50 protein-coding genes and 2 pseudogenes (2 of these 52 cut by a window edge) are annotated in these 56,740 nt (G+C 65.1%); 24 read left to right on the forward strand and 28 right to left on the reverse strand.

Annotated elements, in window-relative coordinates:
• Positions 1-827: the 3' portion of an exodeoxyribonuclease I gene (gene sbcB, locus MF6396_RS01405; protein WP_043862125.1), read on the forward strand. 607 nt of this gene lie to the left of the window's left edge; 827 of the gene's 1,434 nt are visible here — the last part of the coding sequence; its start codon lies off the left edge, out of view; its stop codon occupies positions 825-827.
• Positions 828-899: 72 nt separating this feature from the next.
• Here the strand turns inward: sbcB and mvaT are convergent, their stop codons facing one another.
• A complete protein-coding gene (gene mvaT, locus MF6396_RS01410) occupies positions 900-1,277 on the reverse strand; it encodes a histone-like nucleoid-structuring protein MvaT (RefSeq protein WP_043862126.1) in 378 nt (125 codons plus the stop codon).
• A gap of 300 nt (positions 1,278-1,577) precedes the next feature.
• On the opposite strand from mvaT, the gene purU reads away from it, so the two are divergent.
• On the forward strand, positions 1,578-2,426 hold the full coding sequence (gene purU / locus MF6396_RS01415) for a formyltetrahydrofolate deformylase (protein ID WP_043862127.1): 849 nt from the start codon (positions 1,578-1,580) through the stop codon (positions 2,424-2,426).
• A gap of 50 nt (positions 2,427-2,476) precedes the next feature.
• On the opposite strand, the gene MF6396_RS01420 is transcribed toward purU, so the two are convergent.
• The 5 genes and pseudogenes from MF6396_RS01420 to MF6396_RS29360 all read right to left on the reverse strand — a co-directional run.
• The gene (locus tag MF6396_RS01420) at positions 2,477-3,469 is read right to left on the reverse strand and encodes a lysylphosphatidylglycerol synthase transmembrane domain-containing protein (protein ID WP_078479541.1); all 993 of its coding nucleotides are present in this window, start codon (positions 3,467-3,469) and stop codon (positions 2,477-2,479) included.
• Complete coding sequence (locus MF6396_RS01425) at positions 3,466-4,239, reverse strand: DUF2334 domain-containing protein (protein ID WP_078479542.1); 774 nt, start codon at positions 4,237-4,239, stop codon at positions 3,466-3,468. The genes MF6396_RS01420 and MF6396_RS01425 overlap by 4 nt, the downstream gene beginning before the upstream one ends.
• The gene (locus tag MF6396_RS01430) at positions 4,232-5,356 is read right to left on the reverse strand and encodes a glycosyltransferase family 4 protein (RefSeq protein WP_054914809.1); all 1,125 of its coding nucleotides are present in this window, start codon (positions 5,354-5,356) and stop codon (positions 4,232-4,234) included. Before MF6396_RS01430 ends, MF6396_RS01425 begins: the two co-directional genes overlap by 8 nt.
• A 135-nt stretch (positions 5,357-5,491) precedes the next feature.
• Complete coding sequence (locus MF6396_RS29355; RefSeq protein ID WP_370409115.1) at positions 5,492-6,256, reverse strand: methyl-accepting chemotaxis protein; 765 nt, start codon at positions 6,254-6,256, stop codon at positions 5,492-5,494.
• A gap of 93 nt (positions 6,257-6,349) precedes the next feature.
• A pseudogene (locus MF6396_RS29360) lies at positions 6,350-7,366 on the reverse strand (cache domain-containing protein); the annotation flags it as partial.
• 169 nt (positions 7,367-7,535) lie between these two features.
• Here MF6396_RS29360 and MF6396_RS01440 point away from each other — a divergent pair.
• A complete protein-coding gene (locus MF6396_RS01440; RefSeq protein WP_078479543.1) occupies positions 7,536-9,008 on the forward strand; it encodes a helicase HerA-like domain-containing protein in 1,473 nt (490 codons plus the stop codon).
• Here the strand turns inward: MF6396_RS01440 and MF6396_RS01445 are convergent.
• The 3 genes from MF6396_RS01445 to MF6396_RS01455 form a co-directional block, all read right to left on the reverse strand.
• On the reverse strand, positions 8,979-10,166 hold the full coding sequence (locus tag MF6396_RS01445) for a Kelch repeat-containing protein (protein WP_161493021.1): 1,188 nt from the start codon (positions 10,164-10,166) through the stop codon (positions 8,979-8,981). The genes MF6396_RS01440 and MF6396_RS01445 overlap by 30 nt on opposite strands.
• A 145-nt stretch (positions 10,167-10,311) precedes the next feature.
• Positions 10,312-11,784: an inorganic phosphate transporter gene (locus tag MF6396_RS01450; protein ID WP_043862134.1), complete on the reverse strand. Its 1,473-nt coding sequence runs from the start codon at positions 11,782-11,784 to the stop codon at positions 10,312-10,314.
• Positions 11,785-12,111: 327 nt separating this feature from the next.
• Positions 12,112-12,312, reverse strand: a complete 201-nt coding sequence (locus MF6396_RS01455; RefSeq protein ID WP_078479545.1) for a hypothetical protein — start codon at positions 12,310-12,312, stop codon at positions 12,112-12,114.
• Positions 12,313-12,655: 343 nt separating this feature from the next.
• Here MF6396_RS01455 and pcaR point away from each other — a divergent pair, with 343 nt between their 5' ends.
• From pcaR to pcaC, 9 genes are all read left to right on the forward strand, one after another.
• Entirely contained in the window at positions 12,656-13,531 is an 876-nt protein-coding gene (gene pcaR, locus MF6396_RS01460) for a pca regulon transcriptional regulator PcaR (RefSeq protein ID WP_173925037.1), read from the forward strand.
• 284 nt (positions 13,532-13,815) lie between these two features.
• A complete protein-coding gene (locus tag MF6396_RS01465) occupies positions 13,816-15,162 on the forward strand; it encodes an MFS transporter (RefSeq protein ID WP_043860748.1) in 1,347 nt (448 codons plus the stop codon).
• A 238-nt stretch (positions 15,163-15,400) separates the two neighbouring features.
• Positions 15,401-16,261: a CoA transferase subunit A gene (locus tag MF6396_RS01470; protein ID WP_043860749.1), complete on the forward strand. Its 861-nt coding sequence runs from the start codon at positions 15,401-15,403 to the stop codon at positions 16,259-16,261.
• Positions 16,258-17,037 (forward strand): CoA-transferase subunit beta, encoded by a 780-nt coding sequence (locus tag MF6396_RS01475; protein WP_043860750.1) that lies wholly within the window; start codon positions 16,258-16,260, stop codon positions 17,035-17,037. The genes MF6396_RS01470 and MF6396_RS01475 overlap by 4 nt, the downstream gene beginning before the upstream one ends.
• A complete protein-coding gene (pcaF, locus tag MF6396_RS01480) occupies positions 17,034-18,239 on the forward strand; it encodes a 3-oxoadipyl-CoA thiolase (protein ID WP_173925075.1) in 1,206 nt (401 codons plus the stop codon). The genes MF6396_RS01475 and pcaF overlap by 4 nt, the downstream gene beginning before the upstream one ends.
• Before the next feature lie 120 nt (positions 18,240-18,359).
• On the forward strand, positions 18,360-19,649 hold the full coding sequence (locus MF6396_RS01485; protein ID WP_078479546.1) for an MFS family transporter: 1,290 nt from the start codon (positions 18,360-18,362) through the stop codon (positions 19,647-19,649).
• Between the two features lie 12 nt (positions 19,650-19,661).
• Positions 19,662-21,026, forward strand: a complete 1,365-nt coding sequence (locus tag MF6396_RS01490; RefSeq protein ID WP_078479547.1) for a 3-carboxy-cis,cis-muconate cycloisomerase — start codon at positions 19,662-19,664, stop codon at positions 21,024-21,026.
• Between the two features lie 11 nt (positions 21,027-21,037).
• Positions 21,038-21,829 (forward strand): 3-oxoadipate enol-lactonase, encoded by a 792-nt coding sequence (gene pcaD / locus MF6396_RS01495; protein WP_078479548.1) that lies wholly within the window; start codon positions 21,038-21,040, stop codon positions 21,827-21,829.
• 10 nt (positions 21,830-21,839) lie between these two features.
• Positions 21,840-22,232, forward strand: coding sequence for a 4-carboxymuconolactone decarboxylase (pcaC, locus tag MF6396_RS01500; protein WP_043860755.1), 393 nt, complete (start codon positions 21,840-21,842; stop codon positions 22,230-22,232).
• 85 nt (positions 22,233-22,317) lie between these two features.
• On the opposite strand, the gene MF6396_RS01505 is transcribed toward pcaC, so the two are convergent.
• A complete protein-coding gene (locus tag MF6396_RS01505) occupies positions 22,318-22,842 on the reverse strand; it encodes an Mpo1 family 2-hydroxy fatty acid dioxygenase (protein WP_078479549.1) in 525 nt (174 codons plus the stop codon).
• An 89-nt stretch (positions 22,843-22,931) separates the two neighbouring features.
• On the opposite strand from MF6396_RS01505, the gene MF6396_RS01510 reads away from it, so the two are divergent.
• Positions 22,932-23,624, forward strand: a complete 693-nt coding sequence (locus tag MF6396_RS01510) for a Crp/Fnr family transcriptional regulator (RefSeq protein WP_058540908.1) — start codon at positions 22,932-22,934, stop codon at positions 23,622-23,624.
• Here MF6396_RS01510 and MF6396_RS01515 read toward each other — a convergent pair.
• Genes MF6396_RS01515 through MF6396_RS01525 form a run of 3 tightly spaced genes read right to left on the reverse strand, consistent with a single transcriptional unit; the run spans position 23,596 to position 27,614 of the window.
• Positions 23,596-25,197, reverse strand: coding sequence for an arylsulfatase (locus tag MF6396_RS01515; RefSeq protein WP_078479550.1), 1,602 nt, complete (start codon positions 25,195-25,197; stop codon positions 23,596-23,598). The genes MF6396_RS01510 and MF6396_RS01515 overlap by 29 nt on opposite strands.
• Before the next feature lie 9 nt (positions 25,198-25,206).
• Positions 25,207-26,031, reverse strand: a complete 825-nt coding sequence (locus tag MF6396_RS01520; RefSeq protein ID WP_043860759.1) for an ABC transporter ATP-binding protein — start codon at positions 26,029-26,031, stop codon at positions 25,207-25,209.
• The gene (locus MF6396_RS01525) at positions 26,028-27,614 is read right to left on the reverse strand and encodes an ABC transporter permease (RefSeq protein ID WP_078479551.1); all 1,587 of its coding nucleotides are present in this window, start codon (positions 27,612-27,614) and stop codon (positions 26,028-26,030) included. The genes MF6396_RS01520 and MF6396_RS01525 overlap by 4 nt, the downstream gene beginning before the upstream one ends.
• Positions 27,615-27,882: 268 nt before the next feature.
• On the opposite strand from MF6396_RS01525, the gene MF6396_RS01530 reads away from it, so the two are divergent.
• On the forward strand, positions 27,883-28,929 hold the full coding sequence (locus MF6396_RS01530; protein ID WP_043860761.1) for an ABC transporter substrate-binding protein: 1,047 nt from the start codon (positions 27,883-27,885) through the stop codon (positions 28,927-28,929).
• Here the strand turns inward: MF6396_RS01530 and MF6396_RS01535 are convergent.
• On the reverse strand, positions 28,886-29,812 hold the full coding sequence (locus tag MF6396_RS01535; RefSeq protein WP_078479552.1) for a LysR family transcriptional regulator: 927 nt from the start codon (positions 29,810-29,812) through the stop codon (positions 28,886-28,888). The two genes, MF6396_RS01530 and MF6396_RS01535, sit on opposite strands and share 44 nt — an antisense overlap.
• Positions 29,813-29,993: 181 nt before the next feature.
• Here MF6396_RS01535 and MF6396_RS01540 point away from each other — a divergent pair, with 181 nt between their 5' ends.
• Entirely contained in the window at positions 29,994-30,908 is a 915-nt protein-coding gene (locus MF6396_RS01540) for a TauD/TfdA dioxygenase family protein (RefSeq protein ID WP_043860763.1), read from the forward strand.
• 102 nt (positions 30,909-31,010) lie between these two features.
• Here MF6396_RS01540 and MF6396_RS01545 read toward each other — a convergent pair whose 3' ends face one another.
• From MF6396_RS01545 to MF6396_RS01560, 4 genes are all read right to left on the reverse strand, one after another.
• Complete coding sequence (locus MF6396_RS01545; protein ID WP_058540912.1) at positions 31,011-32,264, reverse strand: OprD family porin; 1,254 nt, start codon at positions 32,262-32,264, stop codon at positions 31,011-31,013.
• A 200-nt stretch (positions 32,265-32,464) separates the two neighbouring features.
• Positions 32,465-33,919, reverse strand: coding sequence for an AdeC/AdeK/OprM family multidrug efflux complex outer membrane factor (locus tag MF6396_RS01550; RefSeq protein WP_043860765.1), 1,455 nt, complete (start codon positions 33,917-33,919; stop codon positions 32,465-32,467).
• The gene (ttgB, locus tag MF6396_RS01555) at positions 33,916-37,071 is read right to left on the reverse strand and encodes a multidrug efflux RND transporter permease subunit TtgB (protein ID WP_043860766.1); all 3,156 of its coding nucleotides are present in this window, start codon (positions 37,069-37,071) and stop codon (positions 33,916-33,918) included. Before ttgB ends, MF6396_RS01550 begins: the two co-directional genes overlap by 4 nt.
• 3 nt (positions 37,072-37,074) lie before the next feature.
• On the reverse strand, positions 37,075-38,226 hold the full coding sequence (locus MF6396_RS01560) for an efflux RND transporter periplasmic adaptor subunit (RefSeq protein WP_054914799.1): 1,152 nt from the start codon (positions 38,224-38,226) through the stop codon (positions 37,075-37,077).
• Positions 38,227-38,487: 261 nt separating this feature from the next.
• On the opposite strand from MF6396_RS01560, the gene MF6396_RS01565 reads away from it, so the two are divergent.
• Complete coding sequence (locus tag MF6396_RS01565) at positions 38,488-39,120, forward strand: TetR family transcriptional regulator (protein ID WP_043860768.1); 633 nt, start codon at positions 38,488-38,490, stop codon at positions 39,118-39,120.
• A gap of 151 nt (positions 39,121-39,271) precedes the next feature.
• Positions 39,272-40,156 (forward strand): DMT family transporter, encoded by an 885-nt coding sequence (locus MF6396_RS01570; protein ID WP_043860769.1) that lies wholly within the window; start codon positions 39,272-39,274, stop codon positions 40,154-40,156.
• Here the strand turns inward: MF6396_RS01570 and MF6396_RS01575 are convergent, their stop codons facing one another.
• Complete coding sequence (locus tag MF6396_RS01575; RefSeq protein WP_054914927.1) at positions 40,157-41,560, reverse strand: MDR family MFS transporter; 1,404 nt, start codon at positions 41,558-41,560, stop codon at positions 40,157-40,159. It abuts the gene before it with no gap.
• 108 nt (positions 41,561-41,668) lie between these two features.
• A complete protein-coding gene (gene pobA / locus MF6396_RS01580) occupies positions 41,669-42,859 on the reverse strand; it encodes a 4-hydroxybenzoate 3-monooxygenase (protein ID WP_078479553.1) in 1,191 nt (396 codons plus the stop codon).
• A 139-nt stretch (positions 42,860-42,998) separates the two neighbouring features.
• Between pobA and MF6396_RS01585 the strand changes: the two genes are divergently transcribed.
• A complete protein-coding gene (locus MF6396_RS01585) occupies positions 42,999-43,877 on the forward strand; it encodes a helix-turn-helix domain-containing protein (RefSeq protein ID WP_078479554.1) in 879 nt (292 codons plus the stop codon).
• Here MF6396_RS01585 and MF6396_RS28750 read toward each other — a convergent pair.
• Complete coding sequence (locus MF6396_RS28750) at positions 43,870-44,043, reverse strand: hypothetical protein (protein ID WP_167400210.1); 174 nt, start codon at positions 44,041-44,043, stop codon at positions 43,870-43,872. The genes MF6396_RS01585 and MF6396_RS28750 overlap by 8 nt on opposite strands.
• A gap of 74 nt (positions 44,044-44,117) precedes the next feature.
• The gene (locus MF6396_RS01590; protein ID WP_054914797.1) at positions 44,118-45,026 is read right to left on the reverse strand and encodes a LysR family transcriptional regulator; all 909 of its coding nucleotides are present in this window, start codon (positions 45,024-45,026) and stop codon (positions 44,118-44,120) included.
• 105 nt (positions 45,027-45,131) lie between these two features.
• Here MF6396_RS01590 and MF6396_RS01595 point away from each other — a divergent pair, with 105 nt between their 5' ends.
• Both MF6396_RS01595 and MF6396_RS01600 read left to right on the forward strand, forming a co-directional pair.
• Positions 45,132-46,016 (forward strand): MBL fold metallo-hydrolase, encoded by an 885-nt coding sequence (locus tag MF6396_RS01595; protein ID WP_078479555.1) that lies wholly within the window; start codon positions 45,132-45,134, stop codon positions 46,014-46,016.
• A 29-nt stretch (positions 46,017-46,045) separates the two neighbouring features.
• A complete protein-coding gene (locus MF6396_RS01600; protein WP_078479556.1) occupies positions 46,046-46,660 on the forward strand; it encodes an NAD(P)-dependent oxidoreductase in 615 nt (204 codons plus the stop codon).
• A gap of 205 nt (positions 46,661-46,865) precedes the next feature.
• Here the strand turns inward: MF6396_RS01600 and MF6396_RS01605 are convergent, their stop codons facing one another.
• On the reverse strand, positions 46,866-47,732 hold the full coding sequence (locus tag MF6396_RS01605; protein WP_078479557.1) for a LysR substrate-binding domain-containing protein: 867 nt from the start codon (positions 47,730-47,732) through the stop codon (positions 46,866-46,868).
• Positions 47,733-47,845: 113 nt separating this feature from the next.
• Between MF6396_RS01605 and MF6396_RS01610 the strand changes: the two genes are divergently transcribed.
• Both MF6396_RS01610 and MF6396_RS01615 read left to right on the forward strand, forming a co-directional pair.
• Positions 47,846-49,486, forward strand: a complete 1,641-nt coding sequence (locus tag MF6396_RS01610; protein ID WP_078479558.1) for a 5-guanidino-2-oxopentanoate decarboxylase — start codon at positions 47,846-47,848, stop codon at positions 49,484-49,486.
• Positions 49,480-50,916, forward strand: a complete 1,437-nt coding sequence (locus MF6396_RS01615; RefSeq protein WP_078479559.1) for an aldehyde dehydrogenase family protein — start codon at positions 49,480-49,482, stop codon at positions 50,914-50,916. Before MF6396_RS01610 ends, MF6396_RS01615 begins: the two co-directional genes overlap by 7 nt.
• A gap of 78 nt (positions 50,917-50,994) precedes the next feature.
• Here MF6396_RS01615 and MF6396_RS01620 read toward each other — a convergent pair whose 3' ends face one another.
• A complete protein-coding gene (locus MF6396_RS01620; RefSeq protein ID WP_054914792.1) occupies positions 50,995-51,921 on the reverse strand; it encodes an AraC family transcriptional regulator in 927 nt (308 codons plus the stop codon).
• 204 nt (positions 51,922-52,125) lie between these two features.
• Here MF6396_RS01620 and MF6396_RS01625 point away from each other — a divergent pair, with 204 nt between their 5' ends.
• Positions 52,126-52,434, forward strand: coding sequence for a putative quinol monooxygenase (locus tag MF6396_RS01625; RefSeq protein ID WP_043860779.1), 309 nt, complete (start codon positions 52,126-52,128; stop codon positions 52,432-52,434).
• Positions 52,435-52,474: 40 nt separating this feature from the next.
• Positions 52,475-52,705 carry a hypothetical protein gene (locus MF6396_RS01630; protein WP_054914791.1) on the forward strand — a complete coding sequence of 77 codons (231 nt, stop codon included), beginning with the start codon at positions 52,475-52,477 and terminating at the stop codon, positions 52,703-52,705.
• On the opposite strand, the gene MF6396_RS01635 is transcribed toward MF6396_RS01630, so the two are convergent.
• From MF6396_RS01635 to MF6396_RS01650, 4 genes and pseudogenes are all read right to left on the reverse strand, one after another.
• Entirely contained in the window at positions 52,706-53,311 is a 606-nt protein-coding gene (locus tag MF6396_RS01635) for a flavin reductase family protein (protein WP_043860781.1), read from the reverse strand. It lies immediately after the preceding gene.
• Between the two features lie 106 nt (positions 53,312-53,417).
• Positions 53,418-53,624 (reverse strand): annotated as a pseudogene (locus MF6396_RS01640) (hypothetical protein); the annotation flags it as partial.
• Positions 53,625-53,943: 319 nt separating this feature from the next.
• Entirely contained in the window at positions 53,944-55,260 is a 1,317-nt protein-coding gene (locus MF6396_RS01645; RefSeq protein WP_043860783.1) for an MFS transporter, read from the reverse strand.
• Positions 55,261-55,423: 163 nt separating this feature from the next.
• Positions 55,424-56,740, reverse strand: the 3' portion of a protein-coding gene (locus MF6396_RS01650; RefSeq protein ID WP_078479560.1) for a sigma-54-dependent transcriptional regulator. The gene runs 27 nt beyond the window's last position; only the last 1,317 of its 1,344 coding nucleotides appear in the window; its start codon lies off the right edge, out of view; its stop codon occupies positions 55,424-55,426.

Genomic DNA, 56,740 nt, shown 5'->3' on the forward strand with positions numbered 1-56,740 from the left:
AGTTGCGCAGCAAGCAGAAAGTCCTCGATCAAGTGCGTTTGTTGCAACCGCTTGTGCATATTTCCGGACGCTTTTCTGCGGCACGTAATTATCTTGGCGTGGTGCTGCCCCTGGCCTGGCATCCACGCAATCGCAATGCGCTGATTGTGTGCGACTTGCATCAGGATATCGCCCCATTGCTGACGGAAGATGCCGAAGTGTTGCGTCAGCGTCTGTACACCCGACGCGAGGAAATGTCCGAGGGACAATTGCCGGTACCGTTGAAATTAATTCAGATCAATCGCTGCCCGGTGGTCGCGCCCTTGAGTGTATTGCGCGGTGAAGATCAGCAACGCCTTGGCCTGGATATGACGTTGTATCAACAGCGTGCCGAGCAGTTGAGTGCCGCCCAGGCCGTGTGGCAGAACAAGTTGAGCGCTATTTATGACAGTCAGGAATTCGCCCCGAGCGAAGACCCCGAGCAACAGCTGTATGACGGGTTTATCGGTGATCGCGACCGACGCCTGTGTGAACAAGTAAGAACCGTGGAGCCCGAGCAATTAGCCACGGGTCAGTGGATGTTCGACGATGCACGATTGCCGGAGTTGCTGTTTCGCTACCGTGCGCGCAATTTTCCGCAGACCTTGGATGCGCAGGAGCGCCAGCGTTGGCTCGGGTTCTGCCAGCAGCGCCTGAGCGACCCGGCAATGGGCGCTCCGAATACCCTTGAAGGCTTCGAGCAGGCATTGCAGAGCGCCTGGCTGGATGCCGATGCCACGCAGCGCGAGTTGCTGGCGCAATGGCGAGCCCATGCCATGAACTTGCGCGAACGGTTTGCCCTTCAGTAATTGCAGGCAATAAAAAACGCCAGCATGCTGGCGTTTTGGGCTGACCTGTAACCGGGTTACAGTGTCCAGCGATTAACCGAGCAGGGTCGCCCAGCCTTCTACTACGTCACCACCCCACTTGGCTTTCCACTCTTTGAGTGTCTTGTGGTTGCCACCTTTGGTTTCGATGACTTCGCCATTGTGCGGGTTCTTGTATTGCTTGACCTTGCGTGCACGCTTGGTGCCGGTGGTTTTAACCGGGCCCCGAGGGGCCTTGTTCAGTTTGGCCTCAGGGTCCAGCAGAGCAATAATGTCGCGCAGCGACTTGGAGTACTCGCCCATCAGCTCGCGCAGTTTGGCTTCAAACTCCAGCTCGGTTTTCAGCTTGTTGTCTTCGGACAGGTTCTTCAGGCGGGCTTGCAGTTCTTTGATGGCTTCTTCGGTAGCGCGGTATTCGTTGATCAGGGACATGAGGTATTCCTTGGAGGGAAGGGACGCAGGACAGCGGTGCAGCAATAATAGTCAGACACTTAATACAAGTAAACATTAAACCGCCGTCATTGCGGAATACCTTCATAATTGAAAGGGTATTGTGACGAGATACTCCCAATTATCCGCTTCAATTGTTAAATAACTTTAATGTGCCCTTGACGAGGTGCAAGCCCAGGCTGGCTGCGGTGTGAGGTTGTGATACACGGTATGCAATCACTACTGCAGTTTTTCCGGGCAGTCGTTAGAATACGCGCCTTTGCGAACTCTGGAGCCCCTCTCATGCGCACCTATCGGCTGGTGATCGCTTGCCCCGACCGTGTCGGCATCGTCGCCAAAGTCAGTAATTTTCTGGCGTCCCATAACGGCTGGATCACCGAAGCGAGCCATCATTCCGATGACCTGAGCGGCTGGTTCTTCATGCGTCACGAAATCCGTGCCGATACCCTGCCTTTCGGCATCGAGGCGCTGCGCGAAGCGTTCGCGCCGATTGCCGAAGAGTTTTCGATGGTGTGGCGCATTACCGACACCGACCAGAAGAAACGCGTGGTGCTGATGGCCAGCCGCGAGTCCCATTGCCTGGCCGACCTGCTGCACCGCTGGCACAGCAACGAGCTGGACTGCGATATCCCGTGCGTGATCTCCAACCACAATGACCTGCGCAGCATGGTCGAGTGGCACGGCATTCCGTTCTACCACGTACCGGTCGACCCGCAGAACAAGCAGCCGGCATTTGCCGAGGTGTCGCGCCTGGTCAAGGAGCATGCCGCCGACGTGGTGGTGCTGGCGCGCTACATGCAGATCCTGCCGCCGCAGCTGTGCCAGGAATACGCCCAGCAGGTGATCAACATTCACCACAGCTTCCTGCCGTCGTTCGTGGGGGCCAAGCCGTATCACCAGGCGTCGATGCGTGGCGTGAAGCTGATCGGCGCCACCTGCCACTACGTGACCGAAGAGCTGGATGCCGGCCCGATCATCGAGCAGGACGTGGTGCGTGTGAGCCACAGCGACAGCATCGAGGACATGGTGCGTTTCGGTCGCGACGTCGAGAAGATGGTGCTGGCCCGCGGCCTGCGCTATCACCTGGAAGACCGCGTGCTGGTGCACGGCAACAAGACGGTGGTGTTCTAGGACCGCACCGGCCCTTCGCCAGACTTGCTGGCGAAGGGCACAACGCGTGTCTACCGCCGTGCCAGGCGCAACCGCTCCAGCAGCGGCTTGCCCAGCAGGCAGACGAACACCGGGCCGCCCACCACCAGATAGAAGTAGTACGTCACCACCCGCCATATCAGAATCGCCGCTGCCGCGGTCGACTTGCCCACCATGGGCGTCAGCAGCGTCGCCGAGGTCAACTCCGCCGCGCCAGCCCCGCCGGGCAACAGGCTGAACTGGCCGGCACTCAGGGCGAGCATCTGCACCAGAAAGCTCGACACCCACTGCAGGTCTGCCCCCAGCCCGCGCAACACCAGGTACAGCACGCTGTAGCGCAGCGCCCAGTGCAGGCAGGTGAGCCCGAACACCAGTGCCAGTACGCGCTTGGGTAGGCGCCAGGTAGCGGCAAACGCGCGAAAGAAATGCAGCACCTTGCGCGCCCAGCGTCGGCACGTGGCGTCACGCACCTTCAATCGCCGCAGCAGCCGGCCCATCGCACGCATCAACCCGCGGCGCCAGCGCAGTATCGCCAGCCCCGCCAGCAGGCCGGCGAACATCATCAGCGCACTGGCCAGCAGCATGCCCTGCATGCTTGCGCTGAAGCGGTGGAACAGCATGTAGATGACAATCCCGAACATCGCGCACAGGAAGAACACCAGGTCATTGAGCTGGTCCATGGCGAACACCGCGCTGCTCTGGGCCGGGCGCACCCGGTGCCTGGCCAGCAGGGCCACCAGCGCCAATGGCCCGCCGCTGCCGCCGGGGGTGGAGCAGATGGCGAACTCGGTGGCCATGATCACCCCCAGGCTGCGCACCCGCCCCAGCGCCGCCCCCTGGGTGCCGAGCAGCAGACGCAGGCGCAGGGCGTTGATGCACCAGCACAGCACGATCATGCCGAACAACCCCATCAGCAGCGCCAGCGGGAACCGCTGCAGGCGCGGCAGCAGGTCGCTGCCGCCCAGCAGCGTCGGTACCAGCAGCGCCAGCAGCAGGGCCAGCGTGAGCCAGCCCAGGCGAGTCATGCGCCGGGCCTGCTGGCCAGCCAGGCCATCTTGGTCATGGGGGTACGGCCCTGCTGCAGCAGTTGCTGCAGGGTGTCGAGCCAGTAGCGGCGCGAATAGGCATGGCGCATGTCCACCGGGTGCAGCCCGAGGCGGATCGTGGCCGCCTGCTGCAGGCGTGCCCGGCGCGCCTCGCTGAGCACTTTCGACAGCCCGCGGCGCCAGGCACTGCGGGCGCTCCACACCAGCCCCGGGGCGTCGATGCGGCTGAAGTCGGGCAGGCGGAACAGGTGCTGCGGGTCGCTGGTGTAGTGCAGCGGGGTTTCGCGCAGGGCCTGGCGAGTGCCTTCGCTCATCAGCCAGGCCGGGGCAACGAAGCCGGTCAGCGGCCAATCGCAGGCCTGGAACAGCTCGATCCCGGCATTCAGGCGATGCAGCGCCTGGGCCTGGCCCAGGGCGTAGAACTCACCCTCCCAGGTATAGATGCGGCGCATGAAGTACTCGCGCGGCGAACGTGGCGGCGGACCGTCGTCGGCATGGTAGTAGCCATGCAGGGCCAGTTCGTCGCCCCGGCTCAGTCGCCGCTCCAGCACCTGGCGAAAGGCCGGGGCCTGCTGCACAGGGTTGCGCCGGTGGAAGTCGGGTACCACCAGCAGGGTCATGGGGATGTCGCCCAGGGCGTCGACGGCTTCGACGAAGGGCTGGTAGTCGGGCCAGGTTTCCGGGGCCACGTCGTGCAGCACCAGCAGTACGCTGGGGCGCTGGTAATGCAGGTCAGGCTGTTCAGGCATGGGCGCGCACCGGTTGCTCGTGATGGCCCAGCACGGCCCGATAGTGTTCGAGCAGGCCGCCGACCACCGTGTCCCAGGCGTAGTGCTGTTCGGCATGCCGGCGTGCCTGCTGCCCCAGTTGCGGTGCACCGGCCTCGAACAGCTCGCGCACGGCGGCGGCCATCGCCTGGCCGTCGTTGGGCGTGCACAGCCGGCCGTAGCCCGGTTCGACGATTTCGGTAAAGGCCCCGGCCGCTACCGCCACCACCGGGATGCCGCTGGCCATGGCCTCGAGTATCACCAGCCCGAAGGTCTCCTGGTCGCCGGCGTGCAGCAGCGCATCGGCACTGGCCAACAGGCGGGCGACCTGGGTGGCCGGGCAGAAGTGGTTGATGATGGTGACGTTGGCCGGCACGTTGCTGGGCATGTGCGAACCCACCAGCAGCAGGTGATAGTGCTTGCCCAGGCGTTTCATGCAGTCCAGCAGCACGGGCAAGTTCTTCTCCCGGGAGCCGCGCCCGGCGAACACCAGCAGGCGCGTGGTGTCGGCCAGCCCCAGTTCGGCGCGCAGGCCGGGGTCGCGATGATCGGGGTGGAAGGTCTGCAGGTCCACCCCGAGGCGCTGTACATGCACATTGCCGATGCCCAGCCCGCGCAGCTTGTCGGCCATCACCTGGCTGGGCGCCAGCACCCGGTCGAAGTTGCCGTACAGCTTGCTGACATAGGCTTCGACATTGGGCGTGAACCAGTGACCCATGCGGTTGCCGACCAGTAGCGGCAGGTCGGAATGGTAGAACCCGATCACCGGCACATCGAGCTGGCGCCGTGCATCGAGCGCGGCCCAGGCGGTGAGGTAGGGGTCGCCCACTTCGATCAGGTCCGGTTGCAGGTCGTGCAGTACGTTGCGCCAGGGCGCCAGACGCAGCGGGAAGCGGTAGCCGTTGCCGAAGGGCAGGGCGGGGGCAGGCACCTGATAGATGCCATTGGCATGGCTGGCGCTGGCGCCGGGGATCAGCAGGCTGTGGCGAACGCCGGGGTTCAGGCCCAGGCGGCGGTGTTTGGCATCAAGATAGGTACGCACACCGCCACTGGCGGGGGCGTAGAACATGGTGATGTCAGCGATGTGCACGATCAGCATCCCTCCGAGACCGTCTTCAGGTTGTCATCGCGCATGGATATGCGGTGGATGACGCGCCCTAGGGTGGACCTCAGTGAAGGATAGTTTGTTCGATCATGTTGCGCGCCCGGCGAGCAAGCCGCCGGGCGCGCGCGGTCAGATGCGGAAGGTACCGACCAGGTGCTTGAGGCGGCCGGCCTGCTGTTCCAGGTCGGAACAGGCACGCAGGGTGGCCTGCAGGTTCTCCACGCCTTCCTGGTTGAGCATGTTGATTTCGTTGATGTCCATGTTGATCGACTCGACCACCGAGGTCTGCTCTTCGGTGGCGGTGGCCACCGACTGGTTCATGCCGTCGATCTCGCCGATACGCAGGGTCACGCTGCCCAGGCGTTCGCCGGCCTGGTTGGCGATCGAGACGCTGTCCTGGCTGTGGCGCTGGCTCTGGCTCATTGTGTCGACCGACTCGCGGGCGCCGACCTGCAGCTCTTCGATCATGCTCTGCACCTGTTGTGCCGACTCCTGGGTACGGTGTGCCAGGTTGCGCACTTCATCGGCCACCACGGCAAACCCGCGCCCGGCTTCACCGGCACGGGCCGCCTCGATGGCCGCGTTGAGGGCCAGCAGGTTGGTCTGTTGCGAGATGCTGGTGATCACTTCGAGGATCTGACCGATGTTCACGGTCTTGCTGTTGAGCGTCTCGATGTGCGAGCTGGAGGTGGAGATAAGGTCCGACAGACGGTTCATTGCCTGGATGCTGCGGTCTACCACCTGCTGGCCCTCTTCGGCCAGGTGGCGTGCAGAGCTGGCCTGCTGCGAGGCTTGCGCGGCGTTATGGGCGATTTCCTGGGCAGCGGCGCCCAGCTCGTTGATGGCGGCGGCCACGCTGTTGGTGCGGTTGGCCTGCTCGTCGGAGTTGACCATCGAGGAGTTGGAGGCGCTGACCACGCGCAGTGCCACTTCGTTGACCTGCTGGGTGGCCGAGGACACTTCGCGGATCGAGCTGTGGATACGCTCGACGAAGTGGTTGAAGGCGCGGCCCAGGGTGCCGAATTCGTCGTTGCTGTGGATGCTCAGACGCTTGGTCAGGTCGCCTTCGCCCTGGGCGATGTCTTCCATGGCGCGGGTCATGATGTGCAGCGGTTGCAGCAGCACGCGGATGAGCATGCCGAGCAGGGCGATGATGATGGCCACCGCAATCACGGTGACGATCACCGCCGAGGTGCGGAACTTGCTCAGCATCGCGTAGGCTTTTTCTTTATCGATCGAGAGACCGATGTGCCAGTTGGCCGATGGCAGGCCTTTGACCGGTGCGAAACTGAGAATACGGGTCTGGCCGTTGTTCTCGACCTCGGTCAGTTCCTTGGTCAGGCGCGGGGTGTTGTTCGGGTACAGGTCCGACAGCGACTTCATCACCAGGTCCTTGTCCGGGTGCACCAGGATCTTGCCTTGGTCGTTCACCAGAAACGCGTAGCCCATGCCGCCGAAATTCAGGGAGTTGATGATCTTGACCAGGGCGTCCAGCTCCATGTCGCCACCGACCACGCCCAGCTCGCGCGACACTGTGGCGTTCATGCCGATCACCATCTTGCCGGTACTGATGTCCAGGTAGGGTTCGGTCAGGGTCGGGCCGTTGGCCGCCATGCTGTCCTTGTACCAGTCGCGGATGCGCGGATCGTAGCCGTCAGGCATCTGGATCACCGGGCGCACGGTGAAGCCGCCGTCGGTCTTGCCCATGTACACCGTGATGAAGCTCGACGCCAGCACCTTCTGGTCCAGCAGCGAATCGAGGTTGCCGGGAGCTGCCGCGATGTTCTGTGCCAGGTTCTCTACCAGCAGCAGGCGTCCTTCGAAGAGGTTCTTGATGTTGGTCGAGGCGGCATCGCCCATTTCGCCGACATAGTTTTCCAGATCTTCGTGAATCGCATTACGCTGCAGGTAATCGTTGTAGAGAGTAAAGAGGGTGAAGGCCACAAGGACGATCAGGGAAGCAGCCAGCAAGATCTTATGGCTGAAACGGAAGCTTTTATTCATGGCGTATTGGGTCCGCTAAGGTCTTTATATCCGGGTCATTCGCACAAAGGCATCTTGAAAGCAGTGCAGTTCCCATGTCCTTGTCGGGCTTTTCCTGACTTTCTGGGTGAAACATCAACACTTGGTATCGGCCGAGTACTACTAAAGCTTGAACAGAGGGTGAAAAAACATGCCTGACTCTTTGCAGTTCATTCTCGGTGCGGACCTGGCGGGGCAGCCGGTGTGCCAGGCCATGCGCCTGGCCAACCGTCACGGACTGGTTGCCGGGGCCACCGGCACCGGCAAGACCGTGACCTTGCAGCACCTGGCCGAGGCCTTCAGCGATGCCGGCGTGGCGGTGTTCGCTGCCGACGTCAAAGGCGACCTGTGCGGCCTGGGTGCGGTGGGCAGCCCGCAGGGCAAGGTGGCCGAGCGGATTGCCGGCATGCCCTGGCTCGAGCATCGGCCGCAGGCGTATCCGGTGACCCTGTGGGATGTGCACGGCAAGTCCGGGCACCCGTTGCGCACGACCTTGAGCGAAATGGGCCCGTTGCTGCTGGGCAACCTGCTCGAACTCAACGACAGCCAGCAGGCGGCGCTGTATGCGGCGTTCAAGGTGGCCGATCGCGAGGGCCTGTTGCTGCTGGACACCAAGGACCTCAAGGCGCTGCTCGGCCACCTCAAGGACAACCCGCAGGTGCTCGGCGAAGACAGTGCGCTGATGACCAGCGGTTCCAGCCAGGCCCTGTTGCGGCGCCTGGCGACCCTGGAGCAGCAAGGGGCCGAGGCTCTGTTCGGTGAGCCGGCGTTGCAGTTGCCAGACCTGCTGCAGCCTGCTGCCGACGGGCGCGGGCGCATCCACCTGCTCGATGCCAGCCGCCTGGTGCACGAGGCGCCGAAGGTGTATGCGACCTTCCTGCTGTGGTTGCTGGCGGAGCTGTTCGAGCAGTTGCCCGAGCGTGGCGATGCGGACAAGCCTCTGCTGGCGCTGTTTTTCGATGAGGCTCACCTGTTGTTCAGCGGCACGCCCAAGGCCTTGCAGGATCGTCTGGAACAGGTGGTGCGGTTGATTCGTTCCAAGGGGGTGGGGGTGTATTTCGTGACTCAGTCGCCGGGCGACCTGCCGGACGATGTGCTCGCCCAGCTCGGCCTGCGTATCCAGCATGGCTTGCGTGCGTTCACGGCCAAGGAGCAGAAGTCGCTGCGGGCGGTGGCCGATGGGTTTCGGCCGAACCCGGCGTTCGACACCCTGGCGGTGCTGACCGAGCTTGGCATTGGCGAGGCGTTGGTGGGCACCCTGCAGGACAAGGGCACGCCGGGCATGGTCGAGCGGGTACTGATCGCGCCGCCGCAATCGCGCATCGGGCCGTTGAGCGAGGCCGAGCGGGCGGCGCTGATTGCGGCGTCGCCGTTGCAGGGGCGCTATGACAAGCCGATCGATCGGGAGTCGGCGTACGAGATATTGATGGCGCGCAAGGGGCAGGTGCCATCGGCGCAGCAGGCGCCGGCTGAGGAAAGCCTGGCCGACAAGGCCGGGGAGTTCTTGCAGAGCGCGGCGGGGCAGGCGATCAAGTCGGCGGTGCGCCAGGCGGCCAATCAGTTCGGACGGCAACTGGTGCGGGGCTTGATGGGCTCACTGCTGGGGGGCAGCAAGCGCCGCTGACAAGGCGTCGAGGCAGTGGAGTTGCCGGTTCGCCGGCAAGTTCTCAAGCGGGCCCGAAGGCACCGAGCCGGTACCCTGCGCAGGCTCGGCAGGTTGTGCCAAGGGGCCGCAGCAGTGCTCGCAGCTTCGTGTATAGGCCGTGTCGGGTGTGAGCAGTTGGCCTGCGCACAGCAGCACGCCCTGACCGTCGGGCAGCAACGTGGCGCTGTGGGAGAAACGCGGTTCGTTCAGCTCGCTGCCCAGCACCCATGCATCCTGGCGTGGGTCGTACAGCTCGGTGCTGGGGCGGTAGGGCAGTCTGGTATGGCCGGCCACCAGCAGCCGACCATCGGGCAGCAACGTGGCGGTGTGCCCCTGGTGTCCACGCTGCATGGGCGGGCCACTTCGCCAGGTATCGGCTAGCGGATCGTACAAAAACGATTCCAGTGCATTTTCACCAAACGGCATGCAGGTGCCACCCGCCACCATCACCTGGCCATTGTTCAGCAGCGTGGCCGTATGTTGCATGCGGGGGGCAGGCAGTGGCGTGATCGGCTTGAACCGCCCGGTCTGCGGGTCGAAGAGTTCGCAGTGGGCCAGTGCCTGGTCGGGGGCATAGCCGCCGATAATCAGCACCTTGCCGGAATCGAGCAACGTGGCGCTGTGGTTCATGCGTGCCTGACTGCGCTCACCGAGCTGATGCCACTCGTCGCTGGCGACGTCGTACAGCTCGACGATGTCGAGCACTTTACCGGTATCGCCCTTGAGGTGGTTGCCGCCGATGACAAGCACCTTGTTCGTGCCGCCCCACAATGACGTAGCGGTGTGGCTGAAGCGGGCAACCTGGAGGCTGCGCAGCGTTGTCCAGCGTGAGCGGATGGGGTCGAAACGCTCGACGTGGTCGCTGGCTTCTCCGGTTTGCGAGCCGCCGACCAACAGAAAGGACCCGTCGTCGAGAGTGACCGTGAGTTGCGAGAATGCCGCCTTCTGCTTGGGAGGTTGTTGCTTCCATTCGCGCTGGTCAAGGCTGAAGCGTTCCACGCTGTCGGTGGCATGCCCGCCATTGGTGATGCCGCCGGCAACCAGCACATCGCCATTGGGCAAACGCATGGCGCTGTGCAGGGCCCGGGCGATGTGCATGGCGCCAGCGCAAGCGTGGATATGGCCGTCCTTCGACATGTGCATTCTCCTTGTCGGCGTGAAAAGGAGGGTGCGCTGCAGGTGGCCCATCGTCTACTGACATAAATGACAGTGCGTTTGCGCAGGGCCATGAAAAAAGGGCCAGCCAAATGAATGGCTGACCCTTCTGCGGTACTGCGTTATTTCAACCGATGGCTTTGGACGCCAACCAGAACAACCCCGCCGACAAGGCGATGGTCGCCGGCAGGGTCAGCACCCAGGCCAGCAGAATGGTGCGCACGGTGCCGCCTTGCAGGCCGCTCTTGTTCGCCACCATGGTCCCGGCCACACCCGACGACAGCACGTGGGTGGTCGACACCGGCAGGCTGAAGATGTTGGCCGCGCCAATCGCGCAGGCTGCGGTGATCTGCGCCGACATGCCCTGGGCATAGGTCATGCCCTGCTTGCCGATCTTCTCGCCAATGGTCAGTACCACACGCTTCCAGCCCACCATGGTCCCCAGGCCCAGGGCCAGGGCCACCGCCAGGATCACCCAGAACGGCGCGTACTCGGTGGTCGCGGTCAGGTCACGACGCAATTTGTCCAGGTCGGCCTTTTCACGTGCTTCCAGGCCTGGCAACTTGCTGACCTTTTTCGCCGTGTCATCCAGGCACAGCAGGTAACGCCGCACTTCCACGCGCTTCTCGGCAGTCAGCGAATGGTAGTCCGCCACGCCGTTGAGCGACTGCTGCAGCGCGGTGATGGTCGGCTCGGTCTGTTGTGGATTGCAGCTGAACTGCTCCGGCAGGTCACCGGCCTTGGCCTTGCCCAGTGCCAGGAATTCGCCCAGGGTTTCGCTGTTGCGCTGGTAGAACTGGCTCAGGTGCAGGGTCGCGTCACGGGTACGCTCGATCTGGTAGGTGGTGCTGTTCAGGTCCAGCACGAACTGCGCCGGCACGATGCCGATCAGCACCAGCATGATCAGGCCGATACCTTTCTGACCATCGTTGGAACCGTGCACGAAGCTGACGGCCATGGCCGAAATGACCAGTACCAGGCGGTTCCAGAACGGCGGGTGCTTCTTGTCGTCGAGCTTGCGGCGCTGTTCAGGCGTCTTGTGCATCTTCGACAGCGGGCGCCACCACTTCAGGCCGATCAGCACCAGCGCGGCCACGGCAAAGCCGGCCATGGGCGAGAGCACCAGCGACATGCCGATGTCGATTGCCTTCTGCCAGTTGACCCCGTCACCCAGTGGAATGTCGTTGAGCAGCGCGTTGGCCAGGCCCACGCCCAGGATTGAGCCGATCAGGGTGTGCGAGCTGGACGCCGGGATGCCGAAGTACCAGGTACCCAGGTTCCACGCGATGGCCGCGGCCAGCAGCGAGAAGACCATGGCCAGGCCATGCCCGGTGTTCACATTGATCAGCAGCTCCACCGGCAGCAGGTGCACGATGGCATATGCCACCCCGACTCCGCCCAGCAGGACGCCAAGGAAATTGAACACGCCGGAAAAGAACACGGCCAGGTGCGGCGGCATGGCTTTGGTATAGATGACAGTCGCTACCGCATTGGCGGTGTCATGAAAGCCATTGATGAACTCGAAGGCGAGCACGAAGGTCAAGGCGAGCAACAGGCTCACCAGTACCCAGGCATCAAGTCCGCTGAATAAATCGATCATGAAGGAATTCTGACCCGGTCATAAGGGGGCGCGATTATGCCAGAAATCCTGGGTAATCGATGCACTAGGTGCTGACCGGTCGGGGCGCTTTTGCGGGGGGGCAGGGCACTGCAGGAGGGGAGGGTAATCGAGAAAGATCGGCAAAAATCAGAAAAAATAACGCGAACGGTCAAGAAAAAACCGATGTTTTCCACGGCTGAATAATTCAAACGACCGTATTAAATTTGTGAGATTACGTAACGGTTTCATCTTCGACGCCGCAAGGGTCGCCCAAGGCACCGTCTTCGTGCCGGTGCCGTGCCCAGGGGCGGGCGCTTTGTCCGAGGGTCAGGGCTCCTGTGGGCTGAGCTCCTTTTGGATCTTTTGCAGTTCCACGGCAAATGCCTGGTCCAGCAGGCTGGCACGTTTGCGCCAGGGTTTGCGTTCGGGGTCTGGTTGGGCGGCGTATGTGGTGACTTCTCCGCCATAAACGTCCTTGTAACGTTGTTCCTGGCGCTCGAGTTCAGCGCGCAGTTCATCTTTCGTCACAGTGTTTCCTGAAGTTGGAGTTGATGCCGATTTCAACACAAGCACGTTGAACCCGACGACAGCGGCGCAGGCCATTGTGTCGAGCGTCTATATAAGACGAGGGTGATTGCAGTTGAATGGCTGTTTTACACCTTCTGTCGGGGCCTGTCAGCCCGGCAGAAGCAAAAACGGCCTTGCTGGTGGGCAAGGCCGTGCCTGGGACTTCTACGGTGGGTACCTGACCAGTCTCTCCAAGAAGCCACATGTGGCAGGCGAAAGGTATAAGCAATTGTAGGCATCGGTCAATTGCGATTATCGGCCGATGGTTCGATAATCGCCCAAGTGAAGTTTGCCGAGGTGAGTCATGAGTGAAGAAACAGGGGGCAAGGGCCCAGGCCTGAACGACAACGTGCGCAGCTCTTTCGCTTCGTTGGCGCCGCCCATCGTGGCCTCGCCGGCCAAGCGCATCCAGGCGTTCACCGGCGACCCGGATTTCATGACGTCGCTGGCGCGGGGCCTGGCGGTGGTGCAGGCGTTCCAGGAGCGCAAGCGGCACCTGACCATCGCCCAGATCAGCCACCGCACCGAGATCCCGCGGGCGGCGGTTCGCCGTTGCCTGCACACGCTGATCAAGCTCGGCTATGCCACCACCGACGGGCGCACCTATTCATTGCTGCCCAAGGTGCTGACCCTGGGTCATGCCTACCTGTCCTCGACGCCATTGGCGGTATCGGCGCAGCCGTACCTGGACCGCATGAGCGACCAGCTGCACGAGGCCTGCAACATGGCCACCCTCGAAGGTGACGACATTCTCTACATCGCCCGCTCGGCGACGGTGCAGCGCCTTATTTCGGTGGACCTGTCGGTGGGCGGGCGCCTGCCGGCCTATTGCACCTCGATGGGGCGCATCCTGCTGGCGGCGCTGGACGACGCCACCCTGCACGAATACCTGGAGCACGCCGACCTGCAGGCCAAGACCAGCCGTACCGTGCACGACCCGGCAGCCTTGCTGGAAATCCTCCAGCAGGTGCGCGAGCAGGGCTGGTGCGTGGTCGACCAGGAGCTGGAGCAGGGCCTGCGTTCGATCGCGGTGCCGGTGTACGACGCCTCCGGCCAGGTGCTGGCGGCGCTGAACATCAGCACCCACGCCGGGCGGGTGAGTCGCAGCGAGCTGGAACAGAAGTTCCTGCCGATCATGGTGGCGGCCAGCCGCGACCTTAGTACCCAGCTGTTCAGTTGAATGCGTCGAGCGGTTCCTGTTCGATAAACGCACAGTCTTGCGTTTATCGAATTGCGCCGCGTCGCGCGCCTTATTAATGTCCCTCGCATCAAGTGGCCCCTGACGGCCTCCAATAATAATGAGCGAGAGAACACCCCATGACCTGCACCCTGTCCTGCTTCAGCCTGTACCTGCCCGCCTGCCGGCTGCACGGTAGCTGACCCTTTCCAAAAGACCCGTACCCGACCGTCTGTGCCGTTCACGCGCGCACCCGCACACTCGCGCGCATCTTCTGGATAAAAACAATGAATAGTCCCCAAGCTGCTGTTGGAAACTGCCTGGATGTGCAGTCGTTCATCAATGCCCAGCCGTTGTCGCGTTACCAATGGCGGGTGGTCATCCTGTGCTTTCTGATCGTGTTCCTCGACGGCCTGGACACCGCCGCAATGGGCTTCATTGCCCCGGCACTGTCCCAGGACTGGGGCATCGACCGCGCCAGCCTGGGCCCGGTGATGAGCGCCGCGCTGATCGGCATGGTGTTCGGTGCGCTGGGCTCGGGGCCGCTGGCCGACCGTTTCGGGCGCAAGGTGGTGCTGGTGGGCGCGGTGTTGCTGTTCGGCGCGTTCAGCCTGGCCTCGGCCTATGCCACCAACGTCGACCAGTTGCTGGTGCTGCGCTTTCTGACCGGCCTGGGCCTGGGTGCCGGCATGCCGAACGCCACCACGCTGCTGTCCGAATACACCCCCGAGCGGCACAAGTCGTTGCTGGTCACCAGCATGTTCTGCGGCTTCAACCTGGGCATGGCCGGTGGCGGGTTCATTTCCGCCAAGCTGATCCCGATGTTCGGCTGGCACAGCCTGCTGCTGATCGGCGGCATCCTGCCGCTGCTGCTGGTGGTGGTACTGATGGTGTGGCTGCCGGAGTCGGCGCGTTACCTGGTGGTGCGCAACAAGGGCACCGACCGGGTACGCCGCACATTGGCGCCGATCGAGCCGGGCATCGTCAACCAGGCTGCGAGCTTCAGTGTGCCGGAACAGAAGACGGTCAAGGCGCGCAACGTGTTCGCGGTGATCTTCTCGGGCACCTACAGCGTCGGCACGCTGCTGTTGTGGCTGACCTATTTCATGGGCCTGGTGATCGTCTACCTGCTGACCAGCTGGCTGCCCACGCTGATGCGTGACAGCGGCGCGAGCATGGAGCAGGCGGCGTTCATCGGTGCGCTGTTCCAGTTCGGCGGCGTGCTCAGCGCGGTGGCGGTAGGCTGGGCGATGGACCGCTACAACCCGCACAAGGTGATCGGCACCTTCTACCTGCTGGCCGGGGTGTTCGCCTACGCGGTGGGCCAGAGCCTGGGCAACATCACGCTGCTGGCGACCCTGGTGCTGATTGCCGGCATGTGCGTGAACGGGGCGCAGTCGGCGATGCCGTCGCTGGCGGCGCGCTTCTACCCCACCCAGGGCCGTGCCACCGGCGTGTCGTGGATGCTGGGCATCGGCCGGTTTGGCGCGATTCTCGGGGCCTGGATGGGCGCCACGTTGCTGGGCCTGGGCTGGAACTTCGAACAGGTGCTGACGGCCCTGGTGATCCCGGCCGCGATCGCGACGGTGGCGGTGGTGATCAAGGGTGTGGTGAGCCACGCTGACGCGACCTGACCGGCTGGCAGTAGCGCCCCTATCGCGGGTCAAGCCCGCTCCCACATGGATCTCCACCGTACCTGTGGGAGCGGGCTTGACCCGCGATGATTTGTGGATCCTTAGCACAACAACAATACGTTCGATAATCGAACGCTATGGCGATTATCGGATTGTACGGCCCAATGCGCCGCCTTAATCTGAGCTCATGCCGGTGCCGCCCAGAGGCACCTCTGAAACCGCTCTCCAGGAGTCTGCAATGGCTGAAATCCTCTCGCTCCACGACGCCGTGAAGCAGTTCGTCAACGACGGCGACAGCGTCGCCCTTGAAGGCTTCACGCATTTGATCCCGACCGCCGCCGGGCACGAAATCATTCGTCAGGGCAAGAAGGATCTGACCCTGGTGCGCATGACCCCCGACCTGATCTACGACCAGCTGATCGGCGCCGGCTGCGCCCGCAAGCTGATCTTCTCGTGGGGCGGCAACCCGGGTGTCGGGTCGCTGCACCGCCTGCGTGACGCGGTCGAGAAGCAGTGGCCGCACGCCATGGAAATCGAAGAACACAGCCACGCCGACCTCGCCAACGCCTACGTTGCCGGTGCCTCGGGCCTGCCGTTCGCGGTGCTGCGCGCCTACGCCGGCTCCGACCTGCCCAAGGTCAACCCGCTGATCAAGAGCGTGACCTGCCCGTTCACCGGTGAGGTGCTGGCCGCCGTGCCGTCGGTTCGCCCGGACGTCACCGTGATCCACGCGCAGAAGGCCGACCGCAAGGGCAACGTGCTGCTGTGGGGCATCCTGGGTGTGCAGAAGGAGGCCGCCCTGGCCGCCAAGCGCTGCATCGTCACCGTGGAAGAGATCGTCGACGACCTCAACGCGCCAATGAATGCCTGCGTGCTGCCCACCTGGGCACTGTCGGCCGTGTGCCTGGTACCGGGCGGGGCGCACCCGTCCTACGCGCACGGCTACTCCGAGCGTGACAACCGCTTCTACCAGGCCTGGGACCCGATTGCCCGCAGCCGTGAGACCTTCACCGCCTGGATCGACGAATACATTCGCGGCACCGCCGACTTCCCTGCCTTCAAGGCAAAACTGGCCAGCGCTTCGGAGGCTGCACAATGAGCTACTCCACCAATGAAATGATGACCGTTGCCGCTGCCCGCCGCCTACGCAACGGCGCCGTGTGCTTCGTCGGCATCGGCCTGCCGTCCAAGGCCGCCAACCTGGCACGCCTGACCTCTTCGCCCGACGTGGTATTGATCTACGAATCGGGCCCTATCGGCGCCAAGCCAACGGTACTGCCGCTGTCCATCGGTGACGGCGAGCTGGCCGAAACCGCCGATACCGTGGTGCCCACCGGCGAGATCTTTCGCTACTGGCTGCAGGGCGGGCGCATCGACGTGGGCTTTCTGGGCGCCGCCCAGGTCGACCGTTTCGGCAACATCAACACCACCGTGGTCGGCGACTACCACCAGCCCAAGGTACGCCTGCCGGGTGCCGGTGGCGCACCGGAAATCGCCGGCTCCGCCAAGACCGTGCTGATCATCCTCAAGCAGTCCTCGCGCGCCTTCGTCGACAAGCTCGACTTCATCACCTCGGTCGGCCACGGCGAAGGCGGCGACTCGCGCAAACGCCTGGGCCTGCCCGGTGCCGGCCCGGTGGGCATCATCACCGACCTGTGCATCATGGAGCCCGAAGCCGGCAGCAACGAATTCGTGGTCACCTCGATTCACCCGGGTGTGACCCGCGAGCAGATCGTCGCCGCCACCGGCTGGGCGATCCGCTTTGCCGACAGCGTCGAAACCACCGTGGCGCCGAGCGAAGTCGAGCTGACTGCCCTGCGCGACCTCGAAGCGCGCACCGCGGCCGCCCACGGCCAAGCGCCGGGAGAAGCCTGATGCGTGACGTATTCATCTGCGACGCGATTCGCACCCCCATCGGCCGCTTCGGCGGCGCCCTGGCCGGCGTGCGCGCCGACGACCTGGCGGCGGTGCCGCTCAAGGCGCTGATCGAGCGCAACCCCACCGTGCAATGGGACCAGCTCGACGAAGTGTTCTTCGGCTGCGCCAACCAGGCCGGTGAAGACAACCGCAACGTGGCGCGCATGGCCCTGCTGCTGGCCGGGCTGCCCGACAGCGTGCCGGGTGTGACCCTCAACCGCCTGTGCGCCTCGGGCATGGACGCCATCGGCACGGCGTTTCGCGCCATTGCCAGCGGCGAGATGGAGCTGGCGATTGCCGGCGGCGTCGAGTCGATGTCCCGTGCACCGTTCGTGATGGGCAAGGCCGAAAGCGCCTACTCGCGCAACATGAAGCTGGAAGACACCACCATCGGCTGGCGCTTCATCAACCCGCTGATGAAGGCCCAGTACGGCGTGGACGCGATGCCGCAGACCGCCGACAACGTGGCCGACGACTATCAGGTATCGCGCGCCGACCAGGATGCCTTCGCCCTGCGCAGCCAGCAGCGCACCGCCAAGGCCCAGGCCGCCGGCTACTTCGCCGAAGAGATCGTGCCGGTGCGCATCGCGCACAAGAAGGGCGAGACCGTGGTCGAGCACGACGAACACCCGCGCGCCGACACCACCCTCGAAGCCCTGGCCAGGCTCAAGCCGGTCAACGGCGCGGACAAGACGGTCACCGCCGGCAACGCTTCGGGCGTCAACGACGGCGCCGCGGCGCTGATACTGGCGTCGGCCGAGGCGGTGCAAAAGCATGGCCTGACCCCGCGCGCGCGCGTGCTCGGCATGGCCAGTGCCGGCGTTGCCCCCCGGGTAATGGGCATCGGCCCGGTGCCGGCGGTGCGCAAGCTGATCGAGCGCCTGGGCGTGGCGGTCACCGATTTCGACGTGATCGAGCTCAACGAAGCCTTCGCCAGCCAAGGCCTGGCCGTGCTGCGCGAACTCGGCATTGCCGACGACGCGCCGCAGGTCAACCCCAACGGCGGCGCCATTGCCCTGGGTCACCCGTTGGGCATGAGCGGCGCACGCCTGGTGCTGACAGCGCTGCACCAGCTGGAGAAATCCGGCGGGCGCAAAGGCCTGGCGACCATGTGCGTGGGTGTCGGGCAGGGCCTGGCCCTGGCCATCGAGCGCGTGTAAATCAATGACCTCGCTGCTGCGACCTCCACGCAAGGTCGGGGCAGCGGGGTGATTGTTCTGTGGAACGTGAGTGTTACCGAGTGTGTCTAGACTTCAGACATCCTCCCAGAGTGAATTGCCATGACTTCAATCCATTACACCGGCGAAGAACGCAGCAAACGCATTTTCGCCATCGTCGGTGCCTCCTCGGGCAACCTCGTGGAATGGTTCGACTTCTACGTCTATGCCTTCTGCGCGATCTACTTTGCCCCGGCTTTCTTCCCCTCCGACGACCCGACGGTGCAGCTGCTCAACACCGCCGGCGTGTTCGCCGCCGGGTTCCTGATGCGGCCCATCGGCGGCTGGCTGTTCGGCCGTGTGGCCGACCGCCACGGGCGCAAGAATTCGATGATGATCTCGGTGCTAATGATGTGCGCCGGCTCGCTGGTGATCGCCTGCCTGCCGACCTACGCCAGCATCGGTGCCTGGGCACCGGCGCTGCTGTTGCTGGCGCGGCTGTTCCAGGGCCTGTCGGTGGGCGGCGAATACGGCACCACCGCCACCTACATGAGCGAGGTGGCGCTGCGCGGCCAGCGCGGTTTCTTTGCTTCGTTCCAGTACGTGACCCTGATCGGCGGGCAACTGCTGGCGGTGCTGGTGGTGGTGATCCTGCAGCAACTGCTCACCGAAGATGAGCTGCGCGCCTGGGGCTGGCGCATCCCGTTCGTGGTGGGTGCCATCGCGGCGGTGATCTCGCTGTTCCTGCGTCGCTCGCTGGAAGAGACCAGCAGCGCCGAAACCCGCAACGACAAGGATGCCGGCAGCCTCGGCGGCCTGTTCCGCAACCACAAGGCGGCGTTCATCACCGTGCTTGGCTACACCGCAGGCGGCTCGCTGATCTTCTACACCTTCACCACCTACATGCAGAAGTACCTGGTGAACACTGCGGGCATGAGCGCCAAGACCGCCAGCTTCATCATGACCGGCGCACTGTTCCTGTACATGTGCATGCAGCCGCTGTTCGGCATGCTTTCGGACCGCATCGGCCGGCGCAACTCGATGCTCTGGTTCGGCGCCCTGGGCACCCTGTGCACGGTGCCGATCCTGCTTACCCTGAAAACCGTCACCAGCCCGTTCCTGGCCTTTGTGCTGATCACCCTGGCGCTGGCCATCGTGAGCTTCTACACCTCGATCAGCGGGCTGGTCAAAGCCGAGATGTTCCCGCCGCAGGTACGTGCGCTGGGCGTGGGCCTGGCCTACGCGGTGGCCAACGCGATCTTCGGCGGCTCGGCCGAATATGTGGCACTGGGGCTCAAGTCGCTGAACATGGAAAACGCCTTTTACTGGTACGTTACGGTGATGATGGCGATTGCCTTCCTGTTCAGCCTGCGCCTGCCCAAGCAGGCGGCATACCTGCACCACGATCATTGAGAAGGACCACCGATGAACCAACGTCCGGGCAATCAGCTGTTCGATGCCTACTTCACCGCGCCGGCCATGCGCGCCGTGTTTTCCGACCGTGGCCGGGTGCAGGGCATGCTCGATTTCGAAGCCGCGTTGGCCCGCGCCGAAGCGGCGGTGGGGCTGATCCCGCAGGTGGCGGTGGCACCGATCGAAGCGGCCTGCCAGGCCGAGCGCTATGACTTCGCGGCCCTGGCCGAGGCCATCGCGGTGGCCGGCAATTCGGCCATCCCGCTGGTCAAGGCGCTGGGCAAGGTGATTGCCAGCGGCGTGCCCGAAGCCGAGCGCTTCGTGCACCTGGGCGCTACCAGCCAGGATGCGATGGACACCGGGCTGGTGCTGCAATTGCGCGATGCCCTGGGCCTGATCGAAGCCGACCTGGCGCGCCTGGCCGACAGCCTGGCGCACCAGGCGCTGCAGCATGCCGACACGCCGCTGGCCGGGCGCACCTGGCTGCAACATGCAACGCCCGGGACCCTGGGCATGAAGATCGCCGGCTGGCTCGGTGCACTCACCCGTCACCGTCAGCGCCTGCAGGAGCTCAAGCCGCGCCTGCTGAGCCTGCAGTTCGGCGGCGCCTCCGGCACCCTGGCGGCGCTGGGCAACAAGGCATTGCCGGTGGCCGAGGCGCTGGCCGGGCAGCTCAGGCTGAGCCTGCCCGAGCAGCCCTGGCATACCCAGCGTGACCGCCTGGTGGAGTTCGCCTCGGTGCTGGGCATGATCGCCGGCAGCCTGGGCAAGCTGGGACGCGATGTGAGCCTGCTGATGCAGACCGAGGCGGCGGAGGTGTTCGAGCCTGCTGCGCCGGGCAAGGGCGGCTCGTCGACCATGCCGCACAAGCGCAACCCGGTGGGCGCGGCGGTGCTGATCGGCGCCGCTACCCGTGTACCGGGGCTGGTGTCCACGCTGTTCGCGGCCATGCCCCAGGAGCACGAGCGCAGCCTGGGCCTGTGGCATGCCGAATGGGAAACCCTGCCCGAGATCTGCTGCCTGGTGTCCGGCGCCCTGCGCCAGGCCCAGGTGATTGCCGAGGGCCTGGAGGTGGATGCTGCGCGCATGCGCAGCAACCTCGACCTGACCCAGGGCCTGGTGCTGGCCGAGGCGGTCAGCATCGTGCTGGCCCAGCGACTGGGCCGGGACACCGCGCACCACCTGCTGGAAACCTGCTGCAAGCGTGCGGTGGCCGAACAGCGTCAGCTGCGCGACGTGCTGGGCGACAATCCGCAGGTAACTGCCGAGCTGTCGGCGGACGAACTCGACCGCCTGCTTGACCCTGCTCATTACTTGGGCCAGGCCCGCGTGTGGGTGGCGCGGGCGGTGGCTGAACACCAACAATTCAAGCGTTGAAGGAGGCCGTTGTGGCTAGCGTACAACTCGCTGATGGCGTACTGAACTACCGGCTCGACGGGCCCGAGGGCGCACCGGTGCTGGTGCTGTCCAACTCGCTGGGCACCGACCACACCATGTGGGACCCGCAACTGCCGGCATTTGCCGCGCATTTTCGGGTACTGCGCTACGACACCCGCGGGCATGGCCAGTCGCTGGTGACCGAGGGGCCATACAGCATCGAGCAACTGGGGCGTGACGTGCTGGCACTGCTGGACGCGCTGAAGATCGAGCGGGCGCATTTCTGCGGCCTGTCCATGGGCGGGCTGATCGGGCAGTGGCTGGGCATCCATGCCGGCGAGCGCCTGAACCGCCTGATCGTGTGCAACACCGCAGCCAAGATCGGCAACGACGAGGTATGGAACCCACGCATCGACATGGTGCTGCGCGACCGCGAGGCGGCGATGGTGGGGCTGCGCGACGCCTCCATCGAGCGCTGGTTCACCAAGGCCTATGCGCAGGCCAACCCGGACCAGGCCAAGCGCATCACCGACATGCTGGCGGGTACTTCGCCCGATGGCTATGCGGCCAACTGCGGCGCGGTGCGCGATGCGGACTTCCGGGGCCAGCTGGGTGAGATCAAGGTGCCGCTGCTGGTGATTTCCGGCAGTGCCGATGCGGTCACGCCGCCGGCTGGCGGGCGCTTCATCCAGGAACATGTGGTGGGTGCCGAGTATGCCGAGTTCCAGGCGGCGCACCTGTCCAACGTTGAAGTCGGCGCGCCGTTCAGCCGCCGCGTGATCGATTTTCTGCTGGCCCGCTGAGGAGTAGGTTGTGGACGAAAAAGAACGTTACGAGGCCGGCATGCAGGTGCGGCGTGCGGTACTGGGCGATGCCCATGTGGACCGCAGCCTGAGCAACCTCACCGAGTTCAACGGCGAGTTCCAGGAAATGATCACCCGGCACGCGTGGGGCGATATCTGGACGCGGCCGGGGTTGCCACGCCATACCCGCAGCCTGATCACCATCGCGATGCTGATCGGCATGAACCGCAATGAAGAGCTGAAGCTGCACTTGCGGGCGGCGGCGAACAATGGCGTGACCCGCGAAGAGATCAAGGAAGTGCTGATGCAGAGCGCGATCTATTGCGGGATCCCGGCGGCCAATGCCACGTTCCACCTGGCGGAGTCGGTGTGGGATGAACTGGGCGTCGAATCCCGCGCCTGATCTTCAGGGCCTCTTCGCCAGCAAGGCTGGCTCCTACAGTGTGTGCGTGCCGTTGTAGGAGCCGGCCTTGCCGGCGAATGGGCCTTCAGATCGCCGCCTTTTTCGAGCGACTACCCACCGGCCCCGCATTCGCCTCGATCGACCGCTTCAACTCCCCGCGCAACCCCAGCACGAACGCCATCTCCGCCACCACGAACAACGGCCCCACGATCAGGCCGCTGATGTCGTCCACAAACGCCGGCTTGCGCCCCTCGTAATAGTGGCCGACGAACTGGATCACCCAGCCCACCACGAACAGCCCCAGCCCCGCACTCAGCCACACCAGCGTGCTCTGAACCGCCAGTACCTGCCCGGCCCACAGGCACAAGCCCAGCAACACGCTCATCAGCAACCCGAAGCGGGTGTCCAGGCGCAGGTAGAACCACGCCGACCACAGCGCCACCAGCAATGCAGGCGACAGCCACACCCCGGCCAATGCCATGCCCGGACGCGACAGCAGCACCGTGACCGCCACCACGATCAGCGGGATACCCACGAAGTGCGTGGCGATGTTGCGTGGGTCGCGGTGGTAGGCCGCGTATTGACTCAGGTGCTCGACGAGGCTTTTCATTGTTGTTCCTCCTGTAGGATTGCCCGAGCTTGCCCTGCGCAGGCACCGTCGTCTGTCGGCTAGCCGACAGTGTCACCACGAGGCCCCCGATGAACGCTTCAACCTTGCGCCAGGGTCACTGGTTCAAACAGTTGCCCGCTACCCTGCAGGATAGCCTGCTGCACCTGGCCAGGCCCGTGAGCCTGGAGGCCGGCGCCTGCCTGTTCCAGCGCGGCGACCCGCCTTGCGGACTGTACGCGGTGCTCGATGGCGCCATCCGCATCGGTGCGGTCAGCGCCCAGGGCAAGGAGGCGGTGCTGACCCTGATCGAGGCCCCGCACTGGTTCGGCGAGATCTGCCTGTTCGACGACCAGCCACGTACCCACGACGCCTATGCCGAAGGTGCCACCCACCTGCTGCGGGTGCCCCAGGGCGCGCTGGTGAAATTGCTGGATGCGCAACCGCGTTACTGGCGTGAATTCGCCTTGCTGATGAGCCACAAGCTGCGCCTGGCCTTTGTCGCGCTGGAGCAGCAGAGCCTGATGAGTGCCGCGCCGCGGGTGGCCTACCGGCTGCTGCAGATCGCCGCCGGTTACGGCGAAGTGGAGGGGGCCAGGAGGGTGTTGCAATTGTCCCAGGAGCAACTGGCGCTGATGCTCGCGCTGTCGCGCCAGACCACCAACCAGATTCTCAAGGCGCTGGAGCAGGATGGCGTGCTGCGCCTGAGCTACGGCGAGATCGAGATTCTCGACCCCGCGCGCCTGGCACTGATGGCTAATCCGGCTGGAACGGCGACTGGCTGAGGATCACCCCGGTTTCCTCGACGTACTTCTGCCATTCGCCGAGCAGGGCCTGCAGCTTTGCCGGCTGCGCCTGCGCCAGGTCGTGGACCTCGCCGGGGTCGATGCTCAGGTCGTACAGCTGCCAGGTGGCCGGCCCCACCGGGCCTGGAATATACACCGCCTTCCAGTGCCCCTGGCGAATCGCCCGGCGCCCGAACAGCTCCCAGCCGGTGACGGTGTGCTCGTCGTGTACCTGCTCGGTCTCGCCCGACAGGTAGCCCAGCCACGACTTGCCGCGCAGCGGCGCCACGTCGCGCCCGCGCCAGCGTTTGCCCGGGTGGCGGATGCCGGCCAGGTCCAGCAGGGTCGGGGTGATGTCCATCACGGTGCTGAACTGATGGCTGATCTGCCTCTGGCGCGCCAGTGCCGGGTAGTGCAGCAGGGCCGGCACGCGAATGCCGCCCTCGGTGGTGAAGGCCTTGAACAGCCGCGACGGTGCGGTGGCCGCCTGGGCCCAGTGCGGGCCGTACCACACGTAGGAGTTGGCGCGGCCGATGTTGTCCAGGCTGTTGTCGTAGTGCTGGTCCAGGTAGCTGGCCAGGTGCGGGCCGAACTTGGGGAAGGCTTCGAGCAGCGCGCCCTCGGCACCGTTGTCGGACATGAACAGCACCAGGGTGTTGTCCAGCAGGCCCTGGTTGCGCAGGTAGCCGACCACCCGGCCGATGTTCCAGTCCATGCGCTCGACCATCGCCGCGTACACCTCCATGGCGCGTGCCGAGCGCTGGCGCTGTTCGTCGCTCAGCGCCTGCCATTGTTCATCCACCGGGTGCGCCTGCACCTCGGCGCCGATCAGGCCCAGGGCGCGCAGTTTTTCCAGGCGCTCCTGGCGCAGCACCTCGGGCCCGGCGTCGTAGCGCCCCTTGTAGCGCGCCACCACCTCGGCCGGCGCCTGCAACGGCCAGTGCGGCGCGGAGAACGGCAGGTAGGCGAAGAACGGCCGGCTCTGGTCGCGCTCCTTGAGGTACTGCAGCAACTTGTCGCCGAAGGCGTCGGAGGAATAGAAGCCCTCGGGTAGCGCTTCGACGAAGGTGTCGTCCTCGATGTACAGCGCCGGGGTCGACTTGAGCAGGCCGGGGGTGTGTTCGTCGTAGGTGGGTTCGAAGCCATAGTGGTTGGCCGCGCCCGGCAGCAGCGCGAACGAACGTTCGAAGCCACGCGCATGTGGCGCCAGCTCGGCCTTCAGGCCCAGGTGCCACTTGCCGCTCATCAGCGTCTGGTAGCCGGCCTCGCGCAGCAGTTCGGGCAGCGCCACCACGCGGTCGTTGAGGTAACCCTCGTAGCCCGGCTTGCCGATCAGCTCCGGGGTCAGCGCCTCGGCCATGGTGCCGATGCCGGCGATGTGGTGGTCGGTGCCGGTCAGCAGCATCGAGCGGGTCGGCGAGCAGGTGGGCGCGGTGTGGAAGTCGGTCAGGCGCAGGCCGGCAGTGGCCAGGGCGTCCAGGTGCGGCGTGGCAATTTCGCCGCCGAAGGCACCCAGGTCGGAAAAGCCCAGGTCGTCGGCAACGATGATCAGGAAGTTGGGGCGTTGGCTCATGGTCGGCACTCAGCAGGCAAGGTAGGTCAGGGGCAGGTCGCGGATCTGCTCCACGGCGGGCGGCAGGTAGCGCTCGTCGTGGGTCAGTTCGTGCAGCAGGGTTTCGCGCAGGCGGTGGAACGCCAGGCTGGCGCGCTGGCGCGGGTGCGGCAGGTCGACCTCGACGATGCGCTTGATCCGCCCCGGGCGCGGTTCGAGCACCACCACGCGGTCGGCCAGGAATATCGCTTCCTCGACATCGTGGGTCACCAGCAGGGTGGTGATGCGCGCCCGTTCGCGAATGGCCAGCAGTTCGTCCTGCATCTGCTGGCGGGTAAGGGCGTCGAGGGCGCCGAAGGGTTCGTCCAGCAGCAGGATGCGCGGGCTGGCCACCAGCCCGCGGGCAATCGCCACGCGCTGGGCCATGCCGCCCGAGAGCTGGTGCGGGTAGGCCTGGGCAAAGTCTTCGAGGCCCACCAGGCTGATGAAGTCGGCCACCCGCCGGGCGCGCCGGGTGCGCTCCAGGCCCTCGTTGACCAGGCCCAGGTCGATGTTCTCGGCCACTGTCAGCCAGGGGAACAGGCGGTGCTCCTGGAACACGATGCCGCGCTCGCTGCCGATGCCGTGCACCGGCTGGCCGTCGATCAGGATCTGCCCCTGGTACTCGGCGTCCAGGCCCACCAGCAGGCGCAGCAGGGTGGACTTGCCGCAGCCGCTGGCGCCGACGATGGCGACGAATTCGCCGTCGGCGATCTGCAGGTTGAAATCGCGGATCGCTTCCAGTTCGCCGTCGGCCACGCTGAAGCGCTTGCCGACCTGGTTGAAGCTGACCCGTGGGTGAGCGAGTGCGTTCATGCCCGTCTCCAGCGCGTGGCGCGCAGTTCGATGTGTTGTCCGACGGCGCCGAGCAGGGCGCCGGTGAGGCCGACCAGCAGCATGCCGGCCATGATCAGGTCCATGCGCAGCAGTTGCTGGGCGCCGATCATCAGGCTGCCGATGCCACCGCCGGAGGGCATGAAGTACTCGGCGCCGATGGTGCCCAGCCAGGCGTAGATCAGGCCGACCCGCAACCCGGCGAAGATGCCCGGCGCGGCGCCCGGCAGCACCAGCCTGCGCAGGCGCTGGGCACCGCTCAGGCGCAGCACGCGGGCGGCTTCGTCGAGCTGTGCAGGCAGGCTGGCAACCGCGCGCTGGGTGGCGATGAACAGCGGGAAGAATGCCGCCAGGCCGACGAATACCCATTTGGCCAGTTCGCCCAGGCCGAACCAGGCGGTCAGCAGCGGTACCCAGGCGAAGATCGCGATCTGGCGCAGCCCGGCCAGGCTCGGGCCCAGCAGGCGCTCGGCGCGGCGCGACAGGCCCAGCAGCAGGCCGAAGGCAAAGCCCAGGCTGCCGCCCAGCAGCAGGCCGCCCAGCGCTCGCCCGACGCTGACGGCCAGCGCGCCGCTCAAGGTGCCGTCGAGCACGCCGGCCCAGGTGCTGTGCACCACCTCCAGCGGCGCCACCAGAATGTTCGCATCGACCCAACCGTACTGGCTTGCCAGTTGCCACAGCACCAGCAGCGCCAACGGCAGGCCCAGGGCATGCAGGTGCTGCCAGCCAAGCAGCGGGCGCACCCGCAGTTGTGCGGTGGCCGGGTGCGGCCAGTGCAGCAGGCGCCGGTCGAGCCAGCCCAGGCCGCGGTCCATCAGCAGCCCGAGCACGCCGATCACGGCGATGCACACGAACACGATGTCGAGCATGAACAGTTGCCGTGCCCACACCATCAGGTAGCCCAGGCCTTCGCTGGAGGCCAGCAGCTCGACCGCCAGCAGCGAGGTCCAGCCGGCCGCCAGGGCCAGGCGCACACCGGCCAGAAACGCCGGCAGCGCAGCGGGCAGGATCAGCCGGCGAACCAGCAGGTGCGTGGGCAGGCGCAGTACCGCCGCCGCTTCGCGCAGGCGCGGTTGGGCATCGCGCACGCCCACCAGGGTGTGCAGGGTCACCGGCACGATCACCGCCTTGACCAGCACCACCAGCTTGAGCACTTCGCCGATGCCGAACAGCACCATGAACAGTGGCACCCAGGCCAGCGTGGGGATCTGCGCCAGGGCGTTGAAAGTCGGCAGTACCAGGCGTTCGGCGCGCTGGCTGAAGCCCAGCCAGGCGCCGAGTACCGCACCGGCCCCGACCCCGGCCACCAGCCCCAGCAGCAGGCGTTGCAGGCTGATGGCCAGGTGTGCCCACACCTCGCCGCGACCCAGTTCCACGGCGCTGTCCCATACCAGTGCAGGTGGTGGCAGTATCTGCTCGCTCATCCAGTGGTTGCGGCTGGCCAGCCACCACACCGCCGCCAGCAGCACGGGCAGATACCAGGCTTGCAGGCGCTGCCAGGGCAGGCTGCGCAGACGCGGCAGGCCAGGGGCGGGGGCCAGTGAGGAAAGGGCGGTACGGGTCATGCAGGCCTCGCTATTTGTATATTTCTTATGGGTATATGCAGAAGAAATTACATTCGATTGAGCGATAAGAACTGCATTTAAAGCCGCTGACTCGCCGCGCAGCCAATGCATTCGAAGCATATTTTGGTTGCGTGAAATGCATAGCCCGCAGGGCCGGGCTTGACAGGGCTTATATGTAATCTGGTTATTAAAATGTAATTTAATAGTATTTAAAGATTGGCATCCGCTATGGGTAGCGTGGCCGCACCATTACAAGGAGCTGTGTGCCATGAACCTGTCGATCAATCGTGTTTTCAGCCTGTTCGCCACCCCCGCACTGGCCGCCGTGATCGGCTGGATGCCGACACTGGCGCAGGGCGCCGAGCTCAAGCAGATCCGCATCGCGGTGCCCGACCTGAGTGCCGGCACCCAGCATTCGGGCGGTGGCATCACCGACGTGCTGCAACAGCAACAGCTGCTGGAGAAAGCCTTCGCCGCCGACGGCATCAGCATCCAGTGGAACTACTTCAAGGGTGCGGGGCCGGTCATCAACGAGGCGTTCGCCAATGGCCAGGTGGACTTCGCCTACCTGGGCGACCTGGCGGCGATCATCGGCAAGGCCAATGGCGTCGACACCCGCCTGGTGGCCGCCACCGCGCGCGGGGTCAAGCACTACCTTGGGGTGGTGCCGGGCAGCGGCATCAAGACCCTGCAGGACCTCAAGGGCAAGCGCGTGGCGGTGTTCCGTGGCACCGCCACGCAGCTTTCGTTCGATGCCGCGCTGGCCAGCCAGGGCCTGAGCGAGAAGGACCTCAAGGTCATCAACCTGGATTTCAGCGCGGCTATCGCCGCCCTGGCGGCCAGGCAGATCGACGCCACCTGGGGCTCCACCGGCATCAGTGCGCTGGCCGATCGCGGCCTGGCCGAACTGCCGCTCAATACCCGCGATCTGGGCGGGGCGGGCAATGTGCAGGCGGTGCTGGTGGCCGCCGGTGCCTTCGTCGATGCGTACCCGGCAGTGGTCGAGAAGTTCGTCGCCGCGCAGCAGCCGGCGGTGCAATGGCTGACCGACGATGCCAACAAGGACGCCTACATCCAGCTGGTGTCGGAGCGTGCCAGCTACCCGCCGGCGATCCTGCAGCGTGACCTCAGCCAGGAGCGCCTGAGCGCGGTGTTCGACTCGACCCTGGACCCCGACTTTCTCGCTCGCCTGCAAGCCTCGGTGGACCTCGCCGCGCAGCAACGCCTGATTCGCAAACCGTTCAAGGTCGACCAGTGGCTGGCGCCGCAGGCTACCCGACCAGCGCCTGTGGCGCAGGCTGGCGGGCAAGGTTGATCAGGGTCTCGATCATCGCCCGCGCCGCAGGGGACAGGCGGTAGCCGCTGCGGCTGACGATGCCGCAGCGGGCATTGAAGCTGTCGAGGTTGGCCGGCAGGTTGCGCCAGTGCAGGCGCACCAGTTCGCCGGCCTGCACCGCCGCGCCGTAGGCCTCTTCGCTGCCGATGCCGATGGCATTGGTGCCGAGCACGATCTTGAGCAGGGTGGGTTGATGCTCGCTCTGGATCTGCGGCGAAAAGTCGGTCTTGCCGCTGAGGTTGGCCAGCAGCTTGCGCACCCCCGGCGGAATCAGCGAACAGGCCAGCGGGTAGTCGAACATGTCGTTGGTCGACAGGCTGTCCTTGGCCAGCAGCGGGTGCCCGGGGCGGCAGAAGAACAGGCCGCGGCGCGGGGTCAGGGCCAGGGTCTGGAAGTTGGGGTCGGCTTCGAAGTGGCGGATGTCGGCGACGAAGAACTCGATCTCTTCGCGGCTCAGCGCCCGGCTGAGCTTTTCCCAATTTGAAACCTCGAAATGCGTGCGCACCTTGGGGTGGGCGTTGATGAACTGCGCCACCGCCTGCGGCACCAGGTTCACCGCTGGCGCGGGGCCGCAGCCAAAGCGCAGCTCGCCGGCATCGAGCTTGGTCATCTGCTGCACCTCGCTGCTCAACTGCGCCGCGCCCTGCACCAGGCGCAGAGCGTGCTGCAGCACCACCTGGCCTTCGGGCGTGGGGCGCAGATCCTTGTTGGCGCGGTCCACCAGCACACAGCCGAACTCCTGCTCCAGGCCCTGGATACTGCGGCTGAAGGCGGGCTGGGTGATGCCCATGGCGTCGGCGGCGCGCACGAAACTGCGGTGTTCGGTGAGGGCGATGAAGTAGCGCAGTTGGCGAAGATCCATATGCTTTTCCGGCATTCCAAAAATAGGGCGAAGGTATTTGCCGCCCCGGGAGTCTGGGTTTTAAATGCAAGCTCTTATTCCGTCAATGAAGCACTTGCATATCTGTTAGAGCTTATTTGCATATAGATAGCGCCAGAGTTTCATCGGCACTTACCGTGACGCAACCGATGAGGGACGAACCATGAGCAACGCCGCATTTGCCGCAGCACCTGTCAGCCATGCGCTGGAGATTCATCCGGTGGCCGGGCGCATCGGTGCCGAAATTCGTGGGGTGACACTGGGCGCCGACCTGGCCCCGGCGGTGGTGGAGGCGATCCAGGCCGCGCTGGTGCAGCACAAGGTGATCTTCTTCAGGGGCCAGACGCAGCTGGACGACCAGACCCAGGAAGCCTTCGCGCACCTGCTGGGCGAGCCCATCGCGCACCCGACCGTGCCGGTGCGCGACGGCACCCGCTACCTGCTGGAACTCGATGGCGGGCAAGGGCGTCGGGCCAACTCCTGGCACACCGACGTGACCTTCGTCGAGGCGTACCCCAAGGCGTCGATCCTGCGTTCGGTGGTGGCGCCGGCGTCGGGGGGCGATACGGTGTGGGCCAATACCGCCAGCGCGTACGACGACCTGTCACCGGCCTTGCAGGCGCTGGCCGAGCAGTTGTGGGCGGTGCACAGCAACGAGTACGACTATGCCGCGACCAAGCCGAACGTGAGCCTCGAGCAGTTGGAGAACTACCGCAAGGTGTTCACTTCGACGGTGTACGAGACCGAGCATCCGGTGGTGCGGGTGCACCCGGTGAGCGGTGAGAAGCACCTGCTGCTGGGGCATTTCGTGAAGCGCATCAAGGGCTATTCGAAGGCCGATTCGGATCACCTGTTCAACCTGCTGCAGAGCCATGTGACGCGCCTGGAGAACACCGTGCGCTGGCGCTGGCAGGCCGGGGACGTGGCGATCTGGGACAACCGCGCGACCCAGCATTATGCGGTGGATGACTACGGTACCCAGGGGCGCGTGGTGCGCCGGGTGACGCTGCAGGGGGATGTGCCGGTGGGGGTGCAGGGGCAGCGTAGCCGCACCATCAAGGGGCAGGATGTGGGCTGATGGGGCTGGCCTCATCGCGGGTCAAGCCCGCTCCCACAGGAGTTCGGTGATCCTTGTGGGAGCGGGCTTGACCCGCGATGGGCTGCAACGCAGGCCCGAAGGTCAGAGAAAGCTGATCGGGTAGCTGACGATCAGGCGGTTCTCGTCGAATGCATTGGTGCTGAAGTCGCGGCGCATGGTCGAGTTGCGCCATTTGAACGACAGGTTCTTCAGGCTGCCGGACTGGATCACGTACGCCAGCTCCGATTCCCGCGCCCATTCCTTGCCGTCGCTGACCACGGCGGTGTGCACGTTGTCGCCCTTGATGTAGCGGTTCATCAGGGTCAGCCCCGGCACGCCAAGCCCGGCGAAGTTGAAGTCGTGACGCAGCTGCCAGGAGCGCTCCTTGGCATTGTCGAAGCTGGCGTTGTAGCTGTCGTTGGCCAGGGTGCCGCCACTGGTGCCGTTGACCCGCATCCACAAGTCGTCGCCGCTGACCTTCTGCAGCCCCACGTAGAAGGTGTTGCTGCCATAGCGTGCCGAAAGCAGCGCCGAGGCGGTACGGTTGTCGAGCTTGCCGGCACGCTCGGCGCCGTCTTCCTTGCCGATGAAGTAGCCCAGGTTGGCGCCCAGGGTCCAGTCGCCCAGCGGCTGGCTGTGCACCAGGTTGATGTATTGCTGGTTGTAGATGTCCTTGAGCTGGGCGTTCCACACCCCGACCAGGGTGCGCTTGTTGTTGAAGGTGTACTCGCCACCGGCAAAGTTGAAGCGGTCGGAGGTGATACCGGCGCGGCCGTTCATGGACATGTCGTCCATGCTCGCGTCGTTGCGCGGGCTGTTGCCGCGAAATTGCCCGGCATACAGGGTCAGGCCGTCGATTTCCTGGGAGGTCAGCTGGCCGCCGCGAAAGGTCTGCGGCAGCGAGCGGCCGTCGTCCGAACGCAGGATCGGCAGTACCGGCATCCATTCGCCGACCTTCAGCTCGGTCTTGGAGACCTTGGCCTTGAGCGCCACGCCCAGGCGTCCGAAGTCATCGGCCGGGCGGCCGTCATCGTGTACCGGCAACAGGTGCGTGCCGGCGGTACCCTTGCCGCCGTCGAGCTTGACCGAGTACAGGCCCAGCACGTCGACGCCGAAGCCGACGGTGCCCTGGGTGAAGCCGGACTTGGCGTCGAGGATGAAACTCTGGGTCCATTCCTCGCCCTTGCCCTGGGGGTTGGCCGGGTCGACGAAGTTGCGGTTGATGTAGAAGTTGCGCAGGTTGAGGCCAACCTTGGCGTCTTCGACAAAGCCCCCTTCGTCGGCCAGGGCGGGCAGGGCGCAGCTCATGGCAAGCAGGCCGGGGAACAGGTGACGTGCGGGCTGGAAAGTGTTCATCGTTAGGGCGTCTCTTGTTTTTATGTTGGGGCGATGGCGGATGGATGGTGCTGTGGCGGGCAGGGGGGAATCAATTCGTTACAGGCGGAATTGGGCGATAACCGAACACTAACTGTCTGGTTACTTTTGGTAGGGGCAGGCTTGAAGGCACAAAAAAGCCCACCGCGAAGGGTGGGCTGTTGTGTCGCCACGCTATCGAATCAACCCTTGGGCGACTCGATCGACGCTTGCTGGCGGGCATCACCGGTGCGCTCGTACCAGCCGCCACCCAGGGCCTTGTACAGGTTGACCTCGCTGACCAGCTGCGACAGCCGGTCGCTGATCAGGGCCTGTTGGGCACTGAACAGGTTGCGCTGGGCATCCAGGAACGTCAGGTTGCTGTCGATACCGATACGGTAGCGACGCTCGGCGAGGCGGTAGTAGTCCTGGTTGGCTTCGACCAGATCACGCTGGGCCTGCAACTGCTCGTTGAAGGTCTGGCGCGCCGCCAGCCCATCGGAGACTTCCTGGAAGGCAGTCTGGATGGTCTTTTCGTACTTGGCGACGTTGATGTCCTTCTGGATCTTCGAGTAGTCCAGGCTTGCACGCAGGCTGCCGGCGTTGAAGATCGGCAGGTTGATCTGCGGCTGGAACAGCCAGGTGCCCGAGCCGCCCTTGAACAGCCCGCCCATGTCGGGGCTCAGGGTCCCGGCGTTGGCGGTCAGGCTGATGCTCGGGAAGAACGCTGCGCGCGCCGCGCCGATGTTGGCGTTGGCGGCCTTGAGCAGGTGCTCGGCCTCCTGGATGTCGGGACGACGCTGCAGCACATCCGACGGCAGGCCGGCCGGCACGTCGGCCAGCAGGTCGCTGTCGAGTTTCATGCCGTTGGGCAGGTTCGCCGGCACGCCGGTGCCGACCAGCACGGCCAGGCTGTTCAGGTCCTGCGCCACCAGGCGCTGGTACTGGGCCAGCTTGACCCGTGCGCCCTCGACCGAGGTACGCGCCTGGCTCAGGTCCAGGGCCGAGGCCACGCCGACTTCGCTGCTGCGACGGGTCAGGGCATAGCTCTGCTCGTAGGTCTTGAGCGTGTCTTCGGTGAGCGTCAGCAGCTCCTTGTCGGCCTGCCAGGTGAAGTAGGCGTTGGCCACGCTGGCCACCAGGCTGATCTGCGTGGAACGACGCGCCTGTTCACTCGACAGGTAGGTTTCCAGGGCCTGCTCGCTGAGGCTGCGCACCCGACCGAACAGGTCGAGTTCGTAGGCACTCACGCCCAGGGTGGCCGAGTACTGGCTGTTGATGCTCGACTCGCCGGTCTGCGAAACGTTGGCCGGCACCCGCTGGCGGCTGCCGCTGCCGGTGGCCGAGACCGCCGGGAACAGGTCGGCCCGCTGGATGCGGTACTGCGCCCGGTAGGCATCGATGTTCAGCGCGGCGACCCGCAGGTCGCGGTTGTTGACCAGCGAGGTCTGGATCAGTTGCTGCAGCGCCGGGTCATGGAAGAACTGGCGCCAGCCCTGTTCGGCCGCAGCCACGTCGGCCGACTGGGTCGGCGAGTAGGCCGGCCCTTGCGGCCACTGGGCCGCCACCGGCGACTCGGGGGTCTGGTAATCAGGGATCAGCGAGCAGCCACCGAGAATGAAGGCGGTGACTGCCAGGGACAACAGGGACTTACTCATTGCCCGGCCTCATAGCGTGGGGTTTCAGGTTTGGCGTCCTCTTCTTCGGGCTTCTTGCTACCGAACAGCGACGACACGCTTACGAAGAACAGTGGTACCCAGAAGATCGCCAGTACCGTTGCGGTGATCATGCCGCCGATCACACCGGTACCGATGGCGTGCTGGCTGCCGGAGCCTGCGCCGGTGGCGATGGTCAGCGGCACCACGCCCAGGATGAACGCCAGCGAGGTCATGATGATCGGACGCAGACGCATGCGGCACGCCTCGATCGCCGCATCGACCAGGCTGCGGCCCTGCTCGTGCAGTTCCTTGGCGAACTCGACGATCAGGATCGCGTTCTTCGCCGCCAGGCCGATGGTGGTCAGCAGCCCCACCAGGAAGTACACGTCGTTGGACAGCCCGCGCATGCTGGCCGCCATCAGCGCACCGATGATACCCAGCGGCACCACCAGCACCACCGCGATCGGGATCGACCAGCTCTCGTACAGTGCCGCCAGACACAGGAACACCATCAGCAGCGACAGCGCGAACAGTGCCGGCATCTGCGAGCCCGACAGCTTCTCTTCGTACGACATGCCGGTCCAGGCGAAGCCGACACCGGCTGGCAGTTGTGCAGCCAGGCGCTCGACCTCGGCCATGGCCTCACCGGTACTGTAGCCAGGGGCTGGCGCACCGAGTACTTCCATTGCCTCGACACCGTTGTAACGCGACAGCTTGGGTGCACCGTAGCTCCACTCGCCGCTGGCGAAGGAAGAGAACGGCACCATCTCGCCGGCGGCGTTGCGCACGTACCACTTCTGCAGGTCTTCAGGGCTCATGCGCGAATCGGCAGTGCCTTGCAGGTAGACCTTCTTGACCCGACCACGGTCGATGAAGTCGTTCACATAGCTGGCACCCAGGGCGATCGACAGGGTGTTGTTGATATCGGCGATGGTCACGCCCAGGGCACTGGCGCGTTCGTCGTCGATGGTCAGCTGGTATTGCGGCTCATCGTTCAGGCCGTTCGGACGTACCTGGGTGAGGATCTTGCTCTGCGCGGCCATGCCCAGGAACTGGTTGCGCGCTTCCATCAGCTTGTCGTGGCCGACGCCGGCGCGGTCCTGCAGGAACACGTCGAAACCGGTGGCGTTACCCAGCTCCAGTACGGCCGGCGGGGCGAAGGCGAACACCATCGCGTCGCGGAAGCTGAAGAAGTGCTGTTGGGCACGGGTTGCCAGGTTGAACACGCTGTTTTCGGCAGAACGTTCACCCCACGGCTTGAGCATGATGAAGGCCATGCCCGAACTCTGGCCGCGGCCGGCGAAGTTGAAGCCGTTCACGGTGAACACCGAGGCCACTGTGTCGGACTCCTTGTCCAGCAGGTAGGCGCGCATTTCGTCGACCACCGCCTGGGTGCGCTCGGCACTGGAACCGGCCGGGGTCTGCACCTGGGCGAACAGTACGCCCTGGTCTTCCTCGGGCAGGAACGCGGTAGGGATACGCATGAACAGCCACACCATGCCCACCACGATCAGGATGTAGGCCAGGAAGTACGGGGCCTTGTGACGCAGGATGTTGCCCACGCCGCGCTCGTAGCTCTGCACGCTGCGGTCGAAGTTGCGGTTGAACCAGCCGAAGAAGCCACGCTTGGCGGTATGGTGCTCGCCTTTCTTGACCGGCTTGAGCATGGTGGCGCACAGCGCCGGGGTGAAGATCAGCGCGACCAGCACCGACAGGCCCATGGCCGACACGATGGTGATCGAGAACTGCCGGTAGATCACGCCCGTGGAGCCGCCGAAGAACGCCATCGGCAGCAGTACCGCCGACAGTACCAGGGCGATACCGACCAGGGCGCCCTGGATCTGGCCCATGGACTTCTTGGTCGCCTCCTTGGGTGACAACCCCTCTTCGGACATCACCCGCTCGACGTTTTCCACCACCACGATGGCGTCGTCCACCAGCAGGCCGATGGCCAGGACCATGGCGAACATGGTCAGGGTGTTGATGCTGAAGCCTGCCGCGGCAAGGATGCCGAAGGTGCCGAGCAATACCACCGGTACGGTCATGGTGGTGATCACGGTGGCGCGGAAGTTCTGCAGGAACAGGTACATCACCAGGAACACCAGCACGATCGCCTCGATCAGGGTGTGGATCACCCCACTGATCGATTCGGTGACCACAGGCGTGGTGTCATACGGGAACACCGCCTTCATGCCAGGCGGGAAGAACGGCTCCAGCTCGGCGATGGTGTTGCGCAGTGCCTTGGCGGTGTCCAGGGCGTTGGCCCCGGTTGCCAGCTTGATCGCAAGGCCGGAGGCCGGCTTGCCATTGAACTGTGCGCTGACGCTGTAGTTCTCGCCCCCCAGGCTGACGTCGGCGACATCGCCCAGGCGGACCTGGGAGCCGTCGCGGTTGACCTTGAGCAGGATCTTCTCGAACTGCTCGGCGGTCTGCAGGCGGGTCTTGCCGATGATGGTGGCGTTGAGCTGCGTGCCGGGCAGGGCAGGCAGGCCGCCCAACTGACCGGAGGACACCTGCACGTTCTGCGCGGCCACGGCGGTCTTGACGTCCACCGGGGTCAGCTGGAACTTGTTCAGCTTGGCCGGATCGAGCCAGATACGCATGGCGTACTGGGCACCGAACACCTGGAAGTCACCCACACCGGCGGTACGCGAGATCGGGTCCTGCATGTTGGAGACGATGTAGTTCGACAGGTCGTCCTTGGTCATGCTGCCGTCTTCGGACACCAGGCCGATCACCAGCAGGAAGTTCTTCACTGCCTTGGTCACGCGGATACCCTGCTGCTGCACTTCTTGCGGCAACAGCGGGGTGGCCAGGTTCAGCTTGTTCTGCACCTGGACCTGCGCGGTGTCAGGGTTGGTACCCTGCTCGAAGGTGGCGGTAATGGTCATGCTGCCGTCCGAGTTGCTCTCGGACTGCACATAACGCAGGTTGTCGATACCGTTGAGCTGCTGCTCGATCACCTGGACCACGGTGTCCTGCACGGTCTGCGCCGAGGCGCCCGGGTAGGTCACGGCGATGGCGATGGCCGGCGGCGCGATGCTCGGGTACTGGTTGATCGGCAACTTGACGATCGACAAGGCCCCGACCAGCATGATCACCAGGGCGATTACCCAGGCAAAGATGGGGCGATCGATAAAGAATCTCGACATGGTTTATTCCCCTTTGGCCCCTGCTGACGCTGCATTGGCCTGGGACGGTTGGGCAGGCTTGACGTTGGTGGCTTCGCTGACCTTGACCTCGACGCCCGGCTTGACGAACTGCAGGCCTTCGGTGATCAGGCGGTCGCCCGGCTTCAGGCCTTCCTCGATCAGCCAGTCGCTGCCAACGGTACGGCTGGCCTTGAGCTGGCGCAGTTCGACCTTGTTGTCCTTGTCCACGATCAACGCGGTGGGCTGGCCCTTGAGGTCACGGGTCACGCCTTGTTGCGGGGCGAGGATCGCGTTGGCGTTCACGCCGGCGGCCAGGCGTGCATGCACGAACATCCCTGGCAGCAGGTTGTGCTCGGGGTTGGGGAACACGGCGCGCAGGGTTACCGAGCCGGTGGTCTGGTCGACCGAGACTTCGGAGAACTCCAGGCGGCCTTCGTGGGTGTAGGTGGTGCCGTCTTCCAGGTTCAGCGAGACCTTGGCGGCGTTGGCGCCGGCCTTCTGCAGTTGACCGCTTTCGAGCTCGCGGCGCAGCTTGAGCAGCTCGGCCGAAGACTGGGTGACGTCGACGTAGATCGGGTCCAGCTGCTGGATCACCGCCATGGCATCGGCCTGGCCGTTGTTGACCAGCGCACCTTCGGTGAACATCGAGCGTCCGATACGGCCGCTCAGTGGCGCCAGCACCTTGGTGTAGCGCAGGTCGATCTGTGCGCTGCGCAGCGAGGCTTCAGCCTGCAAACGTTTGGCTTGTGCGTCGTCGTATTCCTGACGGCTCACGGCCTGCTCGGCCACCAGTTGCTTGTAGCGGTCCGACAGCGAGCGGGTCGATTGCAGGTTGGCCTGGGCGCTGGCCAGGGTCGCCTCGTACACCGACGGGTCGATCTGGTACAGCTGCTGGCCTTCCTTGACCTCGCTGCCTTCCTTGAACAGACGCTTGAGAATGATGCCGTTGACCTGTGGACGCACTTCGGCCACGCGGTAGGCGATGGTGCGCCCCGGCAGGTCGGAAGTCAGGGTATAGGCCTGGGATTGAAGGGTCACGACGCCGACCTGAGGAGCTTGCGCCGCAGGCGCCGCTTCTTCCTTTTTACAGCCGCTGAGCAGTGTTGCCAGGGCGACGGCGGAAACCAGAGCGGAAACAGCTGGCTTGAATTGCATGAAGATCCTCGGGTCGAAAGAGCTGAAGACGCTCAAGAGTAATGGAAACGGGATGAAGGGAAAATTAATTCCGGGTGGATAAGTAGGATGCTAAGGAATATACTTACATTCATGCTTGTTTGTAAATACCCGTGGCGCACCTTGTCGAGGTGACCACAGGCTTGATTAAGACACCCGGTAGAGGGCCCGACAGTGGCCATACCGGCTCAGAACCCGGACGCCCGCAGCGCGCGTCCGGCTCCTTGATGAGGTTGTACTGCCATGGTCCGTCGCACCAAAGAGGAAGCTCAGGAAACCCGCCAACAGATACTCGAGGCCGCCGAAAAAGCTTTCCATGCCCGTGGGGTGGCGCGTACCACCCTGGCGGATATCGCCAAGCTGGCCGGGGTGACCCGGGGTGCCATCTACTGGCACTTTCAGGACAAGGGCGAACTGGTGCAGGCCCTGCTCGACAGCTTGCGTGAGCCGATCGAGGCGCTGGCCCAGGCCGGCGAGAGCGAAGACGAGCCGGATCCGCTGGGCTGCATGCGCAAGTTGCTGATTCAACTGATGCAGCAGATGCTGCACGAGCCGCGTACCCGGCGCATCAATGAGATCCTGCATCATAAGTGTGAATTCACCGATGACATGTGTGAGATCCGTCAGCAGCGCCAGGCCACGACCCGCGACTGCTACGAGCGTATAGCGCTGACGTTGACCAATGCAGTCAGGCGTGGGCAATTGCCTGCGGACATGGACCCGCAGCGTGCCGCTATTGCAATATTCGCTTACATCGACGGCATCATTGGCAGCTGGCTGCTGCTGCCGGACAGTTTCGATATTGCCGGGGATGCCGAGCGGTGGGTGGATACCGGGCTGGATATGCTGCGCTTGAGCCCGTCGCTGCGCAATTGAGCATTTGTGAGCATTTGTGAAGGTTGGCATAGGACGTTTCCCTGTCGTGCCCCGTGCCCGGTCAACAAAAAACACCGGCGCTGCTTGGAACGGTAGTCGGTGACCGGGTAGTCTGCCCCCAAGGACCATCAACTTTTCATAGAGCCCTGGCATGAGTGCGCACAACCCGACCCTCAAAGGTGCCGAGCAGCCGCTCAAGGCAATCGCCCTGATGTGCATGGCGGTGCTGTTGTTCGCCAGCCACGATGCCCTGTCCAAATACCTTTCCGGCTTCTATGCCATCGTCATGGTGGTGTGGGCGCGCTATGTGGTGCACACCCTGCTGATGCTGGTGGTGTTCGTGCCGCGCAGCGGCTTCTCGGCGGTGGTGCGTACACGCCGCCCCGGCCTGCAACTGGCCAGGGCGCTGTGCCTGATCGGCACCAGCCTGTTCTTCACCACCGGCCTGCGTTACATCCCCCTGGCCGAAGCCACCGCCGTGAACTTCCTCGCGCCCCTGCTGGTAACCGCATTGTCGGTACCGCTGCTGGGTGAACGGGTCAGCCGCGCCCAGTGGCTGGCGGTGCTGGCCGGGTTTGTCGGCGTGCTGATCGTGGTGCGCCCGGGCGGGGCGCTGTTCACCCCCGCAATCCTGCTGCCGTTGTGTTCGGCCTTCTGCTTCGGCTGCTACCAGTTGCTCACGCGCAAGCTCAGCGGCATCGACAGCCCGACCACCAGCAACTTTCTCACCGGCATCTTCAACAGCCTGATCATGACCGCGCTGGTGCCATTCTTCTGGAGCATGCCGACCCTGGGGCATGGCCTGTTCATGATCGGCCTGGGCACCTGCGGGATGCTCGGGCACATGCTGCTGACCCAGGCCTTCCGGCATGCCGCGCCGGCCATGCTGGCGCCCTTCAGCTACGGGCAGATCCTGTTCGCCGGCCTGTACGGCTACCTCATTTTCAATCACACCCCGGACGCCTACGGCGTGGTCGGCATTGCGGTCATTTGCCTGAGCGGCCTGGCGGTGGCCTGGGCGCAGCGGCGCAACTGACTACTGCCGGCCGCGCAGCTCGCGGTTGGGCAATGCCAGCGCCGCCGACAATCCCAGCAGGGAGACGGCGGCGCTACCCAGCAACAGGTTGCGAAAGGTCTGCAGCAACTGCGCCTGCACCGCCGCACTGGCCTGGCCGTCCTTGAGGCTGCCGATCAACGCCTCGCCGGCCAGGCTGAAGCCGCTGTCGTGCAGCAGGCTGAGCAGCAGTGCCGACATGCAGGCCACGCCCATCGCCCCGCCCAGCGAGCGGAACAGGTTGGTGGTGCTGGTCGCCACGCCGATGTCCCGCGGCTCCACTGCGCTCTGGGTTGCCACCAGCGAGGTGGGGAACTGCAGGCCCGAGGCGATGCCGGTCAGCAGCATGAACGCGCCACTGAGCAGCACGCCGTCGATCGGGCTCAGGGCCATGCCGATGATCGCCACCGGCATCAACAGTGCACCGCCCAGAATCTGCGGCTTGTAGCGCCCGGTCAGGCTGGTCAGGCGGCCGCCGCAATAGGCGCCGATCGGCAGGCCCATGGCCAGGGGCAGCAGGTGCAGGGCGGCGCTGTCGGCGCCCGCCCCGGTGATGCTCTGAAAGCGCAGTGGCATCAGCATGGTCAGCGAGATGGCCTGGAAACTGGTGAAGAAGATCGTGCACCAGCACAGCACTGCCACCCGGTTGCCGAACAGCTGCAACGGCAGCAGTGGCTCGACGGCGCGGCGTTCGTGCAGCACGAATACGCCCAGCCCGAACAGGGCTGCCAGCAGCAGGCCGGCAACCGGGCCGGACCCGATGGGCTGGCCCTGGCCGATCAGGGTGATGCCCAGCAGCAGGGCCGTCAGGCCCAAGATCAACAGCACCGCGCCGGGGTAGTCCACCTGCGCCTTGCGTTGCGGCGTGGCCAGCCCGCGCAGGGTACGCTCGGTGACCCACCAGGCGGTCAGCCCCAGCGGCAGGTTCAGCCAGAACACCCAGCGCCACGACAGGTACTCGGTCAGCAGCCCGCCCAGCACCGGGCCGGCGACGCTGGCCAGGGCATACATGCTGCTGAAATAACCCTGGTAGCGACCGCGCTCGCGGGGCGGCACGAAGTCGCCGATGATCGCCTGGCTGACCGACACCATGCCGCCCGCGCCGATGCCCTGCAGTACCCGCGCCAGCACCAGTTGCTCCATGTTCTGTGCCAGCGCGCAGAACAGCGAGGCCAGGGTGAAAAGCCCGGTACCGGTCAGGATCATGCGCCGCCGGCCGTACAGGTCGCCGAGCTTGCCGTAGATCGGCACCGCCACGGTCATGGCCACCATGTAGCCGGAAATTACCCAGGCCAGCAGGGTCACGTCGTTGAATTGCGCGGAGATCGCCGGCATCGAGACCGCGACGATTGTCTGGTCCAGCGCGCCGAGGAAGATCGCCAGCATCAGCGCGACGAGCACGCTGCGCAGGGCGGGTTGCGGAGTGTTCAATTGCGTCACGGGGCAGCTCTGGGCAAGTGGGACCGGGTGCTGCCCAGTGTACTCGATAGCCTGCTAAGCGTCTTCGATGGGCTCGTAGGGCAGGCCCACGTAGTTTTCTGCCAGGGTCCTGCGCCCGGCCTCGGAGCCCACGAAGTAGTCCAGCTCGGTGTGCTGGATACGCTGGCTGAAGGCGTCGCTGTCGGGGAAGCGGTGCAGCATCGAGGTCATCCACCACGAGAAGCGTTCGGCCTTCCAGATGCGCCGCAGGCAGATCGCCGAGTAGCGTTCCAGCAGGTCGGTGCGGCCTTCGGCGTAGACCTTGCGCAGGATGTTGTACAGCGTGCTGACGTCACTGGCGGCCAGGTTCAGGCCCTTGGCGCCGGTGGGCGGCACGATGTGCGCGGCGTCGCCGACCAGGAACAGGCGCCCGTACTGCATCGGCTCCACCACGAAGCTGCGCAGCGGGGCGATGCTTTTCTCGATCGACGGGCCGGTGACCAGGCGCTCGGCCAACTCGTCGGGCAGGCGCGACTTGAGTTCCTCCCAGAAGCGCTCATCCGACCAGTCCTCGACTTTCTCTTCGGCCGGCACCTGCACGTAGTAGCGGGTGCGGGTAGGCGAGCGCATGCTGCACAGGGCGAAGCCGCGTTCGTGGCGTGCGTACACCAACTCGTCGCTGACCGGCGGGGTATCGGCCAGGATGCCCAGCCAGCCGAACGGGTAGACCCGCTCGAACACCTGCAGCGCCTCGCTTGGAATCGACTGGCGTGCCACCCCGTGATAACCGTCGCAGCCGGCAATGTAGTCGCAGTCCAGGCGATGCTGCTGGCCGTCCTTTTCATAGGTGACGTAGGGCTGCCCAGTCTTCATGTCGTGCGGGCGCACGTTCTCGGCGTGGTAGACCGTGGTCGCACCGCTGTCGGCGCGCGCGGCCATCAGGTCGCGGGTGACTTCGGTCTGGCCGTAGATCATCACGCCCTGGCCGCCGGTCAGGCCCTTGAGGTCGATGTGCTCGCGGCGCCCGTCGAAGGCCAGCTCGAAGCCTGCATGGGGCAGCCCTTCGGCGTCCATGCGCTGACCGACCCCGGCTTCGCGCAGCAGCTCGACCATGCCCTGTTCGAGCACGCCGGCGCGGATACGCCCCAGTACATAGTCGGGGCCCTGGCGTTCGAGGATGACGTTGGAGATGCCGGCGTTGTGAAGCAACTGGCCGAGCAGCAGGCCGGACGGGCCCGCACCGATGATCGCGACTTGGGTTTTCATGGTTGTTGGACTTTTTATGATTGGAGTACCTGCATTTTTCGCTTGCCGGATGGCCTTCTGAAGGGACAAACCGAGCACAAAGCGGTACTTTTCGCTAATGGGTGCGTTTATCGGACAGTGGTCGGGAAGCGAGGGTGTGATGAGCAGGGTGTCGATTCCGGTATTCAAGCTGTACGGCGAGACGCTGGGCTGGCCGACGCCCGACCTGCTGCACAGCGAGTCGATCCCGGCGCGCAGCCGCCTGCACCAGTGGGAGATCGAGCCGCACCGGCATGCCGACCTGTGGCAGTTGCTGTTCCTGTACAGGGGCCAGGCCGAGATCGAGCTGGAGGGGCAGGTGTGTCGCCTGGAGCAGGCGGCGATCCAGGTGGTGCCGGCGCTGTGCGTGCACGGCTTTCGCTTTTCCGAAGACGTCGATGGTTATGTGGTGACTCTGGCGGCGCCGCTGGTGGAGGTGCTGCAGCGGCAACTGACGGGTGTGCCAGCCGCCCTGCAGCGCGGCGCCAGTTACCTGGCCGGGGCCGACGCCGATTACCTCAACAGCCTGTTCAGCACCCTGCAGGCCGAGTACCAGCAGGACCTGCCCGGGCGCGAGTTGCAGCTGCATTCGCTGATCAACCTGATGGTGGTGTGGATCAGCCGCCAACAGTTGCGCCGCAGTGCCGGTGCCCAGGTGCCGGAACGTGGGCGCGAGTACCTGCAGCGTTTCAACGGGCTGGTGGAGCAGCAGTTTCGCCAGCAGCCGAGCGTGGAGCAACTGGCGCATCAGGTGGGGGTGTCGGTGGCAACGCTCAATACCTTGTGCCGGGCATTGGCCGGGCAGTCGGCGCTGCAGATCGTGCACCAGCGCATCGTGCTGGAAGCCAAGCGCGACCTGATCTACACCAGCCTCACGATCAACCAGTTGGCCGACAGCCTGGGTTTTGCCGACCCGGCGTACTTCTCGCGCTTCTTCCGGCGCATGACCGGCCTCTCGCCCCGCGACTTTCGTCGTCGTGAACCTTCGCTGGCTACCTGACCACGCTCAGCGTGCCGGCATGGGGCAGGCAGTGGGCGGAGCTGCAGCTGGACGCCGCATAGGGTTGCTGGCGCAGCAGCTCGACCCGATACGCCGCTGCCCCGTACACCCCGAGCACGGCAGTGATGGCCAACAGGGCAGCGCACTTTCTGGATTTCAGGGTCATGGCACCAACCTCCTGTATCCCGCACACAGATGCTTCTACAAGCATAGGCCAGCATTGCGCCAGGTGCCTGCCGGTCAGTCCAGGCCGTGGTCCCAGTGGGGCGGGTCGGTGAAGCGTGCCGCCAGAAAGTCGAGCATGCTGCGCAGGGTTGCGGGCATGTGCTTGCGCGAGGTGTACACCGCGTTCAGGCCCAGTTCGCGGGGCCTGGCCTCGGGCAGCAGGCGTACCAGCGTGCCGCTGCGCAGGGCTTGCCACACCAGGTAGGTGGGCAGCATGGCGATACCGGTGCCGGCCAGGGTGGCGCGCTCCAGGGTCAGGGCCTCGTTGGCGCTGATATTGCCTTGCACCGGCACCGACACCTGTTCGCCGTCGACCTCGAAATGCCAGAGGCTGTGGCCGAAGTACGAATGGGTCAGGCAGTTGTGCTGGCTCAGGTCCTGCACCTGGCGCGGTACGGGGTGCTCGCGCAGGTAGGCTGGCGAGGCGCACACCACCGAGCGGCACACACTCAGGCGGCGGGCGATGAGGTTGGGGTCCAGGTCGTTGCTGACGCGGATGGCCAGGTCGATGCGTTCGTCCACCAGGTTGACCGTGCGGTCGAGCATCTGCAGGTCGACCTTCACCAGCGGGTAGCGCTTGACGTAGTCCGCTACCGCTTCCACCAGTTGCGCATGCCCGAACGAGGTACTGACGCTGATGCGCAGTTCACCCCGCGGGGCGTCATCCGGGGCGCCCACTGCCGCGTGCAGGTCGCCCACCAGTTCCAGCATCTGCCGGCAGCGCGGCAGGGTTTCCAGGCCGGCGGCAGTCAGGCTCAGCTTGCGCGTGGTGCGCTGCATCAGGCGCGCCCCCACCCAGTCCTCCAGCTCGGCCAGGTAACGCGAAACCACAGGGCGTGACAGGTCCAGTTGGTCGGCGGCGGCCGACTGGCTGCCCAGGTCGACTACGCTGACGAACACCTTCATTGCGGTGAGACGGTCCATGATCTGCCCGATTTCAGAAACAAACTATGTTGGAGCATCGCATTTTTTGTGATGGTTTGTGCAACTAAGCTGTGCCTCATCGATGACTTGAACAGGTATTGCTTGATGGCTGCTTTCTTTTCCCTGCGTCGCCTGCTGCTGGCGTGTGCCGCTTTCGGTGCGATCACCCAGGCCGTTGCCGGCGACGCACCGCTGAAACTGGACGTGTACAACCCCGGCAGCGAGGCGCTGTTTCCGGTCAGCTCGGTGATCGTCAGTGGCCAGCACGAGGCGATTCTGGTGGATGCACAGTTCGGCAAGGGCCAGGCCGAGCAGGTGCTGAAGAAGCTTCGCGATAGCGGCAAGCAACTCACCACCATCTACATCAGCCATGGCGACCCGGACTATTACTTCGGCCTCGACACCCTGACCCGTGCCTACCCCAAGGCCAAGGTGCTGGCGTCGCAGGCGACGGTCGCGCACATCAAGCAGACCATGGCTGCCAAGCTTGCCTACTGGGGCCCGCAGATGGGGGCCGACAAGCCAGCCCGGCTCATCGTGCCTGACGTGCTGCCCGGCAACGTGCTCACCATTGAAGGGCAGCGTCTTGAAGTGATCGGCCTGGACGGCCCGCAGCCCGACCGCAGCTTTGTATGGGTCCCGTCGATCAAGGCGGTGGTCGGCGGGGTAGTGGTGGCCGAGAACCTGCACGTGTGGATGGCCGACACCCAGTCGGCGCAGTCGCACAAGGACTGGCTCGCGACCCTGGCGCGCATCGAGCAGCTGGCGCCGCAGACGGTGGTGCCGGGGCATTACCTGGGGCAGAGCAAGGGGTCGCTCGAGGCGGTGCGCTTCACCGCCGATTACATCCGCGCCTTCGATGCCGAAACCGCCAGGGCGGCCAACTCGGCCGAGCTGGTCGCTGCAATGAAAAAACGTTACCCCGGCCTGGGCGAGGAGAGCTCGCTGGAGCTCGGCGCCAAGGTCGCCAAGGGCGAAATGAAGTGGTAAGTGTCGTTCAATCCTGATCGGAGGTTTCCATGAGCAAGATCGCAATCATCGGTGCTACCGGACGTGCCGGCAGCCAGTTGCTGGAAGAGGCCCTGCGCCGTGGCCACAGCGTCACCGCCATTGCCCGCGACCCGTCGCGCCTGCAGGGGCGCGAAGGGGTGAGCACGGTAGCCCTGGACGTGACCCGGGGCGAGGGGCTGGAGCAGGCCGTTGCCGGGCATGACGTGGTGCTCAGCGCCGCGCACTTTGCCACGGTGCCGGCGCAGGCGATCATCGGGCCGGTCAAGAAGGCCGGGGTCAAGCGCCTGCTGGTGGTGGGCGGGGCGGGCAGCCTGCTGCTGCCGTCAGGGGAGCGCGTGATCGACGCGCCGGACTTCCCCGAGGCCTACAAGGCCGAGGCGAGCGCAGGTGGCGATTTTCTGCAGGCCTTGCGTCAGGAGCAGCAACTGGACTGGACTTTCCTGTCGCCGTCGGCGGAGTTCGTCGAAGGCGAGCGCACCGGTAGCTACAGGGTGGGCAAGGATCACCTGCTGGTCGACGCGAAGGGCAGGAGCTGGATCACCTTTGCCGACTATGCGATTGCGTTGCTCGATGAGGTAGAGAAGCCAGCGCATTCGCGTCAGCGCTTTACTGCGGGGTACTAGGGGCTGTATGAAAAGTCTTGAGACGAAGGTCAGGCAAGGCGAAAACAGCCGAGGAAGCGGAGTTTACGGGTTGTAAATGAGCATTCCGAGGCTGTTTTCAACGCAGCATCACCGAGTATCAAGGCTTTTCGTACAGAGCCTAGAAAGCATTCGCCGGCAAGGCCGGCTCCTACAGGTATAGGAGCCGGCCTTGCCGGCGACTGCATCAACGCGGTGCCCCTGCCTGCCTGCCCAACCACTCCAGCAAGGCCATCAACCCCGGCGCCGCCACCTGCGCGGGCCGCACCAGGTGATAGCCCTTGCCGGTCTTGACCCGAAGGTCGAACGGCATCACCAGCCGTCCGCTGGCCAGGTCATCGCCGATCAACGCCCAATCCCCTATCGCCACCCCGGTGCCCTGGGACGCCATCGACATGGCCATGTCCAACGTTTCGAAATGCTGGCGCCGGCCTTGCCTGGGCAGTTGCACGCCGGCTGCGCCAAGCCAGGTCGCCCAGTCCTTCTCGTCCCGCGCCGGGTGCAGCAGCATGTGCTGCTGCAGATCATCCAGCGTGCGCAACGGCAACTGCGGCGCGCACACCGGTGTCAGTTGTTCATCGAACAGCTTCAGCACCTGCAGGGCCGGATCAGGCTCGGCGCCATACACCACCGCCGCATCGAACGCTTCCCGGCGAAAATCCACCCCGTGCTGCACCGTGGTGGTCAGCTCCACCGGCACTTCCGGGTGCAGCGCCTGCCATTCCATCAGGCGCGGCAGCAACCAGCGCATCACGCAGGTCGGCGCCTTCAGTTGCAGGGTGGTGCGCTGCGCGCCCACCTGCTGCACGCCTTCCTCGATCAGCCCGAATACCTGCTGCACCCGCGGCAGCCAGTCCTGGCCCTCGCGGGTCAGGCTCAGGCCGCGTGCCTGGCGCACGAACAGCGCGTAGCCCAGGTGTGCTTCCAGGCCGGCGATCTGGCGGCTCACCGCGCCCTGGGTCAGGTGCAGTTGCTGCGCCGCACGGGTGAAGTTGCAGCATTGCGCAGTGATCAGGAAGGTGTGCAGGGCAGGCAAGGTAGGCAGGCGTTTCATCGGAGTAAGCCATGAGCTGTAGACATGGCTAGTATGAGGATTTTTGCATTGTGCCGGTAGCGCCTGGCGGGTCCAATCAGGCCTTGTTCCAGAATGATTCCAGGCAGACCACCATGGCGACTTGCGGCGAAGTATTGGTAAAACTCCTCGAAAACTATGGCGTCGACCATGTTTTCGGCATTCCCGGCGTGCACACGGTCGAGCTGTACCGCGGCCTTGCCGGCTCGACCATCCGTCATATCACCCCGCGCCACGAGCAAGGCGCAGGCTTCATGGCTGACGGCTTTGCCCGTACCCGTGGCAAGCCTGGGGTGTGCTTCATCATCACCGGCCCGGGCATGACCAACATCACCACCGCCATGGGCCAGGCCTATGCCGACTCGATCCCGATGCTGGTGATCTCCAGCGTGCAGTCGCGCAATGCCCTGGGCGGCGGTCGCGGCAAGCTGCACGAGCTGCCCAACCAGGGCGCGCTAGTCAGCGGTGTGGCGGCGTTCTCGCACACACTGATGAGCGCCGATGACCTGCCGGCCGTGCTGGCCCGCGCCTTTGCGGTATTCGAGGGCGCGCGCCCGCGCCCGGTGCATATCGAGATCCCGCTGGACGTGCTGGTCGAAGACGCCGATCACCTGCTTGGCTGCGAGCCGGTACACATCGCCCGCGCCGGTGCCGCGCCAGGGCCGGTGGCGAGCATGGCGGAGCTGCTGGCCGCTGCCCGCCGCCCGTTGATCCTGGCCGGTGGCGGTGCCATCGACGCAGGCGCCGCACTCGCCCGGTTGGCCGAGCACCTGCAGGCGCCCGTTGCACTCACCATCAATGCCAAGGGCGTGCTGGCCTCCGGGCACCCGCTGCTGATCGGCTCCACCCAGTCGCTGGTGGCGACCCGTGCACTGGTGCGCGAGGCCGACGTGGTGCTGGCGATCGGCACCGAGCTGGCCGAAACCGACTATGACGTCACCTTCAAGGGCGGCTTCGAGATCCCCGGCGCCCTGCTGCGCATCGACATCGACCCGGACCAGTGCGTGCGCAACTACCCGCCCAGGGTGGCACTGGTGGCCGATGCAGAGCAGGCGGCGCAGGCCCTGTTGCTGGCCCTGGCCGAGCAGCCGGCGCCACCGCGCGAAGGCGAGTGGGGCGCGGCGCGGGCAGCGCGCCTGCGCGATACCCTGGCCAGCGAATGGGATGCGGCCACGCGGGCGCAGACGCTGTTCCTCGACAGCGTGCTGCAGACGTTGCCCGATGCCGTGCTGGTCGGTGATTCGACCCAGCCGGTGTACACCGGCAACCTGACCCTGGACCTCGACCAGCCGCGCCGCTGGTTCAACGCCTCGACCGGCTACGGCACCCTCGGCTACGCCTTGCCGGCGGCCATGGGCGCGTGGCTGGGCAGTGCGGAGCAGGCGGATCGACGCTTGCCTGCGGTGTGCCTGATCGGCGACGGCGGCTTGCAGTTCACCCTGCCGGAGCTGGCCAGTGCGGTGGAGGCGCAGGTGCCGCTGATCGTGTTGCTGTGGAACAACCAGGGGTACGAGGAGATCAAGAAGTACATGGTCAACCGCGCCATCGAACCGGTGGGCGTGGATATCCACACCCCCGATTTCATTGGCGTGGCCAAGGCCCTCGGTTGCGCCGCCGAAGCGGCGAGCGGGGTGGCGCAACTGCGCGAGGCGTTGTTGCGTGCCCGCCAACGCAGTGGCCCGAGCCTGATCGAGGTCGACCAGGCAGCGTGGATGCAGGCGGTGCAACCATGCTGAACCTGCCCGGTATCTACATCGAGGGCGCGTGGCATCACGGCGCGCAGCCGCTCACGGTAATCAACCCGAGCACCGGGCAGTCCCTGGCCGAGGTGGCCGGGGGCGATGGCGATGCAGTGGCCTGTGCCGCCACGGCGGCGCAGGCCGCTTTTGCCGGCTGGTCGCGTACCACCGGGGCGCACCGTGGCGAGCTGCTGCACAGGATCGCGCGGGGTGTGGAGGCCCGCCGCGAGCGACTGATCGAACTGCAATCGCGCAACAACGGCAAGCCCCTGGCCGAGTCGGCGATGGACGTCGACGATGTGGTGGCGACGTTCGAGTACTACGCGGGCCTGGCGCAGGCGCTTGACAGGCAGCAGGACCAGCCGCTGGCCTTGCCCAGCGAGGATTTCAGCGCCCGCCTGCGCCGCGAGCCGTGCGGTGTGGTCGGCCTGATCGTGCCGTGGAACTTCCCGATGGTGACCACCGCCTGGAAGCTGGCCCCGGCGTTGGCGGCAGGGTGCTGCGTGGTGCTCAAGCCGTCGGAGGTCACGCCCCTGGCCGAGCTGGAACTGGCCCGGATCATCGCCGAATGCGGCCTGCCGGATGGGGTGTTCAATCTGGTGTGCGGCACCGGGCTGGCGGTGGGGGCGCCGCTGACGAGCGACCCGCGTATCGCCAAGGTGTCGTTCACCGGCAGCAATGCGGTCGGCGTGCAGGTGATGCAGCGCGCGGCCGAGACGGTCAAGGGGGTGAGCCTGGAGCTGGGCGGCAAGTCGTCATTGCTGGTGCTGGAGTCGGCCGAGCTGGAGCTGGCGCTCGAGCTGGCCTGTGCCGGCGGCTTCTTCAATGCCGGGCAGATGTGCTCGGCCACCAGCCGCGTGCTGGTGGCCGATGCGCTGTACGACGCCTTTGTCGACGGGGTGAAGGCACGGGCTGCGGCGATCCGGGTGGGTGACCCGTTTGCCGGCGACAGCGACATGGGGCCGCTGGTCAACCAGGCCCAGTACCAGCGCGTGCTGGGGCACATCGAGCGTGGCGTGCACAGCGGCGCGCGCTTGCTGTGCGGTGGCAAGCCTCTCGAACACGCCGCTGGGTACTTCATCGAGCCCACGGTGTTTGCCGAGGTACCGCTGGACAGTGCGCTGTGGCGCGAGGAAATCTTCGGCCCGGTGCTGTGCGTGCGTCGGGTGGCCAGCGAAGCCGAAGCGGTGGCGTTGGCCAACGACAGCGAGTTCGGGCTGGTGGCCAGCGTGGTAGGTGCAGACCCGGCGGCCGCCGAACGGGTGGCCGACCAGCTGCAGGCCGGGCTGGTGTGGATCAACGCACCGCAGGTGATCTTCCCGCAGGCAGCGTGGGGTGGCTACAAGCAGAGCAGCCTGGGGCGCGAGCTGGGGCCTTGGGGGCTGGCGGCGTTTCAGGAGGTCAAGCATGTGGTGAGGGCGGTGTAGCGTTCTTCGCCGGCAAGGCCGGCTCCTACAGGCGACCGCGTACTGCCTGTAGGAGCCGGCCTTGCCGGCGAAAGCGATCTAGAGCGCGCTACGCAACCTTGCCATGTCCCGCAGCGGTGGCGCGCCATACAGCCGGCTGTACTCGCGGCTGAACTGCGACGGGCTCTCATAGCCCACCCGATACCCCGCCACCGACGCCTCCAACCCATCGTTGAGCATCAGCCGCCGGGCTTCCTGCAAGCGCAGTTGCTTCTGATACTGCAACGGGCTCATCGAGGTCACCGCCTTGAACCGGTGGTGCAGCGTCGAGGCACTCAGGTTTACCTCCCGTGCCAGGTCGTCGATGCGCAGCGGGCGCTGAAAATGATCATTGAGCCACTGGATGGCCTGGCACACGCGGTGGGTCTGGGTGTTGGCCATGGCGATCTCGTACAGCCGCGCACCCTGCTGCCCACGCAGCAGCCGATAGAGAATCTCGCGACGGATCAGCGGCGCCAGCACGGCAATGTCCTTGGGCGTATCCAGCAGGCGGATCAGGCGCAGCAATGCATCGAGCATCTGGGTGTCCAGGCGTTCGATGAACACCCCCCGCGACGACGGCTGCGACGGCACGCCCATCGGCCCGGCCTCGGCGATCAGGCTGTTGATCTCGGCCGGGTCGATGTCCAGGCGAATGCCCAGGCTGGGGTTCTGCGGGCTGGCCTCCAGCAGTGCACCGCTGATCGGCATCGCCACCGACACCACCATGTAGTGCAGCGGGTCGTAAACATAGGTCTCGTCGCCCAGGCAGATCTCCTTGCGGCCCTGGGCCAGGATGCACAGCGCCGGCTGCGCCAGGGTCGGCATCGAGCGGGTGCTCTGCTCGTAGCGGCTCAGGTGCAGGTCGGCGATGGCCGAAGGCACCGTGCCGCTGGGGCAGTGGCGAACGACCAGCCCGGCCAGTTCCTGGCGCAGAAGCTCCAGGGCCGGGTCCAGCAACGGTGGGGTGGGGTCTGGGGCTGACATGTGCGGGTTCCTCTGCCGATGGGCGCAGCATAGGTTCGCGCACGCCGGGGCGCTAGCCGAATGCTGCCCGGTTCTTGCCTGATCCTGCGACGGGTGCAGAATCAGGCAAGCCGTCGACAGGAATCGCCTAACGCCGCGCGTGGCCTGGGCCGTAGCCTTGGCAGCCTGGGTTTTCTTCCCTGGCCGCTTCAAGGAGCACCGCACATGACGTCATCACAACCGGTCAGCCATCTTTCCTTCGTGCGCGCCAGCGTCGGCCGTTCGGCCGAGCTGGGCGTGCGCCTGCAGCAACTGCTCGAACCGTCGCGGCAAACCCCGGGGTGTCTGCATTTCAGCGTGCAGCGTTCCACCTGCGATGCCGACCTGTGGTTGCTCAACGGGGTGTGGGCCGATACTTCGGCGTTGCACGACTACTTTGCCTCGCCCAGCCTGCAGCTGTTTGGTGAACTGGTGCAGGCGCGGGTGGTGGACAGCCTCGACCTGCAGACGTTCACCGAGCAGCCGGCGAGTTAGAATGGCGCCTTTCCGGCAACCGATGTGGATGTGAGAGGCAATGGCACGTAAAGAATTCGACGTATTCGAGGCTGTTTCGGCGGTGGTGCCGGGCGAGGGTGGCTACAGCGCCGCGATCGCGGTCAAGGCCCTGGGCGCTGGCGGCGCACCGCGTTTTCACAAGGTGCTGCCAGGGCAGGTATTCAAGACCGCACTGGAGGCCGATGACGCTGCAGTGGTCGAACTGCAGCGCCTGAACGGCGTCAGTGACGACGCCGAACTGATCTGGTGATCAGGCCTGCGGGCGGGCCATCTTGAACAGGTTGCCCAGCTCGAAGTAATCCGCCGGGCCGCCGCCGCGCAGAATCGGCTCGGCGGCCGCGGTGTCGTAGATCCCTTCCTTGAGCAGGTGCTCGGCAATGTGCACCGCTACCACTTCGCCCAGAATCAGCCAGCTTGGCACCAGCGCCTGGTCGGCACGTTGCAGTTGCACGATCTGGGTCACCTTGCATTCGAACGACACTGGGCTTTCCTGCACCCGGGGTACCGCAATCACCCTGGAGGCTGCCGGGGTCAGCTGGCTCAGGGCGAACTCGTCGACCTCTGGCGCCACGGCGGCGCAGCTCTGGTTCATGGCCTCGGCCAGCGGGCGTGTGGCCAGGTTCCAGGCGAACTCGCCGGTCTGTTCGATGTTGTTCAGGCTGTCTTTGCGCCCGACGCTGCAGAACCCGATGATCGGCGGAATGTAGTTGAAGGCGTTGAAAAAACTGTAGGGCGCAAGGTTCAGGCGGCCGTCGCGGTCCTGGGAGGAGATCCAGCCGATCGGGCGCGGGCCGACGATGGCGTTGAACGGGTCGTGGGGCAGGCCGTGGCCTTTTGCGGGTTCGTAGTAGTACATCATCGGGCCTTGTGGGCGGAGGGTGCGTCTAGTGTGCCAACAGTTGCCGGCCCTGAAAATGACTAAGCCCGGCCGAAGCCGGGCTGTGGCGCTGCATCGGCTGTCAGCTGATGCGGTGGGCCTGGGTGCGGTCGAAGCCATCTTCGACGAAGCGATGCGCGTTGGTGTGATCGAAACCGTCTTCTGCCACGGTAGCGGGCTGGGCGTGTTCCACGGCGAAGTTGTGCGCGTTGGTGCGGTCGAAGCCGTCTTCGGCGAAAGCGTTGGCGGCCAGGACAGAGAAGGTGAGGGCCAGCATCAGTTTGGTTTTCATGGGGGTTACTCCGGTGGTGAGGGGTTGTCTGTTGCTATGGGTTTGATTTTACGCCCGTTAATTTGATTAAAAAGCACAAAATATTGCCTATATGAATCTATTAAATCGATATATAAGAAAGCGGTTGGCCTCTGCTGGCAAGCCAGTGCCCTCAGTGTTTTGCGAGCGCCGAAGCATTCTGTGGGCGCTGGCTTGACAGCGAAGAGGACGACTCGGTTCTGAGTGAACCCAGCATCGCGCATCCGCATTAATGCCGAATTAAGCCCACAAAAAAGGGGCCTCCATCGCTGGAGGCCCCTTGTCTACTGCAGCAAACCGATCAGTCGGTCTCGATCCGCGAGTTGTTGCGGGTGTCCTTCATGAACACGTACACCAGCAGCGAGACGGCAATGCACGCCGTGACGTACCAGTAGTAGCCGGTCTCCATGTTGATGCTCTTGAACCACAGTGCCACGTACTCGGCCGTGCCACCGAAGATCGACACGGTCAGCGCATACGGCAGGCCCACGCCCAGCGCACGGATCTCGGTGGGGAACAGCTCTGCCTTGACCACCGCGTTGATCGAGGTGTAGCCGCTGACGATGATCAGTGCTGCCATGATCAGGAAGAACGCACCCCACCAGGTCTCGATGGTGTGCAGCGTGGTCAGGATCGGCACGGTGAAAAGGGTGCCCAACACACCGAAGGCGATCAGGATCGGGCGACGGCCGATCTTGTCCGACAGGCCGCCGATCACCGGCTGCAGGCACATGAACAGGAACAGGGTGGCCGCCGAGATCATGGTCGAGTCACTGATGCTCATGCCCACCGTGTTCACCAGGTACTTCTGCATGTAGGTGGTGTAGGTGTAGAACGCCAGGGTGCCGCCCATGGTCAGGCCGACCACGGTCGCCAGTTCCTTGGGGTGGCGCAGCAGGGTGCGCATCGAGCTTTCCTTGGCCTTTTCCTTCTTGGTGAACGAGGCCGTCTCTTCCATGCCGCGACGCAGGTACAACGCCACCACCGCGCACAGCGCGCCGATCACGAAGGGTACGCGCCAGCCCCACGAGTACAGCTGCTCGGTGGTCAGGGTCTGCTGCAGGATGATCAGCACCGCCAGCGCGATGAGCTGGCCGGAGATCAGCGTGACGTACTGGAAGCTGGAGAAGAAACCGCGACGCTCCTTGGTTGCCATCTCGCTGAGGTAGGTGGCCGAGGTGCCGTATTCACCCCCCACCGACAGGCCCTGCATCAGGCGTGCGATCACCAGCAGCACCGGCGCGGCGACGCCGATGGTTTCGTAGCTGGGTGTCAGGGCGATGACCAGGGAGCCGGCGCACATCAGCAGTACCGAGGCCATCAGCGCGGCCTTGCGGCCCTTGCGGTCGGCATAGATACCCATCAGCCAGCCACCGATCGGGCGCATCAGGAAGCCCACGGCGAAGATCGCGGCGGTGTTGAGCAGTTGGGTGGTGGTGTTGCCGGCCGGGAAGAAGGCCTTGGCGAAGTACAGCGAGAACGCCGCGTAGACGTACCAGTCGTACCATTCGACCATGTTGCCGATGGAGCCGGAGAAAATCGACTTGAGGCGGCTGGAGGTGGTTTTTTCAGCGGGTGCGGCCGCTGCCCCAGCAGGCAGAGAGGTGGAGTTATCCATTGAAGCAACCTTCTAGTTGTTTTTGTGGTGCGCGTGTAAACGCGGCCTGACAGGGCCATAGCAGGACCCGTGCCAGCCAGCGAAGGCCCGGTTTAGAAGGGTTTGGCAGGTCGAATGAGCGGAAATCCGCTCATTGGCGGCGCAGCGATAGGCAAGAATCCGCCTATGAGCCGGGGCGTTCGAGGAAGTCTTCGCGCACCAGTGCGTGGCGTTGCATCTTCTCGTTCAGGGTGCGTCGGGGCAGTTGCAGCTCCTCGAGCACCGCCTTGATGTCGCCCTGATGACGGCTCAGGGCGGCGCGCAGGCACTGGGCCTCGAAGGCTTCCTGCTGGGCAGCCAGCGATTGCCCGGTATGCGCCACTGCCGCCGATTGCGCATCGTCCAGCCCCAGGGCGTGGCGCTCGGCGGCGTTGGCCAGTTCGCGCACGTTGCCCGGCCAGTCGTGGCTGAGTAGCCGGCCCAGTTGTGCGCCACTGGGGTCGGCGGCGCTGCGGCCCAGGCGCTCGGCGGCGGCGCGGGCAAAATGGGCAAACAGCAGGGGGATGTCTTCGCGCCGCTCGCGCAACGGCGCCAGGCGCAGTTCGGCCACGTTCAGACGGTACGCCAGGTCTTCGCGAAAGCGCCCGGCGCGGGCTTCGAGCAGCAGGTCGGGCTTGGTGGCGGCAATAATGCGCAGGTCCACGCTGATGCTCTGGTTGGCGCCCAGGCGCTCGAGCTTGTGCTCCTGGATCACCCGCAGCAGCTTGGCCTGCTGGGCCAGCGGCATGCTCTCGATCTCGTCGAGGAACAGCGTGCCACCGTTGGCATATTCGAGCTTGCCGATGCGCTTGCCCTGGGCGCCGGTGAAGGCGCCGCTCTCGTGTCCGAACAGCTCGGCCTCGAACAATTGCTCAGGGATCGCCGCACAGTTGAGCGCCACGAACGGCTTGTCGGCCCGCGGGCCGAAATCATGCAGGCACCGCGCGACGCGCTCCTTGCCGCTACCGGTTTCGCCGCGTATCAGCACATTGACCGGCAGCCCGGCCAGGTCCAGCACCTGGCGACGCAGTTGCTGCAGGCCAGGCGACATGCCCAGCAGGGTGTTTTCCAGGCGCACCTTGAGGTCGGCCTGTTCATGCAGTCGGCGGTTCTCCAGCACCAGCTGGCGTTTCTCCAGGGCGCGGCGCAGGCTGCCGAGCAGGCTGTCGGGGCTGAAGGGCTTTTCCAGAAAATCGTAGGCGCCATTGCGCATGGCTTCGACCGCCATCGGCACGTCGCCATGCCCGGTAAGCAGAATCACCGGCAGGTCGGCATCACGCCCCTGCAGTTGCTCCAGCAGTTGCAGGCCGCCCATGCCGGGCATGCGCACATCGCTCAGGATCACCCCGGGAAAGTGCTCGGGCAGCTGTGCCAGACACGCCTCGGCACGTTCGAAAAGCTGCACCTCGAAGCCGGCCAGGCTCAGCCACTGCTGCACCGCGGTACGGATGCTGGCCTCGTC

Source organism: Pseudomonas sp. MF6396 (assembly GCF_002018915.1).
Taxonomy (GTDB): Bacteria; Pseudomonadota; Gammaproteobacteria; order Pseudomonadales; family Pseudomonadaceae; genus Aquipseudomonas; species Aquipseudomonas palmensis.

Bases quoted from the DNA above. Each gene is read 5' to 3' on its own strand.
- mvaT (WP_043862126.1), bottom strand. From the start codon at position 1,277: ATGTCCCTGATCAACGAATACCGCGCTACCGAAGAAGCCATCAAAGAA.
- purU (WP_043862127.1), top strand. From the start codon at position 1,578: ATGCGCACCTATCGGCTGGTGATCGCTTGCCCCGACCGTGTCGGCATC.
- MF6396_RS01420 (WP_078479541.1), bottom strand. From the start codon at position 3,469: ATGACTCGCCTGGGCTGGCTCACGCTGGCCCTGCTGCTGGCGCTGCTG.
- MF6396_RS01425 (WP_078479542.1), bottom strand. From the start codon at position 4,239: ATGCCTGAACAGCCTGACCTGCATTACCAGCGCCCCAGCGTACTGCTG.
- MF6396_RS01430 (WP_054914809.1), bottom strand. From the start codon at position 5,356: ATGCTGATCGTGCACATCGCTGACATCACCATGTTCTACGCCCCCGCC.
- MF6396_RS29355 (WP_370409115.1), bottom strand. From the start codon at position 6,256: ATGGTCAACTCCGACGAGCAGGCCAACCGCACCAACAGCGTGGCCGCC.
- MF6396_RS01440 (WP_078479543.1), top strand. From the start codon at position 7,536: ATGCCTGACTCTTTGCAGTTCATTCTCGGTGCGGACCTGGCGGGGCAG.
- MF6396_RS01445 (WP_161493021.1), bottom strand. From the start codon at position 10,166: ATGTCGAAGGACGGCCATATCCACGCTTGCGCTGGCGCCATGCACATC.
- MF6396_RS01450 (WP_043862134.1), bottom strand. From the start codon at position 11,784: ATGATCGATTTATTCAGCGGACTTGATGCCTGGGTACTGGTGAGCCTG.
- pcaR (WP_173925037.1), top strand. From the start codon at position 12,656: ATGAGTGAAGAAACAGGGGGCAAGGGCCCAGGCCTGAACGACAACGTG.
- MF6396_RS01465 (WP_043860748.1), top strand. From the start codon at position 13,816: ATGAATAGTCCCCAAGCTGCTGTTGGAAACTGCCTGGATGTGCAGTCG.
- MF6396_RS01470 (WP_043860749.1), top strand. From the start codon at position 15,401: ATGGCTGAAATCCTCTCGCTCCACGACGCCGTGAAGCAGTTCGTCAAC.
- MF6396_RS01475 (WP_043860750.1), top strand. From the start codon at position 16,258: ATGAGCTACTCCACCAATGAAATGATGACCGTTGCCGCTGCCCGCCGC.
- MF6396_RS01485 (WP_078479546.1), top strand. From the start codon at position 18,360: ATGACTTCAATCCATTACACCGGCGAAGAACGCAGCAAACGCATTTTC.
- MF6396_RS01490 (WP_078479547.1), top strand. From the start codon at position 19,662: ATGAACCAACGTCCGGGCAATCAGCTGTTCGATGCCTACTTCACCGCG.
- MF6396_RS01505 (WP_078479549.1), bottom strand. From the start codon at position 22,842: ATGAAAAGCCTCGTCGAGCACCTGAGTCAATACGCGGCCTACCACCGC.
- MF6396_RS01510 (WP_058540908.1), top strand. From the start codon at position 22,932: ATGAACGCTTCAACCTTGCGCCAGGGTCACTGGTTCAAACAGTTGCCC.
- MF6396_RS01515 (WP_078479550.1), bottom strand. From the start codon at position 25,197: ATGAGCCAACGCCCCAACTTCCTGATCATCGTTGCCGACGACCTGGGC.
- MF6396_RS01520 (WP_043860759.1), bottom strand. From the start codon at position 26,031: ATGAACGCACTCGCTCACCCACGGGTCAGCTTCAACCAGGTCGGCAAG.
- MF6396_RS01525 (WP_078479551.1), bottom strand. From the start codon at position 27,614: ATGACCCGTACCGCCCTTTCCTCACTGGCCCCCGCCCCTGGCCTGCCG.
- MF6396_RS01530 (WP_043860761.1), top strand. From the start codon at position 27,883: ATGAACCTGTCGATCAATCGTGTTTTCAGCCTGTTCGCCACCCCCGCA.
- MF6396_RS01535 (WP_078479552.1), bottom strand. From the start codon at position 29,812: ATGGATCTTCGCCAACTGCGCTACTTCATCGCCCTCACCGAACACCGC.
- MF6396_RS01540 (WP_043860763.1), top strand. From the start codon at position 29,994: ATGAGCAACGCCGCATTTGCCGCAGCACCTGTCAGCCATGCGCTGGAG.
- MF6396_RS01545 (WP_058540912.1), bottom strand. From the start codon at position 32,264: ATGAACACTTTCCAGCCCGCACGTCACCTGTTCCCCGGCCTGCTTGCC.
- MF6396_RS01550 (WP_043860765.1), bottom strand. From the start codon at position 33,919: ATGAGTAAGTCCCTGTTGTCCCTGGCAGTCACCGCCTTCATTCTCGGT.
- ttgB (WP_043860766.1), bottom strand. From the start codon at position 37,071: ATGTCGAGATTCTTTATCGATCGCCCCATCTTTGCCTGGGTAATCGCC.
- MF6396_RS01560 (WP_054914799.1), bottom strand. From the start codon at position 38,226: ATGCAATTCAAGCCAGCTGTTTCCGCTCTGGTTTCCGCCGTCGCCCTG.
- MF6396_RS01565 (WP_043860768.1), top strand. From the start codon at position 38,488: ATGGTCCGTCGCACCAAAGAGGAAGCTCAGGAAACCCGCCAACAGATA.
- MF6396_RS01570 (WP_043860769.1), top strand. From the start codon at position 39,272: ATGAGTGCGCACAACCCGACCCTCAAAGGTGCCGAGCAGCCGCTCAAG.
- MF6396_RS01575 (WP_054914927.1), bottom strand. From the start codon at position 41,560: ATGCTGGCGATCTTCCTCGGCGCGCTGGACCAGACAATCGTCGCGGTC.
- pobA (WP_078479553.1), bottom strand. From the start codon at position 42,859: ATGAAAACCCAAGTCGCGATCATCGGTGCGGGCCCGTCCGGCCTGCTG.
- MF6396_RS01585 (WP_078479554.1), top strand. From the start codon at position 42,999: ATGAGCAGGGTGTCGATTCCGGTATTCAAGCTGTACGGCGAGACGCTG.
- MF6396_RS28750 (WP_167400210.1), bottom strand. From the start codon at position 44,043: ATGACCCTGAAATCCAGAAAGTGCGCTGCCCTGTTGGCCATCACTGCC.
- MF6396_RS01590 (WP_054914797.1), bottom strand. From the start codon at position 45,026: ATGGACCGTCTCACCGCAATGAAGGTGTTCGTCAGCGTAGTCGACCTG.
- MF6396_RS01595 (WP_078479555.1), top strand. From the start codon at position 45,132: ATGGCTGCTTTCTTTTCCCTGCGTCGCCTGCTGCTGGCGTGTGCCGCT.
- MF6396_RS01600 (WP_078479556.1), top strand. From the start codon at position 46,046: ATGAGCAAGATCGCAATCATCGGTGCTACCGGACGTGCCGGCAGCCAG.
- MF6396_RS01605 (WP_078479557.1), bottom strand. From the start codon at position 47,732: ATGAAACGCCTGCCTACCTTGCCTGCCCTGCACACCTTCCTGATCACT.
- MF6396_RS01610 (WP_078479558.1), top strand. From the start codon at position 47,846: ATGGCGACTTGCGGCGAAGTATTGGTAAAACTCCTCGAAAACTATGGC.
- MF6396_RS01615 (WP_078479559.1), top strand. From the start codon at position 49,480: ATGCTGAACCTGCCCGGTATCTACATCGAGGGCGCGTGGCATCACGGC.
- MF6396_RS01620 (WP_054914792.1), bottom strand. From the start codon at position 51,921: ATGTCAGCCCCAGACCCCACCCCACCGTTGCTGGACCCGGCCCTGGAG.
- MF6396_RS01625 (WP_043860779.1), top strand. From the start codon at position 52,126: ATGACGTCATCACAACCGGTCAGCCATCTTTCCTTCGTGCGCGCCAGC.
- MF6396_RS01630 (WP_054914791.1), top strand. From the start codon at position 52,475: ATGGCACGTAAAGAATTCGACGTATTCGAGGCTGTTTCGGCGGTGGTG.
- MF6396_RS01635 (WP_043860781.1), bottom strand. From the start codon at position 53,311: ATGTACTACTACGAACCCGCAAAAGGCCACGGCCTGCCCCACGACCCG.
- MF6396_RS01645 (WP_043860783.1), bottom strand. From the start codon at position 55,260: ATGGATAACTCCACCTCTCTGCCTGCTGGGGCAGCGGCCGCACCCGCT.